The 57,671-nt window shown below is 73.8% G+C and carries 43 protein-coding genes and 1 riboswitch (2 of these 44 cut by a window edge); of the genes, 15 read left to right on the plus strand and 28 right to left on the minus strand.

The window, feature by feature from the left end:
- A protein-coding gene (locus H7H31_RS08395) for a hypothetical protein (protein WP_187060756.1) crosses the window boundary here: on the plus strand, positions 1-207 show its end. The gene continues 537 nt to the left of window position 1, outside the view; only the last 207 of its 744 coding nucleotides appear in the window; the start codon falls outside the window, past its left edge; its stop codon occupies positions 205-207.
- A 249-nt stretch (positions 208-456) separates the two neighbouring features.
- Here the strand turns inward: H7H31_RS08395 and gatB are convergent, their stop codons facing one another.
- The 4 genes from gatB to gatC all read right to left on the minus strand — a co-directional run bounded on the left by gatB (position 457) and on the right by gatC (position 4,131).
- Entirely contained in the window at positions 457-1,965 is a 1,509-nt protein-coding gene (gatB, locus tag H7H31_RS08400) for an Asp-tRNA(Asn)/Glu-tRNA(Gln) amidotransferase subunit GatB (RefSeq protein WP_176164284.1), read from the minus strand.
- Between the two features lie 15 nt (positions 1,966-1,980).
- Positions 1,981-2,223, minus strand: a complete 243-nt coding sequence (locus H7H31_RS08405; protein ID WP_187060757.1) for a hypothetical protein — start codon at positions 2,221-2,223, stop codon at positions 1,981-1,983.
- A 103-nt stretch (positions 2,224-2,326) separates the two neighbouring features.
- Positions 2,327-3,829 carry an Asp-tRNA(Asn)/Glu-tRNA(Gln) amidotransferase subunit GatA gene (gatA, locus tag H7H31_RS08410; protein ID WP_187060758.1) on the minus strand — a complete coding sequence of 501 codons (1,503 nt, stop codon included), beginning with the start codon at positions 3,827-3,829 and terminating at the stop codon, positions 2,327-2,329.
- A 5-nt stretch (positions 3,830-3,834) separates the two neighbouring features.
- Positions 3,835-4,131: an Asp-tRNA(Asn)/Glu-tRNA(Gln) amidotransferase subunit GatC gene (gatC, locus tag H7H31_RS08415; RefSeq protein WP_187060759.1), complete on the minus strand. Its 297-nt coding sequence runs from the start codon at positions 4,129-4,131 to the stop codon at positions 3,835-3,837.
- A gap of 581 nt (positions 4,132-4,712) precedes the next feature.
- On the opposite strand from gatC, the gene H7H31_RS08420 reads away from it, so the two are divergent.
- Positions 4,713-5,090: a VOC family protein gene (locus tag H7H31_RS08420; RefSeq protein WP_187061058.1), complete on the plus strand. Its 378-nt coding sequence runs from the start codon at positions 4,713-4,715 to the stop codon at positions 5,088-5,090.
- A gap of 186 nt (positions 5,091-5,276) precedes the next feature.
- On the opposite strand, the gene H7H31_RS08425 is transcribed toward H7H31_RS08420, so the two are convergent.
- From H7H31_RS08425 to H7H31_RS08455, 7 genes are all read right to left on the minus strand, one after another.
- Positions 5,277-7,436 carry a putative bifunctional diguanylate cyclase/phosphodiesterase gene (locus tag H7H31_RS08425; protein WP_187061059.1) on the minus strand — a complete coding sequence of 720 codons (2,160 nt, stop codon included), beginning with the start codon at positions 7,434-7,436 and terminating at the stop codon, positions 5,277-5,279.
- 195 nt (positions 7,437-7,631) lie between these two features.
- On the minus strand, positions 7,632-9,830 hold the full coding sequence (ligA, locus tag H7H31_RS08430; protein ID WP_187061062.1) for an NAD-dependent DNA ligase LigA: 2,199 nt from the start codon (positions 9,828-9,830) through the stop codon (positions 7,632-7,634).
- Positions 9,831-9,966: 136 nt separating this feature from the next.
- On the minus strand, positions 9,967-10,968 hold the full coding sequence (locus H7H31_RS08435) for a methionine synthase (protein WP_187061063.1): 1,002 nt from the start codon (positions 10,966-10,968) through the stop codon (positions 9,967-9,969).
- A gap of 336 nt (positions 10,969-11,304) precedes the next feature.
- Complete coding sequence (locus tag H7H31_RS08440; RefSeq protein ID WP_187061060.1) at positions 11,305-11,994, minus strand: SDR family oxidoreductase; 690 nt, start codon at positions 11,992-11,994, stop codon at positions 11,305-11,307.
- Between the two features lie 74 nt (positions 11,995-12,068).
- A complete protein-coding gene (locus tag H7H31_RS08445; RefSeq protein ID WP_187061061.1) occupies positions 12,069-12,611 on the minus strand; it encodes an LOG family protein in 543 nt (180 codons plus the stop codon).
- Positions 12,612-12,824: 213 nt separating this feature from the next.
- The gene (mnmA, locus tag H7H31_RS08450) at positions 12,825-14,000 is read right to left on the minus strand and encodes a tRNA 2-thiouridine(34) synthase MnmA (RefSeq protein WP_187059587.1); all 1,176 of its coding nucleotides are present in this window, start codon (positions 13,998-14,000) and stop codon (positions 12,825-12,827) included.
- 243 nt (positions 14,001-14,243) lie between these two features.
- Positions 14,244-15,413 carry a cysteine desulfurase family protein gene (locus H7H31_RS08455; RefSeq protein ID WP_187059742.1) on the minus strand — a complete coding sequence of 390 codons (1,170 nt, stop codon included), beginning with the start codon at positions 15,411-15,413 and terminating at the stop codon, positions 14,244-14,246.
- Positions 15,414-15,674: 261 nt separating this feature from the next.
- Between H7H31_RS08455 and H7H31_RS08460 the strand changes: the two genes are divergently transcribed.
- Complete coding sequence (locus H7H31_RS08460) at positions 15,675-16,550, plus strand: alpha/beta fold hydrolase (protein ID WP_187059743.1); 876 nt, start codon at positions 15,675-15,677, stop codon at positions 16,548-16,550.
- A 138-nt stretch (positions 16,551-16,688) separates the two neighbouring features.
- Here H7H31_RS08460 and H7H31_RS08465 read toward each other — a convergent pair whose 3' ends face one another.
- From H7H31_RS08465 to H7H31_RS34935, 15 genes are all read right to left on the minus strand, one after another.
- Entirely contained in the window at positions 16,689-17,300 is a 612-nt protein-coding gene (locus tag H7H31_RS08465; RefSeq protein WP_187060083.1) for a hypothetical protein, read from the minus strand.
- Positions 17,301-17,432: 132 nt separating this feature from the next.
- Positions 17,433-23,063 (minus strand): BTAD domain-containing putative transcriptional regulator, encoded by a 5,631-nt coding sequence (locus H7H31_RS34560; RefSeq protein ID WP_187117849.1) that lies wholly within the window; start codon positions 23,061-23,063, stop codon positions 17,433-17,435.
- Entirely contained in the window at positions 23,060-24,190 is a 1,131-nt protein-coding gene (locus tag H7H31_RS08475) for an AAA family ATPase (RefSeq protein ID WP_187118228.1), read from the minus strand. The genes H7H31_RS34560 and H7H31_RS08475 overlap by 4 nt, the downstream gene beginning before the upstream one ends.
- A 322-nt stretch (positions 24,191-24,512) precedes the next feature.
- Entirely contained in the window at positions 24,513-26,729 is a 2,217-nt protein-coding gene (locus tag H7H31_RS08480) for a VMAP-C domain-containing protein (protein ID WP_187060152.1), read from the minus strand.
- A gap of 15 nt (positions 26,730-26,744) precedes the next feature.
- A complete protein-coding gene (locus tag H7H31_RS08485) occupies positions 26,745-27,260 on the minus strand; it encodes a CU044_2847 family protein (RefSeq protein WP_187060153.1) in 516 nt (171 codons plus the stop codon).
- A 219-nt stretch (positions 27,261-27,479) separates the two neighbouring features.
- Complete coding sequence (locus tag H7H31_RS08490) at positions 27,480-28,373, minus strand: thioesterase family protein (RefSeq protein ID WP_176164269.1); 894 nt, start codon at positions 28,371-28,373, stop codon at positions 27,480-27,482.
- 343 nt (positions 28,374-28,716) lie between these two features.
- Positions 28,717-29,385 (minus strand): trimeric intracellular cation channel family protein, encoded by a 669-nt coding sequence (locus H7H31_RS08495; protein WP_187061081.1) that lies wholly within the window; start codon positions 29,383-29,385, stop codon positions 28,717-28,719.
- Between the two features lie 212 nt (positions 29,386-29,597).
- Positions 29,598-30,926 carry an ABC transporter ATP-binding protein gene (locus H7H31_RS08500; RefSeq protein WP_232109742.1) on the minus strand — a complete coding sequence of 443 codons (1,329 nt, stop codon included), beginning with the start codon at positions 30,924-30,926 and terminating at the stop codon, positions 29,598-29,600.
- A gap of 11 nt (positions 30,927-30,937) precedes the next feature.
- Positions 30,938-32,122 (minus strand): ABC transporter ATP-binding protein, encoded by a 1,185-nt coding sequence (locus H7H31_RS08505; protein ID WP_187061083.1) that lies wholly within the window; start codon positions 32,120-32,122, stop codon positions 30,938-30,940.
- The gene (locus H7H31_RS08510; RefSeq protein ID WP_187061084.1) at positions 32,119-33,117 is read right to left on the minus strand and encodes an ABC transporter permease; all 999 of its coding nucleotides are present in this window, start codon (positions 33,115-33,117) and stop codon (positions 32,119-32,121) included. The genes H7H31_RS08505 and H7H31_RS08510 overlap by 4 nt, the downstream gene beginning before the upstream one ends.
- A gap of 153 nt (positions 33,118-33,270) precedes the next feature.
- The gene (locus H7H31_RS08515) at positions 33,271-35,040 is read right to left on the minus strand and encodes an ABC transporter substrate-binding protein (protein ID WP_187061085.1); all 1,770 of its coding nucleotides are present in this window, start codon (positions 35,038-35,040) and stop codon (positions 33,271-33,273) included.
- Positions 35,041-35,129: 89 nt separating this feature from the next.
- A complete protein-coding gene (locus H7H31_RS08520; protein WP_187061086.1) occupies positions 35,130-36,137 on the minus strand; it encodes an ABC transporter permease in 1,008 nt (335 codons plus the stop codon).
- A gap of 873 nt (positions 36,138-37,010) precedes the next feature.
- Positions 37,011-37,778, minus strand: coding sequence for an enhanced serine sensitivity protein SseB C-terminal domain-containing protein (locus H7H31_RS08525; protein ID WP_187059849.1), 768 nt, complete (start codon positions 37,776-37,778; stop codon positions 37,011-37,013).
- A 175-nt stretch (positions 37,779-37,953) separates the two neighbouring features.
- On the minus strand, positions 37,954-38,745 hold the full coding sequence (locus H7H31_RS08530; protein ID WP_187059848.1) for an enhanced serine sensitivity protein SseB: 792 nt from the start codon (positions 38,743-38,745) through the stop codon (positions 37,954-37,956).
- A 392-nt stretch (positions 38,746-39,137) separates the two neighbouring features.
- Complete coding sequence (locus H7H31_RS34935; protein WP_408647971.1) at positions 39,138-40,241, minus strand: AAA family ATPase; 1,104 nt, start codon at positions 40,239-40,241, stop codon at positions 39,138-39,140.
- 123 nt (positions 40,242-40,364) lie between these two features.
- A riboswitch (glycine riboswitch) is annotated at positions 40,365-40,480 on the plus strand.
- A gap of 151 nt (positions 40,481-40,631) precedes the next feature.
- Here H7H31_RS34935 and gcvT point away from each other — a divergent pair.
- From gcvT to H7H31_RS08565, 6 genes are all read left to right on the plus strand, one after another.
- On the plus strand, positions 40,632-41,768 hold the full coding sequence (gcvT, locus tag H7H31_RS08540; RefSeq protein WP_187060049.1) for a glycine cleavage system aminomethyltransferase GcvT: 1,137 nt from the start codon (positions 40,632-40,634) through the stop codon (positions 41,766-41,768).
- 154 nt (positions 41,769-41,922) lie between these two features.
- Entirely contained in the window at positions 41,923-42,300 is a 378-nt protein-coding gene (gene gcvH / locus H7H31_RS08545; RefSeq protein ID WP_176164260.1) for a glycine cleavage system protein GcvH, read from the plus strand.
- 47 nt (positions 42,301-42,347) lie between these two features.
- Positions 42,348-43,607, plus strand: coding sequence for a serine hydroxymethyltransferase (gene glyA / locus H7H31_RS08550; RefSeq protein WP_176166440.1), 1,260 nt, complete (start codon positions 42,348-42,350; stop codon positions 43,605-43,607).
- Positions 43,608-43,960: 353 nt separating this feature from the next.
- Positions 43,961-45,358, plus strand: a complete 1,398-nt coding sequence (locus H7H31_RS08555) for an L-serine ammonia-lyase (protein WP_187061267.1) — start codon at positions 43,961-43,963, stop codon at positions 45,356-45,358.
- Positions 45,359-45,620: 262 nt separating this feature from the next.
- A complete protein-coding gene (locus tag H7H31_RS08560) occupies positions 45,621-45,893 on the plus strand; it encodes a hypothetical protein (protein WP_187061268.1) in 273 nt (90 codons plus the stop codon).
- Entirely contained in the window at positions 45,890-46,282 is a 393-nt protein-coding gene (locus H7H31_RS08565; protein WP_187061269.1) for a type II toxin-antitoxin system VapC family toxin, read from the plus strand. The genes H7H31_RS08560 and H7H31_RS08565 overlap by 4 nt, the downstream gene beginning before the upstream one ends.
- A 34-nt stretch (positions 46,283-46,316) precedes the next feature.
- Here H7H31_RS08565 and H7H31_RS08570 read toward each other — a convergent pair whose 3' ends face one another.
- Positions 46,317-46,820, minus strand: a complete 504-nt coding sequence (locus tag H7H31_RS08570) for a hypothetical protein (protein ID WP_232109743.1) — start codon at positions 46,818-46,820, stop codon at positions 46,317-46,319.
- A gap of 219 nt (positions 46,821-47,039) precedes the next feature.
- Here H7H31_RS08570 and H7H31_RS08575 point away from each other — a divergent pair, with 219 nt between their 5' ends.
- Positions 47,040-47,411 carry a YciI family protein gene (locus H7H31_RS08575; RefSeq protein WP_176164258.1) on the plus strand — a complete coding sequence of 124 codons (372 nt, stop codon included), beginning with the start codon at positions 47,040-47,042 and terminating at the stop codon, positions 47,409-47,411.
- A gap of 70 nt (positions 47,412-47,481) precedes the next feature.
- Complete coding sequence (locus tag H7H31_RS08580) at positions 47,482-48,789, plus strand: RNA polymerase sigma factor (RefSeq protein ID WP_187061270.1); 1,308 nt, start codon at positions 47,482-47,484, stop codon at positions 48,787-48,789.
- Between the two features lie 4 nt (positions 48,790-48,793).
- Here the strand turns inward: H7H31_RS08580 and H7H31_RS08585 are convergent, their stop codons facing one another.
- Positions 48,794-52,195 carry an AfsR/SARP family transcriptional regulator gene (locus H7H31_RS08585; protein ID WP_187061271.1) on the minus strand — a complete coding sequence of 1,134 codons (3,402 nt, stop codon included), beginning with the start codon at positions 52,193-52,195 and terminating at the stop codon, positions 48,794-48,796.
- Positions 52,196-52,440: 245 nt separating this feature from the next.
- Between H7H31_RS08585 and H7H31_RS08590 the strand changes: the two genes are divergently transcribed.
- The 4 genes from H7H31_RS08590 to H7H31_RS08605 all read left to right on the plus strand — a co-directional run.
- Positions 52,441-53,046 (plus strand): SDR family oxidoreductase, encoded by a 606-nt coding sequence (locus H7H31_RS08590; RefSeq protein WP_187117850.1) that lies wholly within the window; start codon positions 52,441-52,443, stop codon positions 53,044-53,046.
- Between the two features lie 205 nt (positions 53,047-53,251).
- On the plus strand, positions 53,252-54,505 hold the full coding sequence (locus H7H31_RS08595) for an MFS transporter (protein WP_187059617.1): 1,254 nt from the start codon (positions 53,252-53,254) through the stop codon (positions 54,503-54,505).
- A gap of 1,806 nt (positions 54,506-56,311) precedes the next feature.
- Positions 56,312-57,097: a TauD/TfdA dioxygenase family protein gene (locus H7H31_RS08600; RefSeq protein WP_176166438.1), complete on the plus strand. Its 786-nt coding sequence runs from the start codon at positions 56,312-56,314 to the stop codon at positions 57,095-57,097.
- Between the two features lie 106 nt (positions 57,098-57,203).
- Positions 57,204-57,671, plus strand: partial view of an aromatic prenyltransferase gene (locus H7H31_RS08605; protein ID WP_187061010.1) — the 5' portion only. 456 nt of this gene lie beyond the right edge of the window; the window shows 468 of its 924 coding nt (coding positions 1-468); it begins with the start codon at positions 57,204-57,206; its stop codon lies beyond the right edge, outside the window.

Here is a 57,671-nt window from a genome sequence, read left to right on the forward strand (position 1 = left end):
GTGCGGCGCGTCGATCCGCGCACCCACGCCAAGACACGGGTGCTACGCGCCGGCGCGGCCGGCCGGGACACCGAGGCGTCCGCCGAGGCCGGTGGGCAGGTGCGCTACGCGCGTGGACACCTGTGCCTGGGCCAGAAGCTGATCAGCGCGCCCGACGAACCGACGGAGAAGAACGGGCCGCTGGCGATCATGATCGGCACGACGTAACCCGAGCGAGCGGGCGACGGGGCAAGCGCCGGGGCGGGGCGGGCGCCGGCGCCCGGGGCCGGACGCGCGCGCCGCGCGCCCGCCCGGCCCCGCCCGGCGGCCCGCTCGCCGACTGCCCCGCCGGCCCGGCCCGACCGGCCGCGCGCCGGCCGGCCCGCACACGCGTCGGCGGCGGGCCCCCACCGGGGACCCGCCGCCGTCGTCACCTCGGGCCGCGCGACCCGAGGCCGCGCCGCTCGCGCCGGTGCGCTACTCGGTGACGCCGAGCCGCTCCAGGATCAGCTCGCGCACCCGGGCCGCGTCGGCCTGGCCGCGGGTGGCCTTCATGACCGCGCCGACCAGCGCGCCCGCGGCGGCCACCTTGCCGCCGCGGATCTTGTCCGCGATGGCCGGATTGCCGGCGATGGCCTCGTCCACGGCGGTGCCGAGCGCGCCCTCGTCCGAGACGACCTTCAGGCCGCGCTTGTCGACCACCGCGTCCGGGTCGCCCTCGCCCGCGAGGACGCCCTCGATGACCTGTCGGGCCAGCTTGTCGTTGAGCGCCCCCTCGGCGACCAGCGCCGCGACCCGCGCGACCTGGGCCGGGGTGATGGGCAGCGCGGTGGGGTCGATGCCCTCCTCGTTGGCGCGCCGGGCCAGCTCACCCATCCACCACTTGCGGGCCGACGCCGCGTCGGCGCCCGCCTCGATGGTGGCGGTGATCAGGTCGATGACGCCCGCGTTGAGGACCGACTGCATCTCGTGCTCGGAGATGCCCCACTCCTCGCGCAGCCGGTTGCGCCGCACCCGCGGCAGCTCCGGCAGCCCAGCCCGCAGCTCCTCGACCCACTCCCGGGACGGCGCCACCGGCACCAGGTCGGGCTCGGGGAAGTACCGGTAGTCCTCGGCCTCCTCCTTGATCCGGCCGGAGGTGGTGGAGCCGTCCTCCTCGTGGAAGTGCCGGGTCTCCTGGAGGATCGTGCCGCCCGCGCCGAGCACGGCCGCGTGCCGCTGGATCTCGAAGCGCGCGGCGCGCTCGACGGAGCGCAGCGAGTTGACGTTCTTCGTCTCCGAGCGCGTGCCGAACTTCTCGGCGCCCTTCGGGCGCAGCGAGAGGTTGACGTCGCAGCGCATCTGGCCCATCTCCATGCGGGCCTCGGAGACGCCGAGCGCCTTGATCAGCTCGCGCAGCTCGGCCACGTACGCCTTGGCGACCTCCGGGGCGCGCTCCCCCGCCCCGACGATCGGCTTGGTGACGATCTCGATGAGCGGGATGCCGGCGCGGTTGTAGTCCAGGAGGGAGTGCGAGGCACCGTGGATGCGACCGGTGGCGCCCCCCACGTGGGTGGACTTGCCGGTGTCCTCCTCCATGTGGGCGCGCTCGATCTCGACCCGGAAGACCTCCCCGTCCTCCAGTTGGACGTCCAGATAGCCGTTGAAGGCGATCGGCTCGTCGTACTGCGAGGTCTGGAAGTTCTTCGGCATGTCCGGATAGAAGTAGTTCTTCCGGGCGAAGCGGCACCACTCGGCGATCTCGCAGTGCAACGCGAGGCCGATCTTGACGGCGGACTCGACGCCGACGGCGTTGACCACCGGCAGCGAGCCGGGCATGCCGAGACAGGTGGGACAGGTCTGCGAGTTCGGCTCGGCGCCCAGGGCGGTCGAGCACCCGCAGAACATCTTGGTCTTGGTGCCGAGTTCCACGTGCACCTCAAGCCCCATGACGGGCTCGTAGGTGGCCAGCGCGTCCTCGTACGACACCAGTTCAGTGACGGTCACGGAAAACTAACCCTCTCAGCCCAGCAGAACGTCGTCGTCGCCGAGCCGCTTGAGCTCACGGAAGAGCAGAGCGACACCTGTGGCGATGGCCGCGGCGGACACCGCGGCGTCCAGGAGTTGCAACGTGTCGTTCTCGTAGCGGGCCTTCTTGCCCTGCTTGATGACGCTGACTACGCCAAACAGGGAGGTGCCGATGGAAAGGTAGAGGCCGGGCTTCGACTTCCTGAACCCCTTGGCCTTCTCAAGCTTGCCACTCACAGGCTGCTCCTCTTCGCTTCCTTACCCGCACCGTGCCGCGGGGCGGATGTCGTCGTCGGGTGCGCCCCGGCGGCCGTACGCGTGACGCTCGTACAGACGGCGTTCACAGGGCCGGTGCCTCCTCCAGCAGGTGGTGGCCCCAGCGGTCGACGAACGCCGCCTCGACCGCCGCGCCTACCCGGTACAGCCGGTCGTCAGCCATGGCGGGGGCGATGATCTGCAGACCCACCGGCAGCCCGTCCTCGGGGGCGAGGCCGCACGGCAGCGACATCGCCGCGTTCCCCGCCAGGTTGGAGGGGATGGTGCACAGGTCGGCAAGGTACATCGCCAGCGGGTCGTCCGCGCGCTCACCGATCGGGAAGGCGGTGGTCGGCGTGGTCGGCGAGATCAGCACGTCCACCGACGCGAAGGCCCGCTCGAAGTCGCGCGCGATGAGCGTGCGCACCTTCTGCGCGGAGCCGTAGTACGCGTCGTAGTACCCGGAGGACAGGGCGTACGTGCCGAGCATGATCCGCCGCTTGACCTCGTCGCCGAAGCCCGCCTCGCGGGTCAGCGCGGTGACGTCCTCGGCCGACCGGGTGCCGTCGTCGCCGACGCGCAGCCCGTAGCGCATGGCGTCGAAGCGGGCCAGGTTGGAGGAGCACTCGGACGGCGCGATCAGGTAGTACGCGGCCAGGGCCCGGTCGAAGGACGGGCAGGAGACCTCGACGACCTCGGCCCCCAGCTCGCGCAGCAGCTCGACGGACTCGTTGAACCGCTGCATCACGCCGGCCTGGTAGCCCTCGCCGCTGAACTCCTTGACGACGCCGATGCGCAGGCCCGCCACGTCGCCCTCGCGCGCCGCCGCCACCACCGACGGCACCGGCGCGTCGATCGAGGTGGAGTCGAGCGGGTCGTGCCCGGCGATGGCTTCGTGCAGCAGCGCCGCGTCGAGGACGGTACGGGCGCAGGGCCCGCCCTGGTCGAGCGAGGAGGAGAAGGCGACCATGCCGTACCGCGAGACGGCGCCGTAGGTCGGCTTGACGCCCACCGTGCCGGTCACGGCGGCGGGCTGGCGGATCGAGCCGCCGGTGTCCGTGCCGATCGCCAGCGGGGCCTGGTACGAGGCGAGCGCGGCCGACGAACCGCCGCCGGAGCCACCCGGGATGCGGGTCAGGTCCCACGGGTTGCCGGTCGGCCCGTACGCGCTGTTCTCGGTGGAGGAGCCCATGGCGAACTCGTCCATGTTGGTCTTGCCGAGGATGACGACGTCGGCGGCCTTCAGCCGCTGGGTGAGCGTCGCGTCGTACGGCGGGATCCAGCCCTCGAGGATCTTGGAACCGACGGTGGTCGGCACGCCCTTGGTGGTGAAGATGTCCTTCAGCGCCAGCGGGACGCCCGCGAGGGGGCCCAGCTTCTCGCCACGGGCGCGCTTGTCGTCCACGGCGCGGGCCTGCGCGAGCGCGCCCTCGCGGTCGACGTGCAGGAAGGCGTGCACCTTCTCGTCGACGGCGGCGATCCGGTCGAGGTGGGCCTCGGTCACCTGGACCGCGGTCACCTCGCCGGAGGCGATCCGGGCGGCGGTCTCGGCCGCCGTGAGCTTGGTCAGGTCGGTGGTACCCGGCACGGTGGTCACTCCTCACCCAGGATCTGCGGAACCTTGAAACGCTGCTGCTCCTGGGCGGGGGCGCCGGACAGCGCCTCCTGCGGGGTCAGCGACGGGCGGACCTCGTCCGGCCGCATGACGTTGGTCAGCGGCAGCGGGTGGGAGGTCGGGGGGACGTCCTCGGAGGCGACATCGGAAACGCGGGCGACCGCGCCGATGATCACGTCGAGCTGTTCGGCGAAGTGGTCGAGCTCTTCGTCCTTCAGCTCAAGACGCGACAGCCGAGCGAGGTGGGCGACCTCCTCGCGCGTGATGCCAGGCATGCAGCGATCCTCTGGGTTCTTGGCTTGGGTTCGGGCTGGATTGCGGGTGAACGGGCTGGGTTCCTGAGCGTGGACCCGGGCGCCGTGTGACCGGAGCCGGCCCGTGCGCCGGGTCGTGACGCGCGCCCAATCCTATGCGCCACGGACAGCACCCGACGAAGGGCTTTCCGACGGCCCCCAGCACAGCCACCCACCACCCCGCCTCGGGCCACCGCGCCCACGGCCACGAGCGAGACCGCGGACGGCGCGGCGGAGCGGTCGGGGGGGCGTGTGGGGCGTGGGGGCATGGGGGCGGGGCGACCGTACGGGCGGGGCGGCGGTCCGAGGCTGGGGCGGGGGTCCGCGGCTGGGGCGGCGGTCCGGGGCGGCGGTCCGGAGCCAGGGTGCGGGGCGTCGTCGGTGGACGGGGTTTCGCCGCCGGGCCGCGCTCGCGCGGTTCCCTTCTGGTGCCCTGGTCACCAAAAAGTGCGTTCTTCCACGTCAGGGCCCTCCGTCCCTACGGTGTGCGAGGCGTCGGCTAGAGCCGACGGTCACCGCCCCTGCCCCCGCACCGCCACCGCGGCTGAACCGCTGGGAGTCCCATGACCATCCTCAAGACGTACGCCCGCCTGTGGACCGACAGCCTCGACGGCGCGCTGCCGCTGCTGCGCGAGTTGACGGGGGCCGAGCCCGATCTGCGGCTGGGGTTCGAGGCCGTCGAGCTGGCGGCCGTCGGCGACTTCCTCGTCATCGCCGGGCCGGCCGAGGAACGGGCCAAGTACGCGCACGCCTCCGCCACCGTCGTCGTCGACGACCTCGACGCCTGCCAGGCCACGCTCACGGCCTCGGGCGCCACCCTCACCACGCCCCTGACCACGGGGCCGACCGGCCGCTTCTGCTACGCACGCCACGCCGACGGGGCCGAGGTCGAGTACGTCGAGTGGGTCCCGGAACTGGTCCAGCGGATCATCCACCCGTAACCCGCTCCGCCCGCTCGCCTCCGGCCCCTCCCCCGGCCGGCTCGGCTCGGCTCGGCTGAGCCTGCGCGCCCGGCCCGTTCCGGGCCTACCAGGCCAGTTCGGCACGGTCCGGGGGCGCCCCGTCGGCGGCTCGCGGCAGGCCCGCTACCTCAGGCAAAACGTTGCGGCAATCGGCCGATGCGGGGTCTATGTCACCGGCTGGTCCGCCTCCTTGCCCACCGACGCGGCCGGGGTCTTCTGTTCGGTCGACGCCGCCGGCACCGAGGGTTCCGCCGACGCCTGGAGGGCCTGGCCGCGTTCGATCTCCCGGTGCCAGCCGCTCTTGCCACGGAGCTTGAGCCAGGCCGTCGTCTCCTCGGGCGGCATCGCCGCGGCCACGAGCCAGCCCTGCACCGCGTCGCAGCCCAGATCGCGCAGCCGCTCCCAGGTCTCGTCGTCCTCCACGCCCTCCGCGACGACCAGCAGCCCCAGCGAGTGGGCGAGGTCGAGGGTGCAGCGGACGATCTCCGCGTCCTCGTTGTCCACGACCAGACGGGCCACGAACGACCGGTCGATCTTCAGCTCGCTCACCGGCAGGCGGCGCAGGTGCACCAGCGAGGAGTAGCCGGTGCCGAAGTCGTCCAGCGACATCTTGACGCCGTGCCCGGTCAGGCCCGCCATCGTGTCGGCGGCCCGCTGCGGGTCCTCCAACAGGACGTGCTCGGTTATCTCCAGTTGCAGCGCGCCGGGCGGTACGCCGTGCCGGGCCAGGCGCGCGGCGACCGCGCCAGCGAAGCCGGGGGTGTGCACGTCGCGCGGCGAGACGTTCACGGCGACCGGCACGTCGAGGCCGGCGGCGCGCCACTGGGCGACCTGGCCGAGCGCCGTCTCCAACACGTACTCCGTCAGCTTGGGCATCAGGCCCGAGCTCTCGGCCATGGCGATGAACTCGTCCGGCGGCACCTTGCCCCGGTCCGGGTGCACCCAGCGCACCAGCGCCTCAAGGCCGGCGACGTGTCCGTCGAAGCCGACCTTGGGCTGGTAGTGCAGCTCCACGTCGCCCGCGTCCAGGGCGCGGCGCAGGTCGCCGAGGAGGCCGAGCCGGTCGGGCGTGTTGCCGTCCCGGCGCGCCTCGTAGACCTCGGTGCCGCTGCGGTCCCGCTTGGCCTGGTACATGGCGACGTCCGCCCGGCGCAGCAGGCCCTCGGCGTCGATGGCGTGGTCGGGGAAGACGGCGACCCCGGCGCTGGCCTCCAGGACCAACGTGAGCCCGTCGAGGTCGAGCGGCGAGCCGAGGGCGGCGATGAGCGAGCGGGCGGCGCGCTGAGCGCTGGTCAGGGAGTCGGCGGTGGGCAGCAGTACGGCGAACTCGTCGCCGCCGAGCCGGGCCACCTCGGCGCCGCGCGGCAGCGCCAGCCGCAGCCGCTCGGCGATCTGCAACAGCAGCCGGTCGCCGGCGAGGTGGCCGAGGGTGTCGTTGACGGAGCGGAACCGGTCGAGGTCGATGAGTACGAGCGCCGAGCGGGTGCCGGCCCGCTCGGCCTCGTCCAGCGCCGACCAGGTGCGCTCCAGCAGCCACTGACGGTTGGGCAGCCCGGTCAGCGGGTCGCGGAGCTGCTCCTCGGCGCGGACCCGGGCGATCCAGAGCGTGGAGTCGAGGGCTATCAGCGGCACCGCGAACAGCGGGAGCAGCATCGGGGTGTGCACGCCGACGACGACGATGAGCGGGGCGATGCCCAGGAGGGCGATGCCGACCAGCGCCTGGCGGACGATGGCGGTGCGCACGACGGTGCGCAGGCCGCCGCCGCGCGGCGCCATCGTGTACCAGAGCAGGGCCCGGGTCACCAGCAGGTAGGAGAAGGCGACCAGGGCGATGGGCGGGATGACGTACAGGTTCCAGGCGTCGGGCTGCCAGGGGTGTTCCACCGAGGGGATGGTGCCGAGCGCGGCGAGGGCCAGGCCCGCGGCGCCGATGCCGAGGATGTCCACGGCGCCGTGCAACAGGGCCTGGCGCCAGCGGTGTCGGCGGGCCGCGCCGACCAGCACGACCACGGCCAGGCTGATGACGACGGCGGGCAGCCAGCCGTACAGCAGCAGGGCGGCCAGGGTGAGGGCGGCGCCGGAGCCGGTGCCGCCCCACCAGCGGTCACGGCCGAGGGCCACCAGGTGGCCGACGATCGCCCCGGTCAGCACGGCCAGCGACCAGCCGACGGTGCCGCTCGGGAAGAGCGCAGTGTCGGTGCGCAGCACGCGGAAGACGCCCACGCCCAGGGCGACGGCGGCCAGCGCGACGACCACTACCGGTAAACCGGGGAGAGCGTTCCGCCACAACCGCGACACTGGGGCGGCGCTGTCGGTCGGTTTCATACCCGTCCCTCTCACAGCCGGCGGTGCCCGCGCCACGGCAGGCGCACATCTCAACAGTAGGCCGCACTAGGCTACGGGGAGCAGCGATCGACAGCGGTTGCCCGAATGCGCCCGCGCTCTCCGTAACCATCCGATATGCGCTATAAGAGTGATGCCCGCCGGCCACGGCCGGGCCACCCCCAGAGCGTCTGTGAACTATTCCGACCCGTCAGGTGGCGTGAGCGCAACCTCCCGGGCGGCATCGGGTCCCTGTTCCAACAGCACGCCCAGACCCTGATCGTCCAGTACGGGCACCTTCGCCTGCACGGCCTTGTCGTACTTGGAGCCGGGGTTGTCACCGACGACCACGAAATGCGTCTTCTTGGAAACCGACCCGGTCACCTTCGCTCCCTGGTTCTGCAGAGCCTCCTTGGCGCCGTCCCGCGTGTACGACTGGAGCGTTCCGGTGACGACGACGGTGAGCCCGGCGAGTGGTCTGGGGCCCTCATCCTCGCCGGCCTCCTCCTCGAAGCGCACCCCCGCGGCCCGCCATTTCTCGACGATCTCGCGGTGCCACTCCTCGGCGAACCACTGCTTCACCGACGCGGCGATGATGCCGCCCACCCCCTCGACCGCCGCCAACTCCTCCTCGCTCGCCTCCGCGATGCGGTCCAGCGAGCGGAACTCGCGGGCCAGCGCCACGGCCGCCACCGGGCCGACGTGCCGGATCGACAGGCCGGTGATGATGCGGGCCAGCGGCCGTTCCTTGGCGGCCTGGATGTTCTCCAGCATGGCCAGGGCGTTCTTCTTCGGCTCGCCCTTCTGGTTGGCGAAGAAGGTGACGGTCTTCTCCTCGCCGGACTCCGGGTCGCGCTTGGGCAGGCCGCTGTCCGGGTCGAGGACGTGCGAGCGGATGGGGAGCAGGGCGTCGATGTCGAGGTCGAACAGGTCGCCCTCGTTGCGCAGCGGCGGCTCCTCGGGTTCGAGCGGCTGGGTCAGCGCGGCGGCGGCCACGTACCCCAGGTGCTCGATGTCCAGGCTCTTGCGGCCGGCGAGGTAGAAGACGCGCTCGCGGATCTGCGCGGGGCAGTACCGGGCGTTGGGGCAGCGCAGGTCGATGTCGCCCTCCTTCATCGGCTGGAGGGCGGTGCCGCAGTCCGGGCACTCGGCGGGCATGACGAACTCCCGCTCGCTGCCGTCCCGCAGGTCGGCCACCGGGCCGAGGATCTCCGGGATGACGTCGCCCGCCTTGCGGAGCACCACGGTGTCGCCGATGAGGACGCCCTTGGCCTTGACGACCTCCTGGTTGTGCAGCGTCGCGAACTCCACCTCGGAGCCGGCCACCGTCACCGGCTCGACCACCGCGTAGGGCGTCACCCGGCCGGTGCGGCCGACGCCGACCCGGATGTCCATCAGCTTGGTGTTGACCTCCTCCGGCGGGTACTTCCAGGCGATGGCCCAGCGCGGCGCGCGCGAGGTGGAGCCCAGCCGCCCCTGGAGCGGGATCTCGTCCAGCTTGACGACCACGCCGTCGATCTCGTGCTCCACCGAGTGGCGCCGCCTGGGGTCGCCGAACCGGGCGATGAAGGCCCGTACGCCATCTGGTGTATCGACCACCTCGATGTGGCGTGAGGTCGGCAGGCCCCATTCGCTGAGCAGCGCGTACGCATGGGACTGACAGTCGATGTCGAAGCCCTCGCGGGCGCCGATGCCGTGCACCACCATGTGCAGCGGGCGGCTTGCGGTGACCTTGGGGTCCTTCTGCCGCAGCGACCCGGCCGCCGCGTTCCGCGGGTTGGCGAACGGCGGCTTGCCGGCCTCCACCAGGCCGGCGTTGAGCTCCTCGAACCGCTCCATCGGGATGAAGACCTCGCCCCGCACCTCGACCAGGGCGGGCACGCCCTCGCCGACCAGCCGGTCGGGGATCTCCGCGATGGTGCGCACGTTGGGCGTGATGTCCTCGCCCGTGCGGCCGTCGCCGCGGGTGGCGGCGCGGGTCAGCCGGCCGTGCTCGTAGGTGAGGTTGACCGCGAGGCCGTCCACCTTCAGCTCGCACAGGAAGTGGTACGAGGCGGCCTCGCCGAGGTCCTTGGCGATCCGGTCGGTCCAGGCGGCCAACTCCTCCTCGTCGAAGGCGTTGTCCAGGCTGAGCATCCGCTCGCGGTGCTCGACCTCGGTGAACTCCGTCTCGTACGACCCCGCCACCTTCTGGGTCGGCGAGTCGGGCGTGCGCAACTGCGGGTGCTCGGTCTCCAGCGCCTCCAGCGCGCGCAGCAGTTTGTCGAACTCCGCGTCGCTGACGACCGGCGCGTCCTTCACGTAGTACCGGAAGCGGTGCTCCTCGACCTCCTCGGCCAGGCGCTGATGCCGCTCCCGGGCGTCGGACGGCACCTCGGACCGCGCCTCGGCGGGCAGCGCCGCGCGCTCCCCGTCCGCCGCGCCCTCGGAAGCGCTCTCGCCTCCGGACACCGTTTCGCCAGCCACCGTCTCGACCTCCCGTTACCTCATCCGTCAACCGCCTCGCGGACACCACGCCGCGGGGCGGGCGCCATCACTCAGGGTTGTCCACGAGCGATGTCGCCGCCCGGACGCAGTGGTCCAGCGCGGCGCGCGCGTACCTCGGCGAGGCACCCGCGAGCCCGCAGGAGGGGGTGACCACCACGGACTCCGCGAGGGTCCCCGGCGACAGCCCCAACCTGCGCCACAGCGTCCTGACACCCATGACGCTACCCGCAGGGTCTGACAATGGCCCTGATTGCGGGTCCGTGCCCGGCAGCACACCGGCGAACAGCGTGAGGCCACCCTCGACCGCCTCGCCGATCGCCTCCTCCTCACGCTCCGTGACGAGCGAGAAGTCGAAGGAGACGCCCGCCACGCCGGAACGGTGCAGCAGCCCGAACGGGACGCCGGGCGCGCAGCAGTGCACGACCACGGGCCCGTCGTGCAGCGCGCACATCTCGCGCAGCGCGCCCTCGACCACCACCCGGTCGACGGCGGGGTGGGTGCGGTAGCCGCTGGCGGAGCGGACCCGGCCCTCGAGGACGGCGCGCAGCGAGGGCTCGTCGAGCTGGAGCGCCACGCGGGCGCCCGGCACCCGGCGCCGCACGTCGGCCAGGTGCGCGCGCAGCCCCTCGGCCAGCGATCCGACCAGGTCCCGGCAGGCGCCGGGGTCGCTGAGCATGGCCTCGCCGCCGCGCAGCTCCAGCGCCGCGGCCAGCGTCCAGGGCCCGACGGCGGACACCTTGAGCGTTCCGGTGTACCCCTGGGTGTACTCCTCCAGCGCGTCCAGGTCCTGGCCGAGCCAGGAACGCGCGCGCCGAGTGTCACGGCCGGGGTGGTCGCCGATCCGCCAGCCGCTGGGCTCCACGCGCGCGTACAGCTCCACGAGCATCCCGGCGGTGCGCCCGATCATGTCCGCGCCGGGGCCCCGCGCCGGCAGCTCCGGCAGGTACGGCAGCCGCTCCAGCGAACCGGTCACGGTCCTGGCGGCCTCCCGGGCGTCCTCGCCCGGCATGGAGCCGATGCCGGTCGCGGCGCCCGCGCCCCAGCCCATCTCGTCGTTCTCGCTCACACTCACGCAGGAAGCGTACGAGGCGCGGGGCGCGGCGCCGTCGCCCCCGTACCGCCACGGCTCCCGGCGTGACCACCGCCCGGCTCCGCGCACCCTCCCGGGGCGCGCCCCGGCGGCTCCGCGTCTCTACAGGGCACGGCGCACGGGGCACGGAGCCACGGGGTCCGTACGGCGCCACGCGCCCGTACGGCGCGACGACGCGTCGGTGCACGGGCCCACGGGGCGGGGCAACGACGGGGCGGGCTGGTCAGCGAACGGGGCCCGTCCCGGGGCGGGGCGCCAGCGGGCACCGGGCCCGGCGTCCGGGCCCGGGTGGGGTCAGGCGCGCGGGCGGACCGACAGGTCGGTGATCTCCGCGTCGCGCGGCAGGTCCAGGGCGGTGAGCAGGGTGGTGGCCACCGACTCCGGGGTCATCCAGCGCTCCGGGTCGTACTCCTTGCCCTCCTGCTGGTGCACCTTGACCTGCATGGGCGTGGCGGTGCGCCCCGGGTAGACGGTGGTGACCCGGATGCCGTTGCCGCTCTCCTCCCAGCGCAGCGCGTCGGCCAGCGCCTTGAGGCCGTGCTTGCTGGCCGCGTACGCGCTCCACTGGGCGTTGGCCCGCAGCCCCGCGCCCGAGTTCACGAACACCACGTGGCCCTTGGCCAGCCGGAGCTGGGGCAGCAGCAGGCGGGTGAGTTCGGCCGGCGAGACAAGGTTGGCGGCGAGTTGCTGGTTCCACGCCTTGGGGGTGAGGTCACCGACGTCGCCGAGTTCCACGACGCCGGCGATGTGCAGCAGCGAGTCGAGGCGCTCCGGCACCTGCTGGTGGCTGAACGCCCAGGACAGTCGCTCGGGCTCCGCCAGGTCGCCGACGAGCGTCTTGGCCCCGGGGTACCGCTCCGCCAACTGCTTCGCCCGCCCGGCGTCGCGCGCCAGCAACCACAGCTCGTCGCCGCGTGCGCACAGTCGCTCCGCGACGACGGTGCCGATGCCCGAGCCTGCTCCGGTGATCAGATGCGTACCCATGCGGCGATCCTAACGACGGTTGCCGGGTGACCGGGGCGGCCGGGGGGACGGGGCCGGTCGGCGCGGGGCGCGGGCTACGGCTGGACGCCCGCCTGCTCCTCCAGGTAGGCCAGTGCGCCCACCCCGTCCTCGGCGAAGAAGACGAGATCGGTGAGCGGGATCGGCAGGAAGCCCTCCTGCTCCATCCGCTGGAGCTGCTGTTTGAGGCCGTCGTAGAAGCCGGCCGCGTTGAGCAGCACCACCGGCTTGGTGTGCAGGCCGTGCTTCTTGAGCTCCAGGATCTCGGTCGCCTCGTCCAGCGTGCCGGTGCCGCCCACCATGATCACGATCGCGTCGGCGCGCGCGAGGAGCTGCGCCTTGCGCTCGGCCAGGTCCTTGGTGATCAGCATCTCGTCCGCGTTCTGCCGCGCCTTGTCGCGGAGGAACTCCACCGAGACGCCGACCAGCCGTCCGCCGTGCTCCTGTACCCCGTCGGCCATGACCTTCATCAGGCCGGCCTCCGAGCCGCCCCACACCAGCGTGTGTCCGCCCTTGCCGAGCAACTCGGCGAACTCGCGGGCCGGTGTGACATAGCGCTCGTCGAGGTCGGCGGCGGAGCAGAAGACGCAGATGTTCATGCCCGCCACTGTACGAGAGCCCGTCCGCGCCGGCGTTCGAAGCCCGGCCGACCGTTCACCCCGCCCGACCGGCGGGTTCGAGCGGGTGTAGCCGGGTCTGCCGGCTCCGGCTTCCGCCCCGTACGCCGCGCCGTGCGGCCGGTACGGGGCGGGGGGACGGGGCTCCGGAGAGCCGGGGTACGGGGCGGGGGGACGGGCCTTGGGGACGGTCGCTCAGGCCGCTGGGTCGGCGGTCGCCGTGGCCGCGGGTGTCGCGCGCTCCGTGTGGGCGATCGTCGCCGAACCCACCACCCGCGTGCCGTCGTACAGCACGATCGCCTGGCCCGGCGCCACGCCCCGTACCGGCGCGTCGAACCGGACCTCCAGCACGTCGCCCACCAACTCCGCCGCGACCGGCGTCTCGCTGCCGTGCGCGCGGAGCTGGGCCGTGTAGGTGCCGGGGCCGGTCGGCGGGGTGCCGCACCAGCGGGGCTTGATCGCGCTGAGCGCGGCGATGTCGAGGGCGCCGGCCGGTCCCACCGTCACGGTGTTGTTCACCGGGGAGATGTCGAGCACGTAGCGCGGCTTGCCGTCGGCGGCCGGGACGCCGAGGCGCAGGCCCTTGCGCTGACCGATGGTGAAGCCGTACGCACCCTCGTGGGTGCCCAGCTTCGTACCGTCCTCGTCCACGATGTCGCCCTCGGCCGTGCCGAGCTGCTTGGCCAGGAAGCCCTGCGTGTCGCCGTCGGCGATGAAGCAGATGTCGTGGCTGTCGGGCTTCTTCGCGACGGCGAGGCCGCGCCGCTCCGCCTCCGCGCGGATCTCGTCCTTGGTGGTGAGGGTGTCGCCGAGGGGGAACATCGCGTGCGCGAGCTGCCGGTCGTCGAGGACGCCGAGCACGTAGCTCTGGTCCTTCGCGAGGTCGGAGGCGCGGTGCAGCTCGCGGGAGCCGTCGTCGCGGGTGACGACGGTCGCGTAGTGGCCCGTGCACACGGCGTCGAAGCCGAGCGCGAGCGCCTTGTCGAGCAGCGCCGCGAACTTGATCTTCTCGTTGCAGCGCAGGCAGGGGTTGGGCGTGCGGCCCGCCGCGTACTCGGCGACGAAGTCCTCGACCACGTCCTCCCGGAACCGCTCGGCCAGGTCCCAGACGTAGAAGGGGATGCCGATCACGTCGGCGGCGCGGCGCGCGTCGCGCGAGTCCTCGATGGTGCAACAGCCGCGCGCACCGGTGCGGAACGACTGCGGGTTGGCGGAGAGCGCGAGGTGCACGCCGGTCACCTCGTGCCCGGCCTCGGCGGCCCGCGCGGCGGCGACGGCGGAGTCGACGCCGCCGGACATCGCGGCGAGCACACGGAGGCGACGGCCATCGCGCGGAGCGGAAGGATCGGGGGCGCCCGGGAAGTCAGTCATAGCCGTTCCAGGGTACGGGTGCGCCAGCCGGTACGTCGCCGCGATTCGGCCCCACCACGCCCCGGGGCCCCACACCCGCCCCACACCGCCCCACACCGCCCCATAACGGGGCGACGGGGCGACGGGGCGACGGGGCGACGGGGCGACGGGGCGACGGGGCGACGGGGCGACGGGGCGACGGGGCGACGGGGCGACGGGGCGACGGGGCGACGGGGCAGGATGCCGGGTCGGGGCGCGCCGTCGCTAGCTGAGCCCGGCCGTGCGGGCGCGGGCGACCGCGGGGCCGATGGCCGCCGCCACCGCTTCCACGTCCGCCTTCGTGGAGGTGTGCCCGAGGGAGAACCGCAGCGTGCCGCGGGCCAGTTCCGGGGGCGAGCCGGTGGCGAGGACCACGTGGCTGGGCTGCGCGACGCCCGCGGTGCAGGCGGAGCCCGTCGAGCACTCGATGCCCTGCGCGTCCAGCAGCAGCAACAGGGAGTCGCCCTCGCACCCGGGGAAGGAGAAGTGCGCGTTGGCGGGCAGTCGGCCCGCCGGGTCCGGGTCGCCGCCCAGCACCGCGTCCGGGACGGCCTCCGTGACCGCCGCGACGAGCGCGTCCCGCAGCCCGCCGATCTCGTGCGCGAACTCCTCGCGGCGCGCGGCGGCCAGCTCGCCGGCCACCGCGAACGCGGCTATGGCGGGCACGTCCAGCGTGCCCGAGCGCACGTGCCGCTCCTGGCCGCCGCCGTGCAGCAGTGGCACGGGTGCGTACGAACGGCCGAGGAGCAGCGCCCCGATCCCGTACGGGCCGCCGATCTTGTGGCCGGTGACCGTCATCGCGGCGAGCCCGGAGGCCGCGAAGTCCACCTCGACCTGGCCGAACGCCTGCACCGCGTCCGCGTGCAACGGAACGTCGAACTCGCGCGCCACCGCGGCCAGTTCGGCGACCGGCATGATCGTGCCGATCTCGTTGTTGGCCCACATCACGGTGGCCAGCGCCACGTCCGAGGGGTCACGGGCGATGGCCTCGCGCAGCGCGTCCGGGCTGACCCTGCCGTACGCGTCGACCGGCAGCCACTCCACGCGCGCGCCCTCGTGCGTGGCGAGCCAGTCCACCGCATCGAGCACGGCATGGTGCTCGACGGGGCTGGCGAGCAGCCGGGTGCGGGCCGGGTCGGCGGCGCGGCGGGCCCAGTAGAGGCCCTTGACGGCGAGGTTGTCGGCCTCGGTGCCGCCCGCGGTGAACACCACCTCGCTGGGGCGGGCGCCGAGTGCGGCGGCGAGCGACTCGCGGGACTCCTCCACGGTGCGGCGCGCGCGCCGTCCCGCGGCGTGGAGGGAGGAGGCGTTGCCGGTGACGGCGAGCTGGTCGGTCATCGCCCGCACCGCCTCCGGGAGCATCGGAGTGGTGGCGGCGTGGTCGAGGTAGGCCATGATGCGTCGATTCTACGAGCCGGGGCGGCGCGCACGAGAGGCGCGTGGGGGCGCACGGTTCCGGCCCGCGCGGGCGCGTCCGACGGCACGCGAAGTCGCTCCAGGTGAGGCCGGGCGACGGCGCATGTCCTCGGATGCGCCGCCCGCGCCCCGGAGCGCACACATGGTCGCTCGCGCGGCCGGCGGCGCGGGGGGTGACCGACCACGCCGGCGCCGCGTCGATCTCGACACCCGATGTCAGGAGTGTCTAGCATTACGGTCATGACATGGGACCTGGGCCGCACCTTCCACTCGTCCTCCGGCGCCGTGCGGTGGGCGGAGCTGGGCGACCCCGACGCACCGCCGGTCGTGCTGCTGCACGGCACGCCGTTCTCCTCGTACGTCTGGCGCGGGGTGGCACGCGCCCTGGCCGACCGGTACCGGGTGCTGGTGTGGGACATGCCGGGGTACGGCGCGTCCGAGCAGCGCGCGGGGCAGGACGTGTCCCTGGCGGCGCAGGCGGCCGTGTTCACGGAGTTGCTGACGCACTGGGGCCTGGCCGGCGGCGAGGGTGACGGGGCCGGCGCCGCCGCCCCGTCCCTCGCCCCGTACGTCGTCGCGCACGACTTCGGCGGCTGTGTCGCGCTCCGCGCCCATCTGCTGCACGGCGCCGCCTACCGGGCGCTGGCGCTCGTGGACGCCGTGGCGCTGGCCCCGTGGGGCACGCCCACGTACCGGCTCCTGGGCGAGAACGCCGCGGTCTTCGAGCAGTTGCCGCCCGCCCTGCACCGGGCGATGGTCCGCGAGTACGTCGCCTCCGCCAGCGCGCCGGGGCTGCGTCCCGACGTCCTGGACCGTCTGGTCGCCCCGTGGTGCGGCGCGGCGGGGCAGCCCGCCTTCTACCGGCAGATCGCCCAGAACGACCAGCGGTTCACCGACGAGATCCAGGGCCGGTACGGCGAGCTGCGGTTGCCGGTGCTGGTGTGTTGGGGCGCCGACGACGCGTGGATTCCGGTCGCCAAGGGGCACGAGCTGGCCGCGCTCGTCCCCGGGGCGCGCCTCCGGCTCATCGAGGGCGCGGGCCACCTGGTGCAGGAGGACGCCCCCGCCGAGCTGACCGCCGCGCTCACCGGGTTCCTCCGCGACCAGGACGCCTGACCTCTCCCTCGCCCGCCCCCGCACCCCGCGAGCCCGGCCCGCCGGGCCCCGTCGCCCCGGCCCGCGACGGGGCGACGGGGCGACGGGGCGACGGGGCGACGGGGCGACGGGGCGACGGGGCAGCGTACGGGGTGGAGCCTACGGGGTGGCGAGGGTCGTGCAGAGGTCCTCGTACGGTCCGTACAGCGCCAGCAGCTTCTTCGCCGTGCCCGCGGTCCCCTCGTCGGCCGGGCTGATGCGCACCGACATGTAGCCGCGGCTGACGAGCCACCTGCCGGCCGGCTGGTCGTGCGCGTGGAAGCCCGTCGCCCAGTTGTCGCCGCTCATGACGTAGACGTCGGAACGGGGGTAGGCGGGGTAGGTGATGGTCGCCGTTCCCGAGACCTCGCGCTCCACCGTCTTTCCGGTGTCCAGGTTGGTCGCGCGCAGCACCAGCGGGCCGTCCTCGACGGCGAACACGGGGCGCCCGGCGCCGTCGGTCCAGGTGCGCAGCCGCAGGTCGCTGACCGGGAACTCGGCGCGGGCCCGGAACGGGCAGACCTCGCCCGCCGGGTATTCGTAGGGCCTGGACTCCGGGTGGGTGACGACGGGGCCCTGGAGACCGGCGGTCCGCGCGCCGTCCGGCGCGCCGGGGCGCGGCGTCCGGTCGGCGTCGGCGGCGCCCGCCGTCCCCGCCGCTCCCGCCGTCAGCGCGGCGGCCAGGGCGACGGCCGCGGCCCCGTGGCCGCCGCGTCGGAACGCTTTCCTCATGGTGTCCTCCTCCGTCGGTTTCCGTTCTCGGGTGGCCCGCTCTCCGGCCTCGGTGGTCGTCCGTTCCTCGGGTCGGCTCGCGCCCGCCGCGCGCGGGCCCAACGGTGCTCCCCGTCCCGTCATGCCGCGCGCCTACCGCGCGCTCCCGCGCCGGCGCGACGCCCGGTGCGTGGCGCCGTCCGGCGCGCCGTCAGCCGGCAGGTCGGCCAGTAGGTCGGCGACCGTGTCCGCCTCGCGGGCGCCCAGCGTGTGGTAGACGTCGAACGCCTGCACCCAGCAGCTCATGGCGCCGCTGGACCGGCCCTGGCGCAGCATGGCCCGGCCGAGGATCACCAGGGCGTCCGCGCGGCGCCAGTCGCCGCCGTGCCGGTCGAAGGTGGTGACGGCCTGGTTGGCCAGCTCGACCGCGGTGCTGGCGTCCCCGATGGCGAGCCGCGCCTCGGCCGCCCTGGCGCGGGTGCTGGCCTCGGCCACGTACCGGCCGGCGCCCGCGAAGAGGTCCAGCGCCCGCTGGAGCGCCGGCAGCGCGTCCGAGGGGCGCTCGATGGCGGTCAGCGCGCAGCCCAGGGCGTAGGAGGCGTGCGCGACCGCGAGGCCCGGCCCCGGCGGGGGCGTGCCGGCCGATGGGGCGGGTGCGCCGAACGCCGGGGCCGGTGCGCCGGACGGGGCGCGGCCGGCCCGCTTCGCGACGTCCAGGGAGTGCTCGGCGAGTTCGCGTGCCTGGTCCGGCCGGCCGCGCGAGAGCAGGACGCGGGACCGGTCGGCCCACACCCGGGCCAGGCCGGCCAGGTTGTCGTCGCTCTCGTAGGCCCGCTCGGCCAGTTCCAGGAGCTTCTCGGCCTCGGCCAGGCGGCCCAGGCTGTACACGGCGGCGGCCCGCTCGTGCGGGGCCAGCGCCCGGACGACGAGGTCGGGCGGGCCCGCGGCGTTCGCGTACTGGTGCATCGCCTGCGCCGCCGCGCGCTCCGCCGCGGGGAAGCGGCCCGCCCTGTTGTGCGCGTGAGCCAGCGCCGCCAGGGCGCGCTGCCGCACGGCCTGGGTACGGGTTCCGCTGGCCGGCAGGGAGAGGGCCTCGACGCTCTCGGTGAAGTGCCGGGCGTACGCCTCGTCGTCGGCCAGCGCCCGGGCGGCCAGCGCCAGGTCGGCCAGGCGTTGGAGCAGGGCCGCCGAGACGCGGCCGGGCTGCGTCGCGCGGCGCAGCACGCGCAGCAGTCGGGGCGCCTCGTCGCGCAGCCACCGCGCCGGAGGTTCGACGTGGCGCGCCGCGGCCCGGTCGAGCCGGGCGTCGTGGGAGGCCAGGTGTCGGGGCAGGGTGTCGCCCGGGTCGAGGTGGCGGAGCGTGGCGGCGCCGGCGACCAGGTAGCGGTCGGCGAGGCGCAGCACGGCGGCGTCGCTCGCGCGCTGCGCCAGGTGCTTGCTCGGCGTGTCCGCCGCGCCGAAGCCGTGCTTGGCCAGCTCCTGCTGGGCGTAGAGCAGGGCCAGGGCGTTGAAGCGGTACCGGTCGCGGTCCTCGCGGTGCAGCAGGGACGCGGAGGCCAGCGCGTCCAGCAGGTCCTCCGCCACCAGTTGCGTACGGTCGAGGAGCGCCGCCGAGCTGAACCGGCTGACCTCGTCGTGGTCGAGCACGGACAGCAGGCAGAAGGCGCGCTGTCGCTCCGTGTTCAGCCGGCGGAAGGTCTGCTCGAAGCCGGCGGCGACCGAGAGGTCGCCGACGCGTAGCCCGGTCAGCCGGTGCGCGGGGGCCGCGAGCCGGTCGGCCAGCCGGGTCAGGGGCCAGGGGAAGCGCTGGTGCTGCCGGCGCACCAGTTCGCCGGCGATGCGCAGGGCCAGCGGCAACCCCCCGCAGTACCGGAACAGCCGGTGCGCCCCGTTGGCGTCCTGGACCACCCGCGCGCGCCCGAGCACGCGCGCCAGGAAGTCCAGCCCCTCGCGCTGGCTGAACTCGCGCAGCGCGATCCACGACACCCGCTCCGGCGCGGCGTGCGTCCGGCGGCTGGTGACGATGGCGGCGCAGCCGGGGGCGTCCGGCAGCAGCGGCGCCGCCTGCGCCCAGCCGTGCGCCCGGTCGATGACCACGAGCACCCGCCGCCCGTCCAACATCGCCTGGTAGCGCGCACGGCGCGCCTCGGTGCCGAACGGGATGTCGTCCGGCGCGGCGCCCAGGGCGAGCAGCAGGGCCTCCAGTACGCGGCCGATGGCGGGCCTGCCGCGTTCGCCGCCGTGCAGGTCCACGAAGAACCGCCCGTCCGGGAAGCCGGGGGCGAGTTCGTGCGCGGCGGCCAGGGCGAGCGTCGTCTTGCCGATGCCGCCCAGCCCGCCGACGCCGCAGACCGGCGCCGTGGGCCCGGCTCCGCGCAGCGCGCTCCGCAGCTCGGCGAGGTCCGCCTCGCGGCCGACGAAGTGGGCCGGTGGCGGCGGGAGTCGGACGGTGACGCGGAGCCCCGGGCCGATGGGCGCGCGGGGGTCGGGCGCGGGCACGTGGGCGCCGCGCAGGATGCGCTCGTACAGGTCCTGTACCTCGGTCGTGGGCTCCATGCCGAGTTCGTCGGAGAGCAGCCGGTGACAGTTCCGGTAGGCGGCGATGGCCTCGGCCGTGCGCCCCGTGCGGTGCAGCGCCGTCATCAGCAGGTGGTACGGCGGCTCGCGCAGCGGGTGCCGCGCGACCAGGGCGGCGAGTTGGGGAACGGCCTCGTCGACGCGGCCCAGCGCGAGGTCCAGGCCCAGCGCGCGTTCCTGGAGTTCGAGCCGCCACTCGGCGAGCCGCGCGCGCTCGGCGGCGGCGAACGGGCCCGGCACCTGCGCCAGCGGCTCCCGGTCGCTCCGCCACCGCTCCAGCACCTCGCCGAGCAGGGCGCGCGCCGCGCGCCGGTCCCCGCGCCGCAGCGCCTCGTCCACCGCCGCCTCCCGGCGCTGGATCTCGCCGACGTCGGTACGTACGTCACCGTCCAGCACGTAGCCGTCCCGGCCGGCGCCGCGCAGGACCCGCGCCCCCACGGTGCGGCGGAGCTGGGCCACGTAGCTGTGGATCACGGCCGGTGGCTGCGCCGGCTGTTGGACGCCCCAGAGCGCCGTCGCGGCCTCGCGCACGGTGACCGGGCGCCCCTTACGGAGCAGCAACAGGCACAGCAGCGACTGCTGACGCGGCCAACGGGGCGACACCTCGACCTCGTCGCGCCAGGCGCGCACGGGCCCGAGCAGTTCGAAGCGCAACCGGTCGGCCCGTACCGGCTCCGTGAGCGGCGGTGGCGGCTGGCCCGCCGCGTCCGGCAACGCCCCGGCGGCGGCCGCCCCGTCCGGCAGCCCGGTGTCCGCCCCGTCCGGCGTGGGTTCGCCCGCCTCGTCCGGCGTGGGTTCGCCCGCCCCGTCGGGCTGCGCCCGAGGCCCGTCGGGGGGCCGGTCCCGGTCGGCTTCGGGGGCGGCCGGGGCCGGGTCGGCCGGGTCGGCGGGGCTCACGTCGCGCGCCCCCCGCTCCGCCGCGTCCGGCGGTGCTCCCCCGGCCACGAGGAGCGGGGGAGCAACGGGCGGGGGCGCGGGGGGACGGTGCGCGCTGAGCACGGGCGCGTCGGCCCCGGCGGCGTCCCCGGCGCGGGCGGAGGCGCCGGGGACGCCGCCCGGGAGGCCGAGCCGCTCGCAGACCGGACCCACCAGGACGGCGAACGCCCGGGCGGTGCCCTGGAGGCGCAACAGGCCCTCCGGGTCGGCCATCAGGGCGGGGAAGTCGGGCAGGCTGCCCAGGTACGGGGCCAGGGCGCGGCCCACCGCCTCGACGATCTCGATGGAGCGCTCGACGCCCAGGGCGCTGAAGAGGAGTTCGCGCACGCCGTCGGCGAAGTCGTACACGGGCTGGGCGGCGTCGGCCGGGGCCAGCCGTCGGGTCAGCGCCTCGATCTCCGGCACCCGCGCGGCGGCCGGCGAGGCCGGGGTGACCTGGGTGAGGAGGCCGCCGAGTTGCACCTCCGCCACCTGGGCGGCGGTCGCCTCGGGCAGCACGGCGGACCTGACCAGGTGCATCACGGGCGTGGTCAGCGGGCGGACCGCGGAGAGCCGGACCGCGAGCCGGTACGCCTCCGGCGAGAACGTGCTCCGAAACCGCTCGATCCGCTCCTCCGCGGACAGCCCCACCGCCCCGGTGCCGGGCCCGCCCCCTGACGACGCCTCGCGTGACGTGCACCCGCGCGACGAGGCCCCGGGCGACACGGCCCGCCCCGGCACGGCCAACCCGCCACCGGCATCCGGCGCGAGCACCGCACCCGCCTCCGGCGCGACCAACGTCCCCGGGTACGCCGACAGGCCGAGCGGGACCTCGTCCGGAGAAGCCGGGCCCGGCCTCCCCGCCTCCGGCGCCGCAAGCCCCGGCGCGACCGGTGGCGGGCCGGCGGACGCGGCCCGGCGCGCCGACGTGCCCGGTGCCCGCTCCATCGGCACCAGCACCGTCTCGACGTGGCGCGGGGTGCCCGGCCGGGTCTGGAGGGCGACCCACGGCGCCAGCGCGGCCGGCGCCAGCCGCAACACCGGGAGCGCCACGTGGTGTTCGGCGGTCGGGTCACGCTCGCCGGTGAGCGGGTCGGCCACGCCGAGCCGGTGCGCCGGACTGAGCGGCGCCGCCGCGGTGAGCAGCCGCGGCTGGGCGTCGAGGCCGCTGCCCCGCCACAGCCGGCGCGGCAGCGCGTGCAACACGGCCACGGGGCCCCACCGGTGCTGCGCGAGGAGGGCGCGCAGGGTGCGCGGATCGCGCCAGGCCGGGTGCACGCCGTCGGTGAGGATGAGGACGACGGCGCCGGGCCCGTCGGCCATGGACGGGGCGCGCCGTCCCCGGGCCCCGGCCCGTGCCGGGTCGAACCGCTGCTGCCGTACGGACCGAAAGGCGCCACTGCGCCGCAGCACCGCGCGCACCTCGGCGGCGATCGGATGCCACACCCGCATGGAGGGCGACCGGTCGACCCAGAGCACGGCCGTCAGGGCGCGTTCGGGGACCGCCGTGGTCACCAGGTCGAACAGCCCCGTCTCGGCGGTGAGCCGCACCGTGGCCTCGATGTCGGTGACCGTGCGCTGCGGGTGGTCGTGGTAGCGGATCAGCGGGCGCAGCGCCCGCGCCAGCCGCTGTGCCTCGGGCAGCACCCGCCCGCCCGGCACCCTGCTCCCCCGCGCGCCCCGTCCGGCCCCGTCGCCGCCCGCGCTGCCGTGGCTGTACAGGGCGCGCCGTGGCGGCCGCTTCCCGGTCCCGCCGGACGGGGCGGCGAGGCCGGCCCCGGTCGCGTCCGGCGTCGACGTCGGGGCGCCGGTCGGCGGCACGGCCGGCTCGCCGGGCCCGGGCAGCGGGACGGCGCCCCGTGTGCCCGCTCCGTTGGGCCCCGGGGCCCCGATCCGCTCGGCCGGCGCGCCGTGCGCGGGCCCCTTGGGGGCGCCGGCGGGGGCACCGGCGGGAGTGTCGCCAGGGCCGCCGTCCCGGCCGTCCCCGGGGGCGTCGCCCGGCCGCGGCTCCGTGGCGTCGGCCGCGAGGACGGGGCCGACGGACGGGCCGGACGGGCCAGCCGGGCCAGACGGGGCAGAACAGTCGGACGGAGCGGAGTCGGGCGGAACGGAGCCGGGGGCGGAGTCGGGCGGTGGGGGCCCGGCCGGTGGGGCGGGGGCGGGCGCGGCCTGGCGCGCGTCGTTCCGTTCGGCGTCCGCGATCACCTGGGCCAGCCACAGCACGTCGAGCAGCTCGTCGGCGCCGGGTTCGTACCCCACGCCGACGAGCGCCTGCCGCAGCCGGTCGATCACGTCGGTAACGTCTCGTCGAGCCGGTGCATGACGGCCGCGAGGAGCTGGTCCCGGCTCATGTCGGCGCCCGCGAGGCGCAGATGGACCGCGGCCAGGAGCTGGTCGGTGGCCAGGGTCTCGGTGGCGGAGCGGCGCAGGAACGCGTCGATGAGGTCCTCCGCCTTCGCCAGCGCCGCCTCGCCCAGGCTGCCGCGGACGATGTCGCGCAGGCGGTCGGCGTCCGGGTCGGGCAGGTCGAGGCGGACGCAGCGGCGCAGGAACGCGGGGGGAAAGTCGCGCTCCCCGTTGCTGGTCATCACCACGACGGGAAAGTGCGTACAGGCGACGACACCGCGCCGTACCCTGGCCCGCTCCCGTCCCCCGCTGACCAGTACGTCCACATCGCGCTGCTGCTCGGGCAGCCGGGCCAGTTCGGGGATCTCGAACTCGCCTTCCTCCAGGACCACCAGCAGGTCGTTGGGCAGGTCGATGTCGGCCTTGTCGAGTTCGTCGATGAGAAGTACGCGCGGCCGGTGCGCCGCGGCCAGCGCCGTGCCGAGCGGGCCGAGCCGCAGGTACTGGCCGATGTCCGGCTCCGGGGCCGCGGCCCGGTAGCCCGAGGCCCGGCGGCCGGCGTGCAGGGCTCCGTGCGCGCTGCCCCGCGCGCTGCGGAGCGCGCGGGCGCCGGTGCCCTTGCCGCGCGGGCCGCCGCCGCCGCGGATGCTGCCGCGTGCGGCGGCGGCCCCCATCGCGCGCTCGCGGCGCAGCGACGCCTCGCGCAGCCTGCCTACCGCGTCGTACCGGTAGAGGGCGTCCGCCAGGGTGGCGCGGCTGTTCACGGACCAGCGCAGCACCGCGCCGAGCCCCAGCTCGCGGGCTATGGCGTGGGCGAGTTCGGACTTGCCGGTGCCGGGCCGCCCGGTGACCAGCAGCGGGCGGTGCAGGTGCAGGGCGGCGTTGACGATGGCGATCTCGTCACGGCCCATCAGGTACGGCGGGGTGGAGCCGGTGTTCCGGTTGGTGGCGAACCGGCGCCAGGGCGGCGGCTCCGGCAGCGCCGCGGGGCCCCGGAAGGCCCACCACGCCTCGCCCGGCGCCCCCGCCGCCCCGTCCCCCGCTGCCCCGTCCCCCGGGGAACCGGCCCCCACGGACGGCCGGCCGGGCACGTTCGGCTCGTTCACCGTGCTCGCCCCGTTCGGCTCGTTCCCCTCCTGCGGACGACCCGCGCCCGGCTCGCTCTGGGCGCTGCCCGATCCGGCTGGTGGGACCACGGCGCACTCTCCTTGATCGTCGTGGGCATGGGCATGGGCGTCGGCAGAGACCGGAGCCAGGGCCTGGTGCCGCTTGGCCGGCGCGGGACGGCGCGGCCGGGCGCCGGGCGGGCGCGGCGGGCGACCAAGGCCCGGGTGGCGCGGCAGCGCGCGGCGGGCGGCCGGCCAGGGGTGTGCGCCGGGGGCTGCCGGCGGCCGGTCATGACGCCGGCTCCGCGAGGACCCAGGGTTCCGGGGCGAGCGGCGGGGGCCGGTGGTCGGGCGGGTCGTGGAGCAGCGACAGTTGGCCGCCCCGGTGCGTCGGGATGCCGGGCTCGGCCATCGCCTTGGCCCGCTCCAACCGCACCGCCTCGGGCACCCCGCGCGGTTCGGTGCCCTCCAGCACGCTGGACAGGTCGAGGCCGACCTGCTCCCCGTGGTCCGTACGGTGCCAGAGCACCGTGTGCACGCCGGCCTGTACACACTGCCGCAGCAACTGGCCGTGCCGCGCCGGGTCGCAGCACAGCACGACGGTGCCCACGTCCGGGCGGACCTCCAGGTTGGCCCGCGCCACCTTGTGGTCGGCGTACTTCTCGCCGAAGACCAGGCGTCCCGCGCTGGCCAGGGCGGCCGTGCGGCGCTTCCACCCCGCGTAGCACTCCCGCGTCCTGGTCGTGGTGCGGACGACCAGGCGTCGGGTCAGCCCCGGTACGAACGCGCCGCCCTCGTCCCCCTCCTCGGACTCCCACGTGTCGATGGCGAGCCCCAGCCACTCGGGCGCGACGAAGAACTCCACGAGCGCCGTCTCGGGGTCCTCACGCACCTCGGTGCGCAGCACCCGTCGGATGTCCTCGACCACCCGGGCGCTGGCGGCGTCGCGGTCCCGCACCACGACGAGCCTGGGCTGCGCACCGGCGTCCCAGGCCCATATCTGGTACGTGAAGAGTGTGCTGCCGCCGGTGGGCAACAGCTCGATCTGGACCCGGGGCACGGCCCGCCCCAGCCGCCCGGCGGCGGTGCCGCCCGCCCCGTCCACGGGCGGCGGCGGGGCGGACGGTGCCCGCGCCGCCGCGTGGCGGTCCGCCGCGTCCGCCTGGAACTGGCACACCGCGGCCCACGGCACGCCCATGCGGCGCGCGACCCGCTCCGTCCACGCCTGGAGGTCCTCGGTGAGCTGGTCCGCGGTCTGCCGTTCCTCGCCCGCCACCAGGACGACCGCGCGCAACAGCGGCGGCACGGGCTGGCGGTCCGTCGGCTCGTACGCCTCCAACACGTCGATGACGTCGGCCAGTCCGGACAGCGCCCGCGGCTCCGCGTCGTAGGGCAGTACGGCGGCGAGCAGGGCGTCCGGCGTCGCCTGGCGGCAGCGCGCGAGCAACCCGGCCAGATCGCGCCGTTGGTCGAGGGTCAGGCACTCGGTGGGGCTCACGATGCGCGCGGCCCTGCGCAGCCGCTCCCACGGCTCCCCGGGCGACCCGGCCGCGCCGCCGTCGGGTGCGGAGTGCTGCGCGAGGGTGGTGCGGGCGGCTTCGAGGAGTTCGGGCACGCCGCGCCGGCTGCCCACGGCCAGTCGCACCAGGCGCGCGTGATCGGTGCCGAGGTCGCGCGCGGGGAAGCCGAACCGCGCGGCGAGCCACCGCTCGCACTGCGCCACCGCCGCCGGCGTGGTGAGCACGCCCTCCAGCGCGGCCAGGAGTTGCTGCACGCCGCGCCGGGCGGCGGGCACCCGCAGCGGTGGCATGCGGGGCAGCTCCGACTCGATCGCCGGCAGGCTGATGCCGTACACGACGGCCGGCGACCGGTCCTGGTGCCCGCCGGCGCCGGCGCGCGCCCGCGCGGCCTGCGCGTCCTCGTGGACGGCCACCACCAGCCCGACCACCGCCTGGCGCGCGCGGTCCCACAGCGGGCCGCCGCTGTACCCGGCGCTCACACCGACCCCGCCGACGACGTCCAGCGCGACCCACGGGGCGGCCACCACGCGCGGCCTGGCCCGGATCGTCGTCACCGGGTTCCCGCTGGCCCACAGCGCGACGACCTCGCGCTCGCAGTCGTGGAGCTGGAACGGCGCCGGCTCGGCGCCCGGCGGGGCGCTCCCCTCCAGCCGGAGCACCGCGAGGTCGCCGTGGTGCGCGAGCCGCCCGGGTACCACCGGCGCGCGACCGATGGCGTCCGCGCGCGGGGGCCGCCACCCTCCGGGCTCCACCCGGGCGCTCACCTCGCGCTCTCGGTCCACCAGCGGAAAGGCCAGCCGCAGCAGGGCGTCACGGGGCGGGGCCGCCTGGTCGAACTGGCCCCGTCCCAGCGCGCTGTTGACGACGTGCGCGCAGGTCAGCACCAGGTCGTCGGCGACCATGACGCCGGCGCCGACCGGTCCGGAGCTGCCGAGCACCGAGACGAACGCGGCGTGCAGCGCGGCGTCCTCCACGTCAGCGTGCATGTCGATCACGCTGCCTTACGCGGACGTCGAGCCGAGGTTCCAGGTGGCGGAGACCGAGAAGTTGGCCTCTCCCTTGCCGGTGAAGACGCCGAGGCTGAGATCGGTGCCCAGGGTGACGCCGAACTGCACCGTCACCTCGTCCGGGCGGCGCGGCGAGTCCGCGAGGGAGGTGTGGATGCTCTCCAACACCCCGCTCAGCGGGCGCAGCGCGTTCGCCAGCGCCTGCCCGCCCGCGGACAGGGCGCGCGCGGTCCTGCCGTCGACACTGACCGCGCGGGCCCCGCCGAACCCCGTGGGCAGTTCGAGGTCAGGGCCCGGCGGCTGGCCGTACGGGTCGTCCGGCGGGCCGCCACGGTCGCCGGCACCGCCGTCGCCGTGGTCACCGCCGTCGGAACCGCCAGCCGAATCCGGGGCCCCGCCGCCGCTCGGCCCCGCCGCGCCGACGGGCGCTGGGCGCGCCCCGTCGGCGACCGGAGTGAGGCGCAGCCAGGCGACGGTGCCGTCGTCAAAAGTCAGTGCGAGGTCCCCCATGGCGATCAGTGTGGCACGCGGAGCCGGGCGCCGGGAGCGTACGAACGCCTCGTTCCGCGCCCTCGCGCCCGCCGCGCGCACCCAGCCGAACCACCACACCTCACCCGCCTCACCAGCCCCAACTACTGCCGGCAAGGCGGAAGGTGAACACCCATCAGCCCATCGGGACTCGCGGCCCCGCCCCGGGGTGCGGTCGCCCCGTGCGGAGCACGGCCTCCGCTAGCCCAGCTTCACCCGGGCCAGTTGGCGGGCCTGCGCGACGAGTTGGTCCGCGCTGTCCCAGACCTGGACGTCCTCCTCCAGGAAGCCGCCGGCCAGGTTGCGGGTGGTGATGGCGACGCGCAGCCGGCCGGGGGCGGGGCGGCGGCGGACGTGCGCGGTCAGCTCCACCGTGGGCACCCAGCCGCTCAGCCCGAGGTCGAACGCCGTGGGCGGCAGCGCGTCCACGGCCAGCAGCAGCGACAGCGGGTCGGGGTCCCTGCCGTCGGCGAGCCCGAACCAGGCCCGCATGTCGCCGACCCCGCTGGGCTGGCCGATCGCCCAGCCCGCGGTCGCCGGGTCGAGGCGCATGTCGAACCGGTCCACTATCTCGGAGCTGTCGTTGAGCGGCACCTCACCGTCCGGGGCGTCGTCCGCGCCCAGGCAGTGTTCGTACGGGGGCATGGCCGGCGGCGTGGCGGCGGTGCGTACGTCGTTGGGCAGCGCGTCCAGGTGCCCGTAGGTGGCCAGCACGCGGATGCGCTCCACCTCCGCCCCGTCGTCGTCGAACTGGACGAGGGACGCCTGGCCGGTGGAGAGGGTGCGGCCGGCGCGGACCGTCTCGGTGCGGATCACGGCGGGCCCGGGCTGCGAGGCGGTCAGGTAGTGCGCCGTGATCGAGAAGGGGTCCGGGTGCGGCAGGGTGTCGCCGAGGGCGCGGCCGAGCACGGCGAGCAGATAGCCGCCGTTCAGCGCCTTGAGGATGCTCCAGCGCGCGGAGAGGTCGGCGTCGAAGGTCGCGGTGACCGCGGCGGAAGGAGCGCCGGATTCGGCGGCGGAGCCCGTCCCGGGGGCGCGGCGGGTCACCGTCGTGTCCCGGTCGAACTCGCTGTTACCGATGGTTGCCTGTGCCATGGAAAGCACCGTACACGGCAAGATTACCGACGGGTAGGTTCTCCCGGGCCCGGTTCGCCCTCCTCCGCCGGCCCCGCGCACCGTGGCTCCGCGCTCCGTGCTCCGTGGCCCCGCCCCCGCGCTCCGTGGTCCCGTACGCCACACCGTCGCCCCCGTGTCCCGTGGCCCCGCCCCACGCCCCGTGCCCCGTGCTCCGTGGCCCCGCCCCACGCTCCGTAGCCCCGCCCCGTGCCCCGTAGCTCCGCCCCACGCGCCGCGCGCACCCTCCACCACGCGGGGCGGCCCACCTCGCGCGGGGCGGGCCACCACGCGCGGCACGGACCGGCGTGCGCCGGCGCTGGCGTCAGGTGCCCTCCGTCTCCTCGTGGGCCGTGCTGCGGCGGTTCCAGGCGCGGGGGGCGCGCCAGCCGAAGCGCATCGCGCACAGCCGGAGGGCGAAGGCCAACAGGGCGGCGAGCGCGCTCGTGCCGCCGCTCAACGCGTCGAAGTGCACCAGCAGGGCCACCACGGAGGAGCCGACCAGGGCCGGTACGGCGTAGATCTCGCGGTCCCAGCGCAGCAGCGAGGGCACCTCGTTGGCCAGCACGTCGCGCAGTACGCCGCCGCCCGCCGCCGTGGCGACGCCCAGCGTGACCGAGGCGGTCAGGCTCAGCCCGTACTCGTACGCCTTGGTCGTGCCGGCCACGCAGAACAGGCCGAGGCCCGCCGCGTCGAATATGCCGACCGCCCCGTTGATCCGCTCCACCTCGGGGTGGAGGAAGAACACCAGGCTGGCGGCTATCAGCGGGGTCACGAAGTAGCCGAAGTCGGTGAAGGCCGCGGGTGGCACGGCCCCGATGATCAGGTCGCGGATCAGCCCGCCGCCCAGCGCGGTGACCTCGGCGAGCACGGCTATGCCGAAGACGTCGAAGTTCTTGCGTACGGCGAGGAGCGCGCCCGAGATCGCGAAGACGAAGATCCCGGCGAGGTCCAAGGAGCGCAGCACGGATGGCGTGAACAGATCGGTGAGCACCCGCTATTTTTACCCTGCGGGTCCGGGATGCCCGATCTGATCAACGGGGCCCCGGGCCGCCACCGGCCCGCCCCGGCCCCGCGCGCGGCCCGGCCGCGGGGCCCGTTCCCCGGCGTCGGACGTGCCCTCATCGCCCCCGCCCGTGGCTCCGGCCACCGCGCCGTCCACGCCCACCGCCCCGACCGTGATATCCGTCACCGCCGCGCCCGAGGTCAGCCCTCGGCGGCCCCGGGCTCCTTCCGCACCGGCTTCTTCGCCGGCTCCTTCGACGCCTTCCCCGCTGCCTCGCCCGAGGACGTCGCGGGCGCCGTCTCCACGGCCCCCTCCGGGGCGGAGCCGGGCGTCGCCGCCTCGGCCGTCGCCGTCTTCGCGGCCTTCGCGGGCGCCTTCTCCGCCGCCTTCTCCGCCGTCGTGGTCGGCTCCGTCGCCGGGGCCGCCGCGCTCGGTGCCTGCGTGCGGACGACCTTGCCGCCGTCTGCCGTGACCTCGGCCAGCGCGGCGTCGCCCGGCTTGAGGTCCTCGTGGTTCTCGGGGTGGTGGCACGCCACCTGGTGGCCCGTCTTCAGCGCGAGCAGCGGCGGCTCCTCCACCGTGCACACCACCGTGGCCTTCCAGCACCGGGTGTGGAACCGGCAGCCGCTGGGCGGGGCGATGGGCGAGGGCACGTCGCCACGGAGCAGGATGCGGTCGCGCTTGCCACGGCGCCTCGGGTCGGGCACCGGGACCGCCGAGAGCAGCGCCCGGGTGTACGGGTGCATCGGCCGCTCGTACAGCGATTTCCGGTCAGTCAGCTCGACGATCTTGCCGAGGTACATCACCGCGATCCGGTCCGAGACGTGCCGGATGACCGACAGGTCGTGCGCGATGATCACGTATGTCAGGCCCAGCTCCTCCTGCAGGTCGTCCAGCAGGTTGACCACCTGGGCCTGGATCGACACGTCGAGGGCCGAGACCGGCTCGTCCGCGACGACCAGCTTCGGGTTCAGGGCCAGCGCGCGGGCGATGCCGATGCGCTGGCGCTGGCCGCCGGAGAACTCGTGCGGGTAGCGGTTGTAGTGCTCGGGGTTCAGGCCGACGCGACCGAGGAGGCGCTGCACCTCCGCCTTGACGCCGCCCTCGGGGGTGATGCGCTGGAGCTTGAAGGGGGCGCTGACGATGGTGCCGACCGTGTGCCGAGGGTTCAGCGACGAGTACGGGTCCTGGAAGATCATCTGGACGTCGCGGCGCAGCGGGCGCATGCTGGCGACGTTCAGGTGGGTGATGTCCCGGCCCTCGAACTCCACCGTGCCGCCGGTGGGTTCGAGGAGGCGGGTGATCAGCCGCCCCATGGTGGACTTGCCGCAACCGGACTCGCCGACCACGCCCAGCGTCTCGCCCGACTTCACGTCGAAGCTCAGCCCGTCCACGGCCTGGACCGCGCCGACCTGTCGGCGCAGCAGCCCCTTGGTGATCGGGAAGTGCTTGACCAGGCCGGTCACCTTGAGCAGGGTCTCGCCCGCGGCTGGCCGCTGCTTCTGCAACGTCACGTTGTTCTCCGACACAGCTTGGTCCTTCACAGCTTGGGCGCAATCTCTTCGGTCCAGATCCGCGTCCGCTCCTCCTGCGTCATGTGGCACGCGGAGAAGTGACGGCTGCCGACCTCCTTCAGCTCCGGCCGCTCGGTGCGGGTGCGGTTGTCGGCCGGCACGTCCGCGTACGGGCAGCGGGGGTTGAAGGCGCACCCCTGTGGCACGTTGATCAGGCTGGGCGGCGAGCCGTGGACGGGGATCAGCCGGTCGGTCTGGTCCCGGTCGATGCGCGGCATCGAGCCCAACAGGCCCCAGGTGTACGGGTGTTGCGGCTCGTAGAAGACCCTCTCGGCCGGGCCGCGCTCCACGCACCGGCCGCCGTACATCACCAGGATGTCGTCGGCCAGTTCGGCGACGACGCCCAGGTCGTGGGTGATGACGATGACGGCGGAGCCGAACTCCGTCTGCAGGTCCCGGATCAGGTCGAGGATCTGCGCCTGCACGGTGACGTCCAGGGCGGTGGTGGGCTCGTCGGCGATGAGCAGTTCGGGGTTGTTGGCGAGCGCCATCGCGATCATGGCGCGCTGCCGCATGCCGCCGGAGAACTGGTGCGGGTAGTCGTCCACCCGGCGGTCGGGCTGCGGTATGCCGACCCGGTCGAGGAGTTCGACCGCGCGCCGCCGCGCCTTCTTCTTGTCGACCTTGTGGTGGACCCGGTACGCCTCCACGATCTGCGCGCCGACAGTGAAGTACGGGTGCATCGCGGACAGCGGGTCCTGGAAGATCATCGCCATCTCGCGGCCCCGCAGCCGCCGCACCTCGTCCGGGTGGGCGGCCAGCAGGTCGGTGCCGTCGAACCAGATCTCGCCGGAGATCCGCGCCTTGCCCCGGCCGTACTGGCCGACGGTGTGCAGCCCCATGATGCCGAGCGAGGTGACCGACTTGCCCGAACCCGACTCGCCGACGATGCCCAGCGTCTTGCCGCGCTCCAACTGGAACGAGAGCCCGTCGACGGACTTGACCAGGCCGTCGTCGGTCGGGAAGTGCACCTTGAGGTCGCGCACGTCCAGGAAGACGTCCGTGCCCGGGGCGCCGGCGGTCGTCGGCTCGCCCACGGCGCCGGCCCGGCGCGCGGGCCGACCGCTCGCCTTGGTGACCGCCCCGGTGCTGGGCCTGCCGTCGGCCTTGCTGACCGCGCCCCCGGCCCCGGGGGTGGATTCCGTCGTCATGAGAGCCTCACTCGGGGGTCGATCACGGCGTACAAGAGGTCCACGATGAGGTTGGCGACGACGACGGCGCCCGCCGTGAGCAGCGTGACCCCCAGGATGACCGGCAGGTCGCGTTCGCCGATGGCCGCCACCGCTGCCTGGCCGAGGCCCGGGAGGCTGAACGTGGTCTCGGTGAGGATGGCCCCGCCGACCAGCGCGCCCAGGTCCATGCCGAGGATGGTGAGCACCGGCGTCATCGTGGAGCGCATCGCGTGCTTGCCGATGACGACCGGCTCGCGCAGCCCCTTGGCGCGCGCGGTGCGGATGTAGTCCTCGCCGAGCACTTCGAGCATGGTGGCGCGGGTGAGCCTGGCGTACATCGCCGCGTACAGGAAGGCGAGCGTGACCCAGGGCAGGATCATGCCGCTGAACCACAGCGCGGGATCGGTGCCGAACTCGGTGTACTCGTTGCTCACCCAGTCGAGCTGGTACGAGAAGATCGCCAGCGAGACGACGCCGGTGAAGTAGATGGGGAGCGAGACGCCCGCCAGGGCGACGGTCATCACCGTGCGGTCCCAGATCGTGCCGCGCTTGAGCGCCGAGACGATGCCGGTGACCACGCCGCCGATGACCCAGAGCAGGGCCGCGCCGCCGGCGAGGCCGAGGGTGACCGGCAGTCGGTCGGTCAGGACCGGCCAGATGGGCTGCTCGTTGCGGAAGGAGTACCCGAAGCACGGAGCCGAGCAGTGCACGGTGTCGGCGCCGCTGGTGTAGTCACGCCCCATGAACAGGCCGCGCAGGAAGTCCCAGAACTGCACCACGATCGGGTCGTCAAGCCCGAGCTTCTGGCGGATGGCCTCGATGGCCTGCGCGTCGGACTGCTTGCCGACGTACATCGTCGCCGGGTCGACGCCGGTCCACTTCGGGATGATGAAGAAGATGCCGAAGGTCACCAGGATGACGACCATCAGTGTCAGGACGACGGCGAACAGCCGCCGGATGAGGTATGCGAGCACTGCTTTCGGCCCGGCCGCGGCGGGGAACTACCGGAGTGCGTCCGGTAGTTCCCCGCCGCGGAACGCGGCCATCACCTGCCCTTCGTGCCTAGCGGCGGGTGCGCCGGGATGCGGCTGGCCTCACGCCAGACCTACGGATACGGGTGGTGGCGATCACTTGACGACGCCCAGCGCCTGGTAGTCGTAGCGGCCGTTGAAGGAGTCGGCCGTGTAGACGTTGGTGAGCCGGCTGCTGCGCCAGATGACGTTCTTCTCGAACACGAACGGCAGGTAGACGGCGTGTTCCGAGACCAGCTTGTTCATCTCGGTGTAGATCTTCGCGGCCTTGTCCTCGTCCAGCTCGGACTGCGCTTGCGTGAACTTGGCGTCGATCTTGGGGTCGTTGAGCATGCTGTAGTTGTTGTTGCCGTTGTCCAGGATGTACTTGCTGTGGACGAGCGGCTGCGAGAAGCCCTGGCCGGTCGGGAAGTCCGGGCCCCAGCCCATGATGATGATCCCGAAGTTGTGCTTCTTGACGTACGCCGGGTTGCCGATGATGCCGGCGGTCATCGAGCCGTCGTACTGCTCGATCTCGGCCTGGATGCCGATCTTCTTCAGCGACGCCTGGAGCGACTCGGCGGTGGCGACCTCGACCGGCTTGTTGTTACGCACCGCGATGGTGGTCTTGAAGCCGTTCGGGTGACCGCACTTCTTCAGGGCTTCCTTGGCCTTGGCGGTGTTCGGGGCGCCGCCGTTCTCCAGCGCGCCGTACGGGTCGTACTTCGGGTCCGCGCCCTTGACGACCGGCGGCAGCATGTTGGTGGCGATGTCGCCGCCGGCCTGCGGGCCACCGCGGGCGGTCTGCAGCGACTGCTTGTCGGCGCCGTAGATGACGGCCTTGCGGCACTCGATCTTGTCGAACGGCTTGACCGTCTGCGGGAAGACCGCGTACCGGATGAACCCGGTCATCGGGTTGTCGAGGTTGCCCTTGTGCTTGCGCAGGGCCTCCACGCGGCCGGCCTGGCCGATGCCCGTCGCGTTCAGGTCGATGTCGTAGTCGCCCTTGATGAGGCGCTTGTCCATCTCATCGGAGTTGGTGATGAGGGTCAGCGTGACCTTGTCCGGAAGGGCCTTGCGGACCGGGTCCGAGGACTTCTTCCAGTGGGGGTTGCGGGTCAGCACCATGGACTTCTTGGGCTCGTACGAGACCCACTGGTACGGGCCCGAGGAGAACGGCTTCTGGCCGTAGCGCGAGCCGGTGTCCTTGTCCTGGCGGACCGGGGACGCGGCGGGCATGGCCAGCATCTGCTCGAAGTCGCCGTTGGGCTTGGGCAACTTGAAGACGATGGTCTTGTCGTCCGGCGTCTCGATGGCCTTCAGGCCCAGCTTCTCCGGGTGCTTGTCCTTGTACGGGCCCTTGTACTCGCCCTTGGGGTCGAGCGTGTCCTTGAGGTAGATCGGGCCGCCGGACAGCACGTCCTGGGCCCAGATCCGCTCGATGCCGTACTTGATGTCCTTGGACGTGATCGGCTTGCCGTCCTGCCAGGTCAGGTCGGGCCGCAGGGTGTACTCGTACCGCTTGCCGCCCTCGCTGATCTTGGCCTTGTCGGTGGCCATGTCCGGCACGAGTTCCTTGCTCTGCGCGCCAGGGGCCGGCTTGTAGGTGATCAACTGGCGGGTGTAGTAGCGGGCGTAGTCCCAGACGAAGCCGTAGTAGCCGCGCTGCGGGTCCCAGGAGTCGGCGTCCTGGGTCCCGATGAACTTGAGGGTGCCGCCCTTCTTGTCCGACGGGTTGGCGATCTTGTTCTGGGCGGCGTTGAAGCCCGGGCCACTGCCCTCGCTCTTCTTGTCACCGCCCCCACAGCCGGCGGTGGTCAACAGAGCCGCGACGACGACGGCCGACCCCGCGGCCAGTCTGCGCTTCGATGTGCGATGGGTTGTCACGATCTCGCAACCTCCGTGGTGGTGACGTTTCTTTGGCTAGCGTGGTGGGACTGCCGATGGAACGGCATGGGCCTGCTGGGGTGTGGGGGTCAGCGGTTCCCCTTGGGGTCGAGGGCGTCTCGGACGCCGTCGCCGAGGAGGTTGAAGGCCAGCACGGTCACGAAGATGGCCAGCCCCGGGAAGATCAGGAACATGGGCGCGATCTCGTACGTGCGCACCGCCGTCGACAGCATCTGCCCCCACGAGGCGGTGGGCGGCTTGACGCCCGCGCCCAGGAAGCTCAGCGCGGCCTCGGTGAGGATGTTGGTCGGGATCATCAGGGTCATGTAGACCGTGATCGGCGCGACCAGGTTGGGCAGCAGTTCCCGGAACAGGATGTAGCGGCGGCCGGCGCCGAGGCTCTGCGCCGCCTCCACGTACTCGCGCTCGCGCAGCGACAGCGTCTGGCCGCGCACGATGCGTCCCACGTAGGGCCAGCCGAAGAAGCCGATCACCACGATCAACACGCCCATGCGGACGCCCGAACCGCTCAGCCCCCACAGCTCACTGGGCACCACCGAGACCAGCGCCAGGATGAACAGGAGCTGCGGGAAGGCGAGCAGCAGGTCCATGGTGCGGCTGATGATCGTGTCGACGACGCCGCCGAAGTAGCCGGCGATGATGCCGAAGACGGTGCCGAGCAGGACGGCGAATATCGCCGAGAGGAAGGCCACGATCAGCGAGATGCGGGTGCCGTAGACCACCCGGCTGAAGGTGTCGCGGCCGTTGGTCGGTTCGACGCCGAACAGGAAGTCCTTGCTCATGCCGCCCCAGTCGCCCACCGGTTGGCCACCGCCGAAGGCGTCGATCGTCTCCGGGCCGTCGTGGAACTCGTTGGGCGGGTGGCCGAACCAGCTCACGATCAGCGGGGCGAAGATCGCCACGAGGATCAGGAACAGCACGATGCTGCCGCCGACGAACGCCAGCTTGTCCCGTTTCAGTCGCACCCAGGCGATCTGGGCGGGCGAACGGCCCGCGATCTCCTTGGCCGGGGCGTTGGCCGCGACGTCGACAGCCGCGGTCTCGGCCGCGCTCGTGTCGTGCAGTGGTGCCGTCATCGTGGTGGGGACCCCTCTCGGCCGGATGGTGACCGGCCCACGACCGCCGCAGTAGCGGCAGGTTCACATCAGTTGAAGCGAAAGCCGATAGTGCAAAAGCTGCTGAGCTGGTGCAAATGGGCTGAACTTGGCGTGCGGGTACCGCTGATGGTGCGAGAGCTACGAAGCGAGGTCCGCCCTCGCGACCCTGAGTCAGGCCATCGCGCGAGAACGTTGACACGGGCTCGGCGCGAAGAGTGCGGACGGACCGGGAAGTTCACCCGCGGCGCGTCACCCGTTCGGGTCGTGTGACGCGCCACACGTCCCTTGGAGCGGGAGTCTTCAACGCTGCCGCGATCACCCGCCAGACCTCATCGGTAATGGATGCGCAACTGTGATGTGGCCAGGAAGGTTCCGTTATCCGAACAGTGGAGCCGGATGAGCGGGGCGGAGTCGGCCGATTACCCACCCACGAACAGGGGTTGCGGCCAGCGCTGGCCGCCCGCGCCCAGCGGAGGGACAAACTCCCTGGAGCGCGCCGGACGCGCCGGCCGGGATTGGCGCTTTTCCGCCATCATGGCGCCTCCCCGCGAGAAGTCGCGGGCAACGACGGGGCACCGCGCGGTGTGCGTCGGGGTATCGCGCGGGGCCCGGCGGGGCAGCGCGGGGAGCGCGACGGGACGCGGTGGGACGCGACGGGACGCGGCAGGACGCGGTGGGGTGCCGGGCGGGCGGCGCGACATATCGGGTGAGCGTCGCGTCTCGGGCAGGCGGCGTCGGCGCGCCAGCGGGAAAAGGGGCGGCCCGGGTGAGGGCTGGCGGCGCCCGCCGCGAGCCCCGAAGCGGGGGCTACGGGCGCGGGTGGGGGCTACGGGCGGTGGGGACCGGGTGCGCTCAGTACGGCTGGGGCTGCGGCGGGTAGCCGTATCCGGCGGTGGGCGCGGGCGCGGCCCCGTAGAGGTCACGGTCGAAGAAGGGGCGGCTGTTGGCCTGCATCCACATCGCCACCGGGTCGTACGCGTCGGCCATCGCGACCGTGGAGACCGGCAGCCCGTCGGGCACCACACCGATGGCCTGACGCATCATCAACCGTACGGATTCCACCGCCTGTTGACTCGTGTCGTACAGCTCAAGGCCGATGGCCAGGTACGGGCTGCCCAGCGCGGGCTGCACCCAGGCGCGGCGCAGCGAGCGCACCGCGGGAGTGCGGTGCGCGTGCTGTCCGAGCAGGGCGTAGAACTGGTGCATCTCCACCGTGGGTTCGCTGAGCCGTAGCGGCCCCGCGGGCAGTCGGTCCAGGCCGCCCGCGACGCGCCGCAGGTCGGCCCAGGGAACACCGACGCCGCCGCCGGGGGCGTGCGGGTTGAGCCACAGGCCCCAGCGTTCGGGGAAGAGCGCGGCGGCGACCCGCCGGCCGGTGACCACCTCGTGGGAGCGGTGCCAGCCGCTGGCGGCCAGCTCGTGCGCGGAGGTGACGCACGGCGCGTAGCCGAGGCCGTCGATGTCCATGTTTCCGTACTGGGCGTCGGGCGATCCCGGCTGGCCGTGCCACAGGAGCATCCACACCTGGCCCTCGACGAGGGCGTGCAGGAGGCGCTCGTACGCGTCGAAGCGCCCCGGGGAGACCTGCCCCAGCGCCTCCTCGACCTGCCCGGCGGGCACACCCGCCCCGCCTCGCCCGCCACCGCCGAGATACGAGTCGCTGCGCACCCCCCTGTCCGCGCCCGCGCTCACCTGGTTACGCCCCTTCTGTCGGCCGATGTCCGAGGCGTCGTCGCACGCCCCGCCCGGTCATCCAACCAGCTTACGAGTCCCCCTCGACAGCTCCCGCACGACGTCACACGTCCCGGTCGAAGAACGGCCGCACCCGCCCCAGCATCCAGTCCGCCACCGGGTCCTGGGCGATGTCCAGCAGCACGAGCTGCACCGGCCAGGCCACCGGAACCGCGCCGAGCGCCCGGCCGAGCGCGTCCAGGACCAGGGCGCGCGCCTGCGGGTCGGGCCGGTCCACCTCGACGCCGACGAACAGGGCCGGGGGCTGCCCCTCGACGCTGGCCAGGGCCCGGCGCGCGGTCCGCACGCCGGGCGTCGCGGTGAACTCGATGCCGGCGGCGGCCAGGAAGTCGACCGGCTCGTCCTGCCAGTCGGGCTCGTAGAGCAGCACCCGACCGCCCGACGCGGCCCCGTCCAGGGGGGTGCGCCCGGCGCGGCACAGTTCGGCGACGGCGGGCGTCGGGAGCGGGACGCCGACCGCGCCGCCCGGGTTCACGACGATGCCCACCTGCGGGGGCAGCCCGCGCGCGAACTCGACGGCGGGGGCGACGGTGAAGGACATCTGGTCGCCGACGAGCGCGTGGAACTGCGCCTCGGAGCTGAAGACCGGGGTGAACGCGGCGCCGTCCAGCTCGATGGTGGCGAGGTCCAACTCGGTGCTGTCCGGGCCACCGCCGCGCGGCAGCGGCACCCATATCAGGCTGCGCCCGAGTACCTCGACGACGCGGGCGCCCGCTCCCGCCCGCTGTTGTCCGTCCGGTCCCAGCGCGAGCGAGGCGGCCAGCACCTCTTCGAGCTCGTTGCACGGGAAACCGCCGACAGCCGGGGAGGTTTCGTATCGCTCAGGGATGCTCATCTCGTCCAACCACCGTCTCGTCCGACCTGCCTACGCACCCTAACGCCCGCTCCCGCGCCCGCTCCCGCGGGCCACTGCCCGCCGGGCGCACGCCCCACGGCCCGGCGCGCCCACGCCCGCCGGCGCACGGAGCCCGTGCGACGGGCGAGCACCACGGGGGCAAGCGCCGGGGCACGCCGGGCACCGTTCGTTCTGCCGCGCCCCGCGCCGATCGCCCGGTGGGCGCTGCCGCGTACGGGCGTACGGGGCGCCGCCGCGTACGGGCGCACCCGGCGGTGGCCCGTACGCGCGCGCCGCATCGTGCCGCACTCACCACGCGGGCGCGGGCGCGGGCGCGGGTGCGGGCGCCGTCGCGGGTGCTGGCGCAGTCGCAGTCGTAGTCGCAGCCGGGTCTAGTCGAACCCGATGTCGGCCAGCGCCCCGGCCGCCGCGCGGTCCAGCAGGACCGCCGAGGCGCACCCGGGCGGCGGGGCCCCCGCGAGCGCCTCCGCGCGCAGCCGGCCGACCGCGGCGCGGTGGCGACCGAAGGCGTACGGGGAGACTCCTCGGCCCCGCGCCGCCTGCCCGGCCAGGGCCAGGCGCGGCGGCACGTCGAGCAGGACCAGGTGGAGGGCGACGCCGCGCCGGCGTGCGCAGCGGGCCAGCCAGCGGCGTACCCACGGCATGGTGCCGCAGTCGTGGACGACGACGCTGTCGCCGGAGCGCACGGCCCGGCGCAGCCCCGCGTAGTGCGCCAGGCGCACCAGTGGCCGGTAGGCGGGGTAGGCCAGCCACGGCGGCATCCGGCGTTCCCAGCGGTCCCTGGCGTCCTGCGAGTCGACCCGCCGCACCGGCCGGCCCTGCGCGTCACGGGCCGGCACCACGCGGCGGATCAGGGTGCTCTTGCCGCTGCCCGGCAGCCCGGAGACGACGACCAGGTCGCCGGCGACGTAGCGCAGCTCGCGCACCCTGACCGGCGGGGCGCCGCCGGCGCGCGCCTGCGGGAGGTGGTTGCGGCTGTCGGGCGCGCGCGAGGCCGGGTCGCCGGCGGGCTCCGGGGGCGTGGGGCTACTGGCGGGCTCCTCGCCGGGCGGGCCCCCGGCGCGCCGTTCGCCGCCCGGGTGGTCGGCCAAGAGGCGCTCGGCCGTGGAGTGGTCGGCCGTGGGGTGGTCGGCGGTGGGGTGGTCGGCGGTGGGGTGGTCGGCGGTGGAGTGGTCGGCCGAGGGGTGCTCGGTCGCCAGGCGGTCGGATAAAGCCGTCGGCGTCGCGCCCGGCCGCGTGCGGACCCGGTCCGCCGGCTGGGCGTGGGCCCGCCCGCCCGCGCGCAGGTCGCGGACCCGGGGGCCGCGGCCCGGCCGCACCAGTTCCCCCGCCGCCCGCGCCCGCTGCCTGGCCGGCGGGGGCGCCGTGGGTGGAGCGGCTGGCGTGGTCGCTTGAGGTGTTCCTGACTGTCCCGCCTGCGTGCCCTGACCCTGCAACGTGATCGTCCTCCCCGAGCTGACGGCGGCGGTCACCACGGTCCGTGTCCACCGAGTGTAAAGAAGAGGTAATACGCCCCACCGGAGATTTGGGTGCCGGACCGGGGGTCCATCGCTCGCCTGTCCGTGTCATGATGTGCGCGCAACTGCATACTGGCCGCTCGAATCCATGCGGGAGAGTTCCCGGACCAGCGATGATCCTCTCGATCAGCCGCCCGGGGCGCCGAAGGAGCAAGTCCTCCCTTGAATCTCTCAGGCCCCGATACCGCGTGGATGAGGCAGATCTGAAAAGCGAGCCGTTCGCGCGGCTCCACCCAAGGTGCAAGCCTGCCCCGCTCCGCGGGGGGTCAAGGCGAACCTCTCAGGTTCCGATGACAGATGGGGAGGATGTCTTCGCCAGCCCTGCCCACCCCTTGGGAGCCCGCACCGATGAGCAGCCTGCCCGATTCTCCGCGCCGCACCGCACTCGACGCGACCCATCGCACGCTCGGCGCCACCATGACCGACTTCGCGGGCTGGGACATGCCGCTGCGGTACGGCAGTGAGCGCGAGGAGCACGTCGCCGTCCGCACCCGCGCCGGCCTGTTCGACCTGTCCCACATGGGCGAGATCACGCTGACCGGCCCGCAGGCCGCCGAGGCGCTCGACTTCGCCCTCGTCGGCAACCTGTCGTCGGTGGCCGTCGGCCGCGCCCGCTACACCATGATCTGCGACGCCGACGGCGGCATCCTGGACGACCTGATCGTCTACCGGCTGGCCGACCAGACGTACCTGGTGGTCGCCAACGCCTCCAACGCGCAGACCGTGCTCGACGCGCTGACCGAGCGCGCCGCCGGCTTCGACGCCGCCGTCCGGGACGACCGCGACGACTACGCGCTGCTCGCCGTCCAGGGCCCCGAGTCCTCCGGCATCCTGAAGTCGCTGACCGACGCCGACCTGGACGGGCTCAAGTACTACGCGGGCCTGCCCGGCACCGTCGCCGGCGTCCAGGCGCTGATCGCCCGTACCGGGTACACCGGCGAGGACGGCTTCGAGCTGTTCGTCGCCCCGGGCGACGCCGAGACCCTGTGGCAGGCGCTGACCGAGGCCGGCGCGCCGGTCGGGCTGATCCCCTGCGGGCTCTCCTGCCGCGACACGCTGCGCCTCGAGGCGGGCATGCCGCTGTACGGCAACGAGCTGACCACCGCGACCACGCCCTTCGACGCCGGGCTCGGCCGCGTGGTGAAGTTCGAGAAGACGACCAACGGGGGCCGCTTCGTCGGCCGCGAGCCGCTGGAGGGGGCGGCCAAGCGGGCCGCCGAAGCCCCGCCGCGCAAGCTGGTCGGGCTCATCGCCACGGGCCGTCGGGTGCCGCGCGCCGGGTTCTCCGTCGTGGCCGCCGACGGCACGGTGATCGGCGAGGTGACCTCCGGCGCCCCGTCGCCCACCCTCGGCAAGCCGATCGCCATGGCCTACGTGGACGCGGAGCACGCCGCTCCGGGCACCGAGGGCGTGGCCGTGGACATCCGCGGGACGCACGAGCCGTACGAGGTCGTCGCGCTCCCCTTCTACAAGCGCGAGCGCTAGCCGCTCCACGAGCACGAGCGTCAGCCGCCGCTCCGGTCCCACCCGACCGAGGCATCCGTTTGGTTCCCGTTCGGGGCCTCGGCGGCGTTTGTCCGTTCCATCGTTTTCCCGCCCCCTTGCACGACCACGCCATCGCGTACAGGAGAATCAGGTCATGAGCAACCCCCAGCAGCTTCGCTACAGCAAGGAGCACGAGTGGCTGTCGGCCGCCGCGGACGGCGTGTCGACGGTCGGCATCACCGAGCACGCCGCGGGCGCGCTCGGTGATGTCGTCTTCGTCCAGCTCCCGGAGGTCGGCGCCGAGGTCACCGCGGGCGAACCCTGCGGTGAGCTGGAGTCGACCAAGTCGGTCAGCGACCTGTACGCGCCGGTAACCGGTGAGATCACCGAGGTCAACCAGGACGTCGTGGACGACCCGTCGCTGGTGAACACGGCCCCCTTCGAGGGTGGCTGGCTGTTCAAGGTGAAGATTTCGGACGAGCCGGACGACCTGCTCTCCGCCGACGAGTACACGGCCTTCACCGAAAGCTGAGCAATCTTCCACGTGACCCTGACGACTCTGATCTGATCGGGATGCCGATGTCGCCTTTCAACAGTTCCCTCCACGAGTTCGACCCGGACGTCGCCGCCGCCGTCGACGCCGAGCTCCACCGCCAGCAGTCCACCCTGGAGATGATCGCGTCGGAGAACTTCGCTCCGGTCGCCGTCCTGGAGGCCCAGGGCTCGGTCCTCACCAACAAGTACGCCGAGGGCTACCCGGGCCGCCGCTACTACGGCGGCTGCGAGCACGTGGACGTCATCGAGCAGATCGCCATCGACCGCATCAAGGCGCTGTTCGGCGCCGAGGCGGCCAACGTGCAGCCGCACTCGGGCGCCCAGGCCAACGCCGCCGCGATGTTCGCGCTGCTCAAGCCCGGCGACACGATCATGGGCCTGAACCTCGCGCACGGCGGGCACCTGACCCACGGCATGAAGATCAACTTCTCCGGCAAGCTCTACAACGTGGTCGCCTACCACGTGGACGAGCAGACCGGTCAGGTCGACATGGACGAGGTCCAGCGGCTGGCCAAGGAGCACCGGCCGAAGCTGATCGTGGCCGGCTGGTCCGCGTACCCGCGCCAGCTCGACTTCGCGGCCTTCCGCCGGGTGGCCGACGAGGTCGGCGCGTACCTGATGGTGGACATGGCGCACTTCGCCGGCCTGGTCGCCGCGGGCCTGCACCCCTCGCCGGTGCCGCACGCGCACGTGGTGACCACCACCACGCACAAGACGCTCGGCGGCCCGCGCGGCGGTGTGATCCTGTCCACGGCCGAACTCGCCAAGAAGATCAACTCGGCGGTCTTCCCCGGTCAGCAGGGTGGTCCGCTGGAGCACGTGATCGCGGCGAAGGCCGTCGCCTTCAAGATGGCGGCCTCGGAGGAGTTCAAGGAGCGCCAGCAGCGCACCCTCGAGGGCTCGCGCATCCTGGCCGAGCGGCTGTCCCAGGCCGATGTGGCCGAGGCGGGTGTGGCCGTGCTGTCCGGCGGCACGGACGTGCACCTGGTCCTGGTGGACCTGCGCAACTCCGAGCTGGACGGCCAGCAGGCGGAGGACCGGCTGCACGAGGTCGGCATCACCGTCAACCGCAACGCCATCCCGAACGACCCGCGCCCCCCGATGGTCACCTCGGGCCTGCGGATCGGCACCCCGGCGCTGGCCACCCGCGGCTTCACGACCGAGGACTTCCGCGAGGTCGCCGACGTCATCGCGCAGGCGCTCAAGCCGGTCTACGACGCCGAGGCGCTGCGCGGTCGGGTGAGCGCGTTGGCCGCGAAGCACCCGCTGTACTCCACGCTGTAACCCCTCGGCTGGGCGCCTTTCCCGGGGCACCGCGCACACTGGTAGTGGGCCGGTGCCCCGTCCCGCGCCCGGACGGGGGTCGATCACCGCCCGGGCGCGGCCGGGCGCACCACCCGCCGGCCCGCCCGGCCCGTACCTCACGACAACCGCATCCGGCGCCGCACCGCGGCAGCCACCCCGCCCGCCCCACCCGGGGGCCGGCGGCTCCCCCTCCCCCCGTACCCACCCCCCGACGCCGCCCCGGGCCCCTCACTCCCAAGCCCCATGGGCGCGCAACCCCGGCCCGCACCTCCGGCCTCTCTCCCTTCGCACTCCGAACCGCCCACACCGAGCAGACAAAGGGGTCAGCCACCGTGGCCATCTCCGTATTCGATCTCTTCTCCATCGGCATCGGTCCCTCCAGCTCCCACACCGTCGGCCCGATGCGCGCCGCCCGCATGTTCGTGCGCCGGCTGAAGAACGAGGGCCTGCTGGCCCACACCACCGCCGTACGGGCCGAACTCTTCGGCTCGCTGGGCGCCACCGGACACGGCCACGGCACGCCCAAGGCGGTGCTGCTCGGTCTTGAGGGCTACTCGCCGAAGACCGTGGACGTGGAGCGCGCCGACGAGGAGGTCCAGCGCATCCGCCAGACGAAGCGGCTGCGGCTGCTCGGCGCGGAGATCGGCACCGACCACGAGATCGACTTCGACGAGCCGAACGAGCTGATCCTGCACCGCCGCCGCTCGCTGCCCTACCACGCCAACGGCATGACGCTCTTCGCGTACGACGCGGAGGGGGTGCCGCTCCTGGAGAAGACGTACTACTCGGTCGGCGGCGGCTTCGTCGTGGACGAGGACGCGGTCGGCGAGGACCGGATCAAGCTGGACGACACGGTGCTCACGCACCCCTTCCGGACCGGCGACGAGTTGCTGCGGCTCTCCCGGGAGACGGGCCTGTCCATCTCGGGTCTCATGCTGGAGAACGAGAAGGCGTGGCGCACCGAGGAGGAGATCCGCGCGGGCCTGCTGGAGATCTGGCGGGTGATGCAGGCGTGCGTGGCGCGCGGCATGGCCCGCGAGGGCATCCTGCCCGGCGGCCTCAAGGTCCGCCGCCGGGCCGCGACGGCCGCCCGCGCGCTGCGCGCCGAGGGCGACCCGGCCGCGCACGCGATGGAGTGGGTCACGCTGTACGCGATGGCGGTCAACGAGGAGAACGCGGCCGGTGGCCGCGTGGTGACCGCCCCGACCAACGGCGCGGCCGGCATCATCCCCGCCGTCCTGCACTACTACGTCAACTTCGTGGCGAAGGGCTCGACGGAGAGCGAGCAGGAGGACGGCATCGTCCGCTTCCTGCTCGCGGCCGGCGCGATCGGCATGCTGTTCAAGGAGAACGCGTCCATCTCCGGCGCCGAGGTCGGCTGCCAGGGCGAGGTGGGCTCGGCCTGCTCGATGGCGGCCGGCGGCCTGGCCGAGGTGCTCGGCGGCTCCACGGAGCAGGTGGAGAACGCGGCCGAGATCGGCATGGAGCACAACCTCGGCCTGACCTGCGACCCGGTTGGCGGCCTGGTGCAGATCCCGTGCATCGAGCGCAACGGCATGGCCTCGGTCAAGGCCGTCACCGCCGCCCGCATGTCGCTGCGCGGCGACGGCCGCCACCACGTCTCGCTCGACAAGGTCATCAAGACCATGAAGGAGACGGGCGCGGACATGAAGGTCAAGTACAAGGAGACGGCGCGGGGCGGGCTGGCGGTGAACGTCATCGAGTGCTGAGGGGGCAGGCCCCGACCGGCGGTTCAGCGTCTTTCGCCGTGGTCGGGGCCTTCCCTGTTCGCGCGGTCTCCGGAGCGGCCCCGGGGCAGGTGTGACAGACCTCGGAAGCCCTTCGTGGATCGGCGGGCGATCTGGGGTTCGCCGTACCTGTTCGGCGTCAACCCGCGCTTCTGCTGGTGACAACGGCGAGCGATACCCGTACGAGGGGCCGGGTCGGTAGATGACGAAGACCCAATAACAAGAGTTTTGTTAAAGTGGGCCCATGGCTGCCCCCTCCGCACCCGGCGAAGGCCCCGTGCGTCCGGTCTCCGTTTCCCTCCACGAAGGCACGATCGCCGCCCTCAAGGCACGTACCGGCAAGCGAGGGATGTCCGCCTACGTCGAGGCCCTCATCCAGCGCCAGCTTGAGCGGGACCGACTGCGCGAACTCATCGAAGACGCCGAAACCGAACACGGCACGGTGGACAGGGCGGCGGTCGAAACCAAGCGAGCGATTCTCCGCGGCGACACGGCCGGCTCGGTGGACGCGGCGTGAGCGGGACGCTCGTCCTGGACTGTGAAGGATTGTCCAAACTCGTACGACGCTCCCCCGAAGTCACCGAGTGGCTGGTCGCGGCCGAGGAGGAGGACATCCGCGTGATCACCAGCTCTGTCACGCTGGTCGAAGCCCGCGACCCCAAGGTCAACCAGGCCCGCTTCGACTATGCCGTCTCCCGCGTGAACATCGTCCCGCCCACCGAAGCCATCGCCCGCCACGCCAGCAAGCTCCTCGCCGCTGCCGGCCTGCACGGCCATAAGTACGCACTCGACGCCATCGTGGCCGCCACCGCACTCGCCGCGCCCGCTCCCGTGACCGTACTCACGTCGGACCCCGAGGATCTCCGCGTGCTGTGCCGCCCCGACGTCCGCGTCATCAAGGTCTGACCCTGCCGGGCCACGGAAGGTGTGCGGGGCCTGGTCAGATCCGGGTCATGGTCGAGGTGTAGCCGCCCCCGCCGGGGTAGACCCAGTCGCCGGTCATGGTGGTGCCGTCGGCCGTGAAGGTGCCCCGGAAGTAGGCGGGGCTGCCCTTGGCGCCGGCCCAGATGGTGAGCTGGTCGCCGGTGAGTTCGTAGACGTAGTCGAAGGTGTTGCCCTGCGAGTCGTAGTAACGGGAGGCCACGTCCGCGCCGGTCGGCTCGCCGTAGGGGCGGAGGTTGCCGATGACCTCCATGCCGGTGACCGGCTCGCCGAACTGGACCAGGTCCACGTGCTGGACGAGGAAGAACCCGCCGGTCAGCCACTCGTAGCGGACGGTCCCCTCCACGCCGCCGGTCACCTTCCAGGTGCCGACCAGCGGTGCGAGGGCGCGGAGTTCGGCGGTCGGCTCGGCGGGCGGCTGGTCCGCGTGGGTGGTCTCGGTCGTGGCCGTGACGGCGGTGGCGTCGGTGGTCTCGGTCGTGGTCGTGACGGTCTTGGACATCGGGCTCTCCCTCTTGGTGGGTTACTCGACCGCTACCTCGTGGCCGGGACCGGGTTCTCGACAGACTTTCGATGTGATCCACGTCATACGGCGCGGTTGTCGAAGGTGGGTCCACGGCTACGAGGTTGCGGGCGGGGGCCGAGCCGGCCCCGTCGCGGTCGCCCTCAACACCCGGGCGACCGGACCTAACATCGTCGAACCGAGACCAGGGAGTGCCCCGTGAAGTACCTGCTGTTGGGTTACACACCGGCCGACGCGTGGGACGCGGCGACCGCCGACGCTCCGACCGAGGAGGCGCTGGCCGCCTTCGCGGTGTACCAGGAGTTCGAGAAGGAGCTGATCGCCTCCGGCGAACTGGTCAGCACCGAGGGGCTGGGCCACCCGGCGGTGAGCACGACGGTGCGCCCCACGCCCGAGGGTGTGGTGGCGACCGACGGGCCGTTCGCCGAGCTGAAGGAGGTGCTGGCCAGCTTCGCCGTCATCGACGTCGCCGACCGGGAGCGGGCCACGGAGATCGCCGCCCGGATCGTACGGGCGTTGGGCGAGCCGATCGAGATCCGGCCGGTCATGGGCGAGGACTTCGCGCCGTGACCACCTGGCCGTGCCGCCGCCCTCGCCCCCGCCCGTACGACCGGGTGGGGGCGGCCCACCGAGGCCGGCGATGAACGACGTGACCGACAAGGCCGACGGGGCCGACGGGGGTGCCGGGGCCGCACCGGTCGACAGGACCGACGGGGCCGGAGACGCAAGGGAGGTCGAGCACCTGCTGCGCACCGAGGCGCCGCACGTGCTCGGCGCGCTGACGCGACGCTTCGGCCGCTTCGACATCGCCGAGGACGCCGTGCAGGAGGCGCTGCTCGCCGCGCACGCGGCCTGGACGGCCGAGGGTGTTCCCACCCAGCCGCGCGGCTGGCTGATCCGCGTCGGCTACCGGCGCATGGTGGACCTGCTCCGCTCCGAACAGGCCAGGCAGCGGCGCGAACGGGACGTCAGCCTGGCCGAACTCGCCTCCCGTACCTCGGAGCCCGTGCCCGCGACGGACGACAGCCTCACCCTGCTCCTGCTGTGCTGCCACCCCGAGTTGGCGCCCGCCTCCCAGGTCGCGCTCACCCTGCGCGCCGTCGGCGGGCTGACGACCGCCGAGATCGCGCACGCCCACGGCACGTCCGAGGCCACCATGGGCACCCGCATCAGTCGCGCGAAACAGCGGCTGGCCCGCGCCGGTGCCCGCTTCACCCCGCCGACCGGCGCCGACCGCGAGAGCCGGATGGCCGCCGTCATGCGGGTGCTCTACCTGGTCTTCAACGAGGGTTACACCGCCACCGCCGGACCCGACCTCACCCGACTCGACCTCACCAGCGAGGCGATCCGGCTGGCCCGCATGCTGCACGCCGCCGCGCCCGAGGACGCCGAGGCGAACGGGCTGCTGGCGCTCATGCTGCTCATCGAGTCCCGGCGGGCAGCCCGCACCGGCGCGGACGGCGGGCTCGTACCGCTGGACGAGCAGGACCGTACGCGGTGGAACCGCGACCTGATCCGCGAGGGAACCGCGCTGATCGACGGCGTCTGGGGCCGCCGCGCGGCGGGCCCCTACCAGCTCCAGGCGGCCATCGCGGCCCTGCACGCGGCGGCCCCCTCCTCCGAGCGGACCGACTGGCCACAGATCGCGATGCTCTACCTGTGGTGGGAACGCCTCGCCCCGAGCGCCCCGGTCCGGCTCAGCCGCGTGGTCGCCGTCGCCCAGGCTTTCGGCCCCGTACGCGGGCTCGCCCTCCTCGACGACCTCAACCGGCGCCACGGCCTGGACCGCCACACCCTCACCCGGCAGCGCGAACGCGCCGTCCGCGCCCACCTGACCCATCTGTCCGGCGACGCCGCCCGCGCCGCCACCCTGTACCGCGAGGCCGCGGACCTCACCGACAACGAGGTCGAGCGCCGCTACCTGCTCGGCAAGGCCGACGGCGGGTGACCGGCTAGCGCTCTCGGCTGTCGAGCGCGGCGCGCTCGCCCCCGCCCCGTAGCCGGTCGGCCGCCGCGCGGGCGTGCCGGGCCGCGTCGGTGGTGGTCAGCTCGGCGCCACGGGCGAACGCCGCCGCGAACGCGGGAACGCCCAGGGTGGCGCGGGCCGCCGCCGTGCCCCGGTCGACGTCGCCACGCTCGGCGGGCGGCAACGGGGCGCCCACGGAGCGCCGGGCCGCGTCGGCCGCGCCGAGCAGCAGGGCCGCGCTGGTGGCGGCGGGCTCGTCGGCGGAGCGGGCGAGCGCGCCCGCGAGGCCCTCGAGGGAGAGGGCGATGGCGCGCGGCTCGTCCAGGGAGCGGGCGATGTCGAGGCCGCGCAGGTGGTACGTGGCGGCCAGGGCCGCGTCGCCGCGCAGTTCCGCGACGAAGCCCAGCTCGGCCAGGCGCAGGTGGTCGCCGGCCGGCGACGAGACCGCCGCGTAGCCGTCGCCGATGTGCCGCAGGTGCGCCTCGGCGGCGTCCAGGTCATGCGCGCGGCGCGCGCCGAGCGCCAGGCCCATCTCGGAGTGGATGACGCCGTACGTGTAGCCCTGTTCGGCGGCGCCGCGTCGGGCCCGTTCGTGCAGGTCGCGGGCCCGGTCCCAGTCGCGGGCCAGCAGCGCGAGGCGGCCGAGGCCGGACAGCCGGGCGGAGACCTCCGCCGCGAGGCCCAGTTCCCGCGCCATGCGCAGCCCCTCGTGCTGGCGGCGCGCCGCTTCCTCGTACGCGCCCCTGATCTCGGCCAGCGCCGCCAGTGGCGAGACGGTCTGCAACTCTCCCCACCGGTCGCCGAGTTCGCGGAAGAGGTCGGCGCCGCGCAGCCCGTCACGACCGAGCCCGGCCAGGTCGCCGCGGACCAGGGCGAGCATCGCCCGCAGAGCGAGGGCGGCGGCCGTGCCCCACCGGTCCCCCGTGGCGGTGCACAGGGCGAGGGTGTGCGCGTTCAGCTCGTCGCTTTCGGCGGTGGCACCCGCGCTGAACAGGCCGTACGCGCACAGCCACAGGGCGCGGGCGCGGCGCGCGGGGTCCGGGATCGCCTCGGCGACGGGCCGTTCGACGGCCACCGCGCGGTCGCCCGTGAGCAGCGCGAACGCGGCGTGCAGCAGGGTGAGTTCGGCCGCCACGGGGTCGGCCCCGGCGGCCCCCACGGGGCGGGCGGCGCGGGCGGACCGCAGGCCGCGCCGGCCCTCGGTGAGTCGGCCCCGGAGCAGCCACCACCAGGCCAGGGACGCGGCCAGCCGCGCGGCGTCGTCGGCCGCGTCCGGCGCGGCGGCGGGCCCCGTCGCCTCGTCCAGCGCCCGGCGCAGGTTGTCGGCGTCGGCGTCCAGCCGGGCCAACCACGTCTGCTGCTCGGCGCCGTGCAGAAGGGGCGCGGCGCGTTCGGCGAGCGCGCGGTAGTGGCGCAGGTGGCGTTCGCGTACGGCGTCGAGGTCCGCCATCTCGGCCAGCCGCTCGCGCGCGTACGCGGCGACCGACTCCAGGAGCCGGTAGCGCCGTCCGGTCGGCGCGTCCACGACGACCACCAGGGACCGGTCGACCAGCCGCGTCACCAGGTCGAGCACGTCGTCGTGGGCGACCCCGTCCCCCGCGCAGACCGCCTCGGCGGCCGGCAGGTCGCAGCCGCCGCCGAACGCGGCCAGCCGGCGCAGCACGATCCGCTCGGGCGCGCTGAGCAGTTCCCAGCTCCAGTCGATCACCGCCCGCAGTGTCTGCTGGCGGGCGGGCGCCCCGCGCTGGCCGGAGGTCAGGACGCGGAACCGGTCGCCGAGCCGGTCGGCCAACTCCCGTACGCCCAGCGCGCGCACGCGCGTGGCCGCCAGCTCCAGCGCGAGCGGGAGGCCGTCCAGGCGCCGGCAGATCTCCTCGACGGCCTCCCGGTCGTCGGGGTCGGCCGGGCCCGGGTCGACCGGGAAGCCGGGGGCGCGGGCGGCGGCGCGTTCCCGGAAGAGTCGCACGGCGTCGGCGGTCGGCAGCGGTTCGACCAGGAACACGGACTCGCCGGTGCGGCCCAGCGGTTCCTGGCTGGTGGCCAGCACGCGCAGACCGGGCGCGGTGTGCAGGAGGAGGGTCACGAGTTCGGCGGCGGCATCCACGACGTGTTCGCAGTTGTCCAGGACGAGCAGGGCGCGGCGGTCGCGCAGGGCGGCGGCGAGACGGCGCGGCGGGGCGGGGGCGCGGGGGCCGCGCGGCGCCAGCGCGGCATCGTCCCGGATGCCGACGGCGGTGGCGACCGCCTGGGCCAGGTCCTCGACGGTCGCGGCGCGCAGGCCGGCGAACTCGACGAGCCAGACGCCGTCGGGGAACCGCTTGGCGTCGCCCGCCGCCTCCTCCGCCGCGGCCACGGCCAGCCGCGTCTTGCCCACACCGCCCGGCCCGGTGAGCGTCACCAGGCGCGCGGAGTCGAGAAGTCGTCCGACCTCGGCGAGGTCCCGCCGGCGGCCGATCAGGGAGGCCAGGGGCGCGGGCAGCCGCGCTCCGGGACCCACGAGGGGCGGCGCGACCGCCTCGACGGGCGAGCCCTCGGCCGAGCTTTGGGCCGGACGGGTCGGTTCGCGCTGGTACGGCGCGGGCGCGGGTTGCGGGGCGGCGGGGCCCGCTGGCGGCGGGGTGGGAAGGAGGCGCGCGTCCTGTCGGAGCACGGCCTGGTGCAGCTCGCTCAGTTCGGGGCTCGGGTCGACCCCCAACTCCTCCGCGAGGCGGGCCCGCAACTCCTCGTACGAGGCGAGCGCCTCGCTCTGCCGCCCCGCCCCGTACAGGGCCCGCATCTGGAGGGCGCGCATGCGCTCGCGCAGCGGGTGCCGCCCCACGAGGTCGGTCAGCTCGTCGGCGACGGCCGCGTGGTCCCCCGCGGCCAGTCGCGCCCGCGCCTGCTCCTCCCACGCGGACAGCCGCTGCTCCGTGAGGCGCTGCGCGGCGGGCCGTACGAACTCCTCGTCGGCGAAGTCCGCGTAGGCGGGCCCCCGCCACAGGGCGAGCGCCTCGGCGAACCGCGCGGCCCGCGCCCCGGGTTCGCGCACCTGACGGGCCTCGGCGACCAGGGCCTCGAACCGGGCGGCGTCCACCTCGTCGGCGGCGCCGGCCGAACCGTCGGGGCCCTCAGGGCCGCGCAGCCGCAGCCCGTAACCCGGCGGCTGCCGCACCACCCGGTCCCGGCCGATGACCCGGCGCAACTGGGAGACCCGGGACTGCAGGGCGCCCGCCGGCCTGCTCGGCGGCTGGTCGCCCCACAGGTCGTCGATGAGGCGATCCGTCGCCACCGGACCCCCGTCGTGCGCGAGCAGATCCGCGAGCAGCGCCCGGACCTTCACCTCGGGGACCGTGACCGCCTGCCCCGCCTCGTCCCACACCACCAGTGGCCCCAGCACCCCAAACCGCATGCGCGTCACTGTATAGCCGCGTCTGAGCAGCGGGTCTGAGCGGTACGGGGCGGACGGGGCGGCGCCGCCCCGTGCGTGCGGTACGGGGCGACGGGGCACGGGGCACGGAGCGCGCGGGCAGCGGCCCGTGGGGCGGGCCGCAGCCGATCCGAAGGTTTTCCGAAGCGGCCCCGTGCACAGTCCTTCTCGCCGGGCCACACCGCACACCCGGCGCGGACGACGGGTGCGGGACGGGAGTGGCGCACATGACCAGGTACGCGGGGACCGAGGCCGTGGTCGTCGGAGCGGCGAGCGACATCGGACTGGCCATCGCCAAGCGCCTCGTGGAAGGTGGCGCCCGGGTCCTGCTGTCCGCCGGTACGCCACAGGAGCACGCCCGGCTCCGCCGCGAACTGGGCCCCGCCGCCCAGGTGATGGCCCCCGGCGCGGTCGACGCCCAACTCGCCTCCGCCACCGACGGCGTGGACCTGGTGTTCGCCGACACCGTGGCGGCCGTGAGTTCCCTGGCCCCGTACCTGCGGGACGCCGGCGCGGCGGTGCTCACCGTGCCCGCCCCAGCCACCACCGTTCCGTGCCCCGTTGCCCCGTCCCCCACCGCCCCGTGTTCCGCCGCCGCGTTGCCCGACGCCGCGCACGCGCTCGCCGCCGCACTGGCCGGCCGTGGCATCCGCGTCAACGCGGTGGCCGCGAGCTGTATCGCGGCGCCGAGCGGCACCGCCGTGCCCCTCCCGCCGCTGGGTCGGCTCGGCGCCGCCGACGAGGTGGCCCGCGCCGCGCTCTTCCTGGCGACGGAGGCGACCTTCACCACGGGCGCGCGGCTCCCCGTCGACGGCGGCCTCGGCCACGCGTGACCCACGCGGCGCCGCCCCACGGCCCCGTGCTCCGTACGCCGCGTGCCCCGTACGCCCCCGCGCCCCGTGCCCCGTACGCCGCGCCCCGCGTGCGACCCACGCCCCACCACCCGCCCCAACCCCCAGACCCACAGCAGTCCTGGCCTCGGAGCCCGTGCGGCCCGGCCGCCCAGCCACGCATCCCACCTGAACCGGAGTTCCTCGCATGAGCACCGCATCAGATACCTCGCTCGGTTCCCCCGCCGGCGCCGACGCCGACGCCGGAAACGGCCCCTCACGGGGCGACGGGCCGGAGCGGCAGCGGCTCCCGCTGCTCGCCCTGCTCGCGCTGGCCACCGCCGTCTTCATCACCAGCCTCACCGAGACGCTCCCGGCGGGCCTGTTGCCCGCGATGAGCCACGACCTCCGGGTCAGCGAGTCCGCGGCCGGGCAGACGGTGACCATCTACGCGATCGGCACCGCTCTGACCGCCATCCCGCTGACCTCGGCCACGGCGGGCTGGCGCCGCAAGCGGCTGCTGCTGGCCGCCATGGGCGGCTTCGCGCTGGCCAACACCGTCACCGCCGTGTCGTCCCACTACGGGCTGACGATGGCGGCGCGCTTCGTCGCCGGCGTCGCGGCCGGCCTGGCCTGGGCGTTGCTCGCGGGGTACGCGCGACGCATGGCGCCCGCCCACCTCCAGGGCAAGGCGATCGCCATCGCCATGGCGGGCATCCCGCTCGCGCTCTCGCTCGGCGTGCCCGCCGGGACCTTCCTCGGCAAGGTGACCGACTGGCGGGTGGCGTTCCTCGCCATGACGGCGCTGACGGTGGTGCTGCTGCTGTGGATCGTCGCGGCGGTGCCGGACCACCCCGGGCAGGGGCGCGGCGAGCGGCCGAGGATGCTGCGGGCGCTACGCGTCCCGGGCGTGGCCCCGGTCCTGTTCGTCACGCTCGTCTTCGTCCTGGCCCACACCATCCTGTACGCGTACATCGCCCCGTACCTCGACGACCTCGGCCTGGGCGACAGCGCCGACCTGGTACTCCTCGTCTTCGGCGTCGCCTCGCTGGCCAGCATCTGGGTCGTCGGCGCGCAGATCCACCACCGGCTGCGCGTCCTGACCATCGCCAGCACCCTGCTGGTCGCGGTCGCCGCCGCACTGCTGGCCGTCCTCTCCAACCATGCCGCCCTCGTCTACGTCGCCGCCGTCCTGTGGGGCCTGGGCTGGGGCGGGGTGCCCACCCTGTTGCAGACCGCCGCCGCCGACGCCGGTGGGGAGGCCGCCGACGCCGCGCAGGCCATGCTCGTCACCCTGTGGAACGGCGCCATGGCGGGCGGCGGCGTACTCGGTGGCGTCCTGCTCGGCGGGCTCGGCAGCGACTCCTTCCCGTGGGCCGTCCTGCTGCTCCTCGCGCCGGTCCTCGCGGTCGTGATCGCCGCGCGCCGGCACGGCTTCCCGGGCAGCCGGCCCACGAACTGATACGACGCGGCGACGCGACCGGCCGCCGTGTTCATCGGCCCCAGGGACCCCGCGACCCCGCCGCGCCCCCGGCTCCCAGTCCTCCGGTCCTCCGGTCCCCCGGTCCCCCGGTCCCGTGCGAACGGGGTCGGGGCCGGCCGCGTCTCGCCCCCGGGCCCCGGGCCGTGCGGGGTTGGTGGGCCTCGTGGGGCGATGCCGGGGACGCCCCGGGGCCGGCCTCCTGACGCACTCGCCCCCGCCCGGCCGAGCCGCGACCCATCCGACCCCCAGCGATGGCGTGCGCATTCCGCACCACTCCAGCCAGGCAATTCCCGGCCTCGCCCCCTACCCCTCCCCCATCCTGTTCTCCCTCCTCCACTCTCCACGAAAAACATGCCGCGCCAAAACCCCGACAGCCGAAACCGCGTCACCAGATATCAACGCCAGATATTCGCCATGCCGGCCACATCGAAAGAGCGCGGAAAGGCGCCGGGGCCTACGACATAACATTCCCCAGAAGCATCTCGGCAGCCCTTTTGCGAGCGGGCCGCCGCCCTTGGCGCGCCACTTGCCCGGGGAAGTGCCGCAAAAGCCCGGGCCTGAATACGGGGCCGAGAGTTCGAGGGCACAGGCGAACGCGCCCAGGAGGTCGCGTTCGGGCGACCACCGCAGGTGAGAGGTGGACCAGCCGGCGCTCCGGGGCTTGCGGCTCGCCCGCGTCCGGGTGCGCGCCGTCGCGGAAAGCGAGCGTCCGTTCATGGCATACGGGGGCGCCGGCCCCGCATTGTTCACGCGCGGCAAGCGGCTTTGCTCACCATGTGGACCACAGTTCGCCCCGGCGCCGGCGGGCGCACCCCGACTCCCGGCCCGGCGCGGCCCGCGCGCCGGGGCGCGATCCGATCGCGGAGACGATCACCGACCGCGCCCGCCCCGCCCCGCGCACCTCGCCGGCGGTGCGGCCTCCGTGGCACGTCAGCCCGATGGTGTGGGGTCGTGGCGGTCGGGTGAGCCGGGCGCCACTGGCTCCCGTTCGCGGCCCTTGCGGGTCTCGCCATAAGTATCTGGCGCACGTACGGCAGCCGATATGTCAAGCCGGTGGCGATCAGTTCGATTGTGAAGCTTCGCCATCAAGTCGATATGTCCCCTTCGGCCGGGCATCCGCATGATAATCTGCTTAAGCGGTCACGTATTCGGTGACGTGCCGGGAATTCTCACGGCAGGGTCATTGACATGCGGGACGCGTGGACGACGTCTGATGCATGGGCACGTTGGCGGATCGACGAACCGCCCAGGGTCGGGGGGAAGGCTTATCTGGCATGCAGCGCAACGACGATCGATCATCCCCATTCCCGGATTGAGTGGCATCGCTGAGAGCAGTTCGCCGGCGAGTAAGCACCGCCCGGTCGCTCGCACAGTGTTCCACGGAATCCACGGAAATCCCACGGAGGATGTTTCTGTGCACCGATATGGCAAGCACGAGAGTCGACTCCCGCACAGCCCGACGACGGCGTACGAGATCGTCCGGCGCCCCGTCGCCTAGGGTCGGCCCTCTTCCGGGAAACGCACGCCGGTATCACATCGCCCGCCCCTCCGGCGTCGTGCTCCACGCGGCGCCGGGACCGACCTTCGCCCCGTTCGCACGCACGGCCAGCGGCTGACGGCGGACCACGGGACTGCCCTCGATCACCAGCCCCCAGGGCCCGACGAGTTCACGACTCGTCACCGGGCGCCTGGGCGCGGAGTTCTCTCGGCAGCCTCGCCGCCCCGGCCGCCTCGCACATTCCGAACCCCAGCAGAAAAGGTGTTGATGTGTCGCACAGCGGTGTCATGGACGAAGCAACCGAACTGCAACCGTTCGGGATTGTCCTCAACAAGCACGAGAGCGGCGCGGACCTGCGGTCCCTTCCGGTCGCGGAGCTCGACGAACTGACGCGTAAGCACCGGGTCGTCGTACTGCGCGGCTTGGAGATGCTCCCGAAGGAGGAGCTCGTCGAGTACTGCCGCGAGTGGGGCAAGATCCTGGAATGGGATTTCGGCCCGGTGCTCGACCTCGAAATCAGGGACGAGCCGCAGAACTACCTCTTCGCCAAGGGCGATGTGCCCTTCCACTGGGATGGCGCGTTCGCCTCCGCCGTGCCGCGGTTCTTCCTCTTCCAGTGCATCACGGCGCCGCCCGCCGGTGGCGGTGGCGAGACCGTCTTCTCCGACACGGCCAGGGTTCTGCGGGAGGCGAGCCCCGAGGACATCGCGCTCTGGGAGAAGATGGAGATCACCTACCGGACGGACAAGGTCGAGCACTACGGCGGCCTGGTCACCACGCCGCTCCTCGGCGAGCACCCGGCGAGTGGCGAGCGCACGATTCGCTATGCCGAGCCGCTCGACCCCGAGCAGTATCTGAACCCGCTCTTCCTCGACGTCAAGGGCGTTCCGGCCGACCAGGGCAAGGCGGCCTTGGAAGACCTCAGCACGCGTCTGCACGACCCGGCTGTCTGCTATGCGCACGAATGGCGCGACAACGATATCGTGATCGTGGACAACCACGCGTTGCTGCACGGTCGCAACGCTTTCCGCGGCGATTCCACGCGCCATCTGCAGCGCATTCAGATCCTCTGATCCAACGCGTGAGTTAGCGCCGGCACGGTCGCACTTCCGCACCTAGGCACCTGCACTTCCGCACCTTTGCATTTCTGCACTTCTGCACTTGCACAATGGGGGAATCATGATCGAAATCTTTGACGACATCTCGTACGAACCCGGGCAGTTTTACACGGACCTCCAGAACCTGGCCGACAAGAGGTCCGTTCCGTTCGACGGCGCCATGGTGCGCAAGAGTCTCGACGTGTTCGCGAAGGAAATTGATCGTTCCGTCGTCCAGACGAAGACCACGACCAAGCCGGGAGACGGTCTCTACTACCGTTTCTTCTACAAGTGGGAAAACGATCTGGCCGACATCGCGCGTCGAAACGACCTGCTGCGGCATGGCACCGAACCGATCGACCGGCTTCAGCGCGAGGTGCTCGACACGTTCAGCAATGCCACGCAGGCTGGACTGGATTTCGAAGCAGGGCGCGGTCTGGCGAAGGTGTGGACGTTCACGGGAGTGCGACCGATCGAGGACCTTTTCGCGCTCTCGGCGATACCCGAATCGGTCCCCGCACACGCCGATTTCTTCGCCCGGCACGGACTG

The sequence above is a fragment of the Streptomyces buecherae genome (genome assembly GCF_014295035.1).
Taxonomy (GTDB): domain Bacteria; phylum Actinomycetota; class Actinomycetes; order Streptomycetales; family Streptomycetaceae; genus Streptomyces; species Streptomyces youssoufiensis.

What these genes read in the sequence shown, in the direction of transcription:
- gcvT (WP_187060049.1), top strand. Translation starts at nt 40,632, where the DNA reads ATGAGCAGCCTGCCCGATTCTCCGCGCCGCACCGCACTCGACGCGACC.
- H7H31_RS08600 (WP_176166438.1), top strand. Translation starts at nt 56,312, where the DNA reads ATGGACGAAGCAACCGAACTGCAACCGTTCGGGATTGTCCTCAACAAG.
- H7H31_RS08505 (WP_187061083.1), bottom strand. Translation starts at nt 32,122, where the DNA reads ATGACGACGGAATCCACCCCCGGGGCCGGGGGCGCGGTCAGCAAGGCC.
- H7H31_RS08580 (WP_187061270.1), top strand. Translation starts at nt 47,482, where the DNA reads ATGAACGACGTGACCGACAAGGCCGACGGGGCCGACGGGGGTGCCGGG.
- H7H31_RS08570 (WP_232109743.1), bottom strand. Translation starts at nt 46,820, where the DNA reads ATGTCCAAGACCGTCACGACCACGACCGAGACCACCGACGCCACCGCC.
- H7H31_RS08560 (WP_187061268.1), top strand. Translation starts at nt 45,621, where the DNA reads ATGGCTGCCCCCTCCGCACCCGGCGAAGGCCCCGTGCGTCCGGTCTCC.
- H7H31_RS08520 (WP_187061086.1), bottom strand. Translation starts at nt 36,137, where the DNA reads ATGACGGCACCACTGCACGACACGAGCGCGGCCGAGACCGCGGCTGTC.
- H7H31_RS08480 (WP_187060152.1), bottom strand. Translation starts at nt 26,729, where the DNA reads ATGCACGCTGACGTGGAGGACGCCGCGCTGCACGCCGCGTTCGTCTCG.
- H7H31_RS08425 (WP_187061059.1), bottom strand. Translation starts at nt 7,436, where the DNA reads ATGAAACCGACCGACAGCGCCGCCCCAGTGTCGCGGTTGTGGCGGAAC.
- mnmA (WP_187059587.1), bottom strand. Translation starts at nt 14,000, where the DNA reads ATGACTGACTTCCCGGGCGCCCCCGATCCTTCCGCTCCGCGCGATGGC.
- H7H31_RS08445 (WP_187061061.1), bottom strand. Translation starts at nt 12,611, where the DNA reads ATGAACATCTGCGTCTTCTGCTCCGCCGCCGACCTCGACGAGCGCTAT.
- H7H31_RS08455 (WP_187059742.1), bottom strand. Translation starts at nt 15,413, where the DNA reads ATGGCCTACCTCGACCACGCCGCCACCACTCCGATGCTCCCGGAGGCG.
- H7H31_RS08460 (WP_187059743.1), top strand. Translation starts at nt 15,675, where the DNA reads ATGACATGGGACCTGGGCCGCACCTTCCACTCGTCCTCCGGCGCCGTG.
- H7H31_RS08530 (WP_187059848.1), bottom strand. Translation starts at nt 38,745, where the DNA reads ATGAGCATCCCTGAGCGATACGAAACCTCCCCGGCTGTCGGCGGTTTC.
- H7H31_RS08590 (WP_187117850.1), top strand. Translation starts at nt 52,441, where the DNA reads ATGACCAGGTACGCGGGGACCGAGGCCGTGGTCGTCGGAGCGGCGAGC.
- H7H31_RS08465 (WP_187060083.1), bottom strand. Translation starts at nt 17,300, where the DNA reads ATGAGGAAAGCGTTCCGACGCGGCGGCCACGGGGCCGCGGCCGTCGCC.
- H7H31_RS08420 (WP_187061058.1), top strand. Translation starts at nt 4,713, where the DNA reads ATGACCATCCTCAAGACGTACGCCCGCCTGTGGACCGACAGCCTCGAC.
- H7H31_RS08440 (WP_187061060.1), bottom strand. Translation starts at nt 11,994, where the DNA reads ATGGGTACGCATCTGATCACCGGAGCAGGCTCGGGCATCGGCACCGTC.
- H7H31_RS08490 (WP_176164269.1), bottom strand. Translation starts at nt 28,373, where the DNA reads ATGGCACAGGCAACCATCGGTAACAGCGAGTTCGACCGGGACACGACG.
- H7H31_RS08595 (WP_187059617.1), top strand. Translation starts at nt 53,252, where the DNA reads ATGAGCACCGCATCAGATACCTCGCTCGGTTCCCCCGCCGGCGCCGAC.
- H7H31_RS08585 (WP_187061271.1), bottom strand. Translation starts at nt 52,195, where the DNA reads ATGCGGTTTGGGGTGCTGGGGCCACTGGTGGTGTGGGACGAGGCGGGG.
- gatC (WP_187060759.1), bottom strand. Translation starts at nt 4,131, where the DNA reads ATGCCTGGCATCACGCGCGAGGAGGTCGCCCACCTCGCTCGGCTGTCG.
- glyA (WP_176166440.1), top strand. Translation starts at nt 42,348, where the DNA reads ATGTCGCCTTTCAACAGTTCCCTCCACGAGTTCGACCCGGACGTCGCC.
- gcvH (WP_176164260.1), top strand. Translation starts at nt 41,923, where the DNA reads ATGAGCAACCCCCAGCAGCTTCGCTACAGCAAGGAGCACGAGTGGCTG.
- H7H31_RS08435 (WP_187061063.1), bottom strand. Translation starts at nt 10,968, where the DNA reads ATGGGCTGGGGCGCGGGCGCCGCGACCGGCATCGGCTCCATGCCGGGC.
- H7H31_RS08485 (WP_187060153.1), bottom strand. Translation starts at nt 27,260, where the DNA reads ATGGGGGACCTCGCACTGACTTTTGACGACGGCACCGTCGCCTGGCTG.